The sequence below is a fragment of the Pantoea sp. C8B4 genome (genome assembly GCF_051336905.1).
Taxonomy (GTDB): Bacteria; Pseudomonadota; Gammaproteobacteria; order Enterobacterales; family Enterobacteriaceae; genus Pantoea; species Pantoea rwandensis_B.
This window is the reverse complement of record NZ_JBGMNK010000003.1, coordinates 1-57671: the sequence shown is the minus strand read 5'-3', so window position 1 is coordinate 57671 and position 57671 is coordinate 1. Positions and strand designations below refer to the sequence as shown.

The 57671-nt window shown below is 51.9% G+C and carries 54 protein-coding genes, 1 tRNA gene and 1 pseudogene (1 of these 56 running past the window's edge); 27 read left to right on the top strand and 29 right to left on the bottom strand.

Annotated elements, in window-relative coordinates:
• A protein-coding gene (gene pepA / locus ACCW76_RS04915) for a leucyl aminopeptidase (RefSeq protein ID WP_034826455.1) crosses the window boundary here: on the bottom strand, window positions 1–1247 show its 5' portion. It extends 265 nt beyond the left edge of the window; the window shows 1247 of its 1512 coding nt (coding positions 1–1247); it begins with the start codon at window positions 1245–1247; its stop codon lies beyond the left edge, outside the window.
• Between the two features lie 267 nt (window positions 1248–1514).
• On the opposite strand from pepA, the gene lptF reads away from it, so the two are divergent.
• Both lptF and lptG read left to right on the top strand, forming a co-directional pair.
• Window positions 1515–2615, top strand: coding sequence for an LPS export ABC transporter permease LptF (gene lptF, locus ACCW76_RS04910; protein WP_038649354.1), 1101 nt, complete (start codon window positions 1515–1517; stop codon window positions 2613–2615).
• Complete coding sequence (lptG, locus tag ACCW76_RS04905) at window positions 2615–3691, top strand: LPS export ABC transporter permease LptG (protein WP_160868502.1); 1077 nt, start codon at window positions 2615–2617, stop codon at window positions 3689–3691. The genes lptF and lptG overlap by 1 nt, the downstream gene beginning before the upstream one ends.
• An 80-nt stretch (window positions 3692–3771) precedes the next feature.
• Here the strand turns inward: lptG and ACCW76_RS04900 are convergent, their stop codons facing one another.
• From ACCW76_RS04900 to ACCW76_RS04865, 8 genes are all read right to left on the bottom strand, one after another.
• The gene (locus ACCW76_RS04900; protein ID WP_436337930.1) at window positions 3772–4533 is read right to left on the bottom strand and encodes a DeoR/GlpR family DNA-binding transcription regulator; all 762 of its coding nucleotides are present in this window, start codon (window positions 4531–4533) and stop codon (window positions 3772–3774) included.
• 77 nt (window positions 4534–4610) lie between these two features.
• A complete protein-coding gene (locus ACCW76_RS04895; RefSeq protein WP_436337929.1) occupies window positions 4611–5000 on the bottom strand; it encodes a VOC family protein in 390 nt (129 codons plus the stop codon).
• Window positions 5001–5002: 2 nt separating this feature from the next.
• Entirely contained in the window at window positions 5003–6334 is a 1332-nt protein-coding gene (gene fucP / locus ACCW76_RS04890; protein WP_160868505.1) for an L-fucose:H+ symporter permease, read from the bottom strand.
• On the bottom strand, window positions 6331–7848 hold the full coding sequence (locus ACCW76_RS04885) for a xylulokinase (protein WP_436337928.1): 1518 nt from the start codon (window positions 7846–7848) through the stop codon (window positions 6331–6333). Before ACCW76_RS04885 ends, fucP begins: the two co-directional genes overlap by 4 nt.
• A 40-nt stretch (window positions 7849–7888) precedes the next feature.
• Window positions 7889–8602: a deoxyribose-phosphate aldolase gene (gene deoC / locus ACCW76_RS04880; RefSeq protein WP_337023166.1), complete on the bottom strand. Its 714-nt coding sequence runs from the start codon at window positions 8600–8602 to the stop codon at window positions 7889–7891.
• Between the two features lie 338 nt (window positions 8603–8940).
• Window positions 8941–10218, bottom strand: a complete 1278-nt coding sequence (locus ACCW76_RS04875) for a DUF445 domain-containing protein (protein WP_436337927.1) — start codon at window positions 10216–10218, stop codon at window positions 8941–8943.
• A 158-nt stretch (window positions 10219–10376) separates the two neighbouring features.
• Window positions 10377–11879 (bottom strand): helicase HerA-like C-terminal domain-containing protein, encoded by a 1503-nt coding sequence (locus ACCW76_RS04870; RefSeq protein ID WP_436337926.1) that lies wholly within the window; start codon window positions 11877–11879, stop codon window positions 10377–10379.
• Between the two features lie 117 nt (window positions 11880–11996).
• Window positions 11997–13568 (bottom strand): ABC transporter substrate-binding protein, encoded by a 1572-nt coding sequence (locus tag ACCW76_RS04865; protein WP_436337925.1) that lies wholly within the window; start codon window positions 13566–13568, stop codon window positions 11997–11999.
• Between the two features lie 533 nt (window positions 13569–14101).
• Between ACCW76_RS04865 and ACCW76_RS04860 the strand changes: the two genes are divergently transcribed.
• Genes ACCW76_RS04860 through ACCW76_RS04850 form a run of 3 tightly spaced genes read left to right on the top strand, consistent with a single transcriptional unit; the run spans window position 14102 to window position 17903 of the window.
• Window positions 14102–14833, top strand: a complete 732-nt coding sequence (locus tag ACCW76_RS04860) for a gluconate 2-dehydrogenase subunit 3 family protein (protein WP_038649342.1) — start codon at window positions 14102–14104, stop codon at window positions 14831–14833.
• Between the two features lie 39 nt (window positions 14834–14872).
• On the top strand, window positions 14873–16642 hold the full coding sequence (locus tag ACCW76_RS04855) for a GMC family oxidoreductase (RefSeq protein WP_045815909.1): 1770 nt from the start codon (window positions 14873–14875) through the stop codon (window positions 16640–16642).
• A 4-nt stretch (window positions 16643–16646) separates the two neighbouring features.
• The gene (locus tag ACCW76_RS04850; RefSeq protein ID WP_038649336.1) at window positions 16647–17903 is read left to right on the top strand and encodes a c-type cytochrome; all 1257 of its coding nucleotides are present in this window, start codon (window positions 16647–16649) and stop codon (window positions 17901–17903) included.
• Between the two features lie 30 nt (window positions 17904–17933).
• On the opposite strand, the gene ACCW76_RS04845 is transcribed toward ACCW76_RS04850, so the two are convergent.
• From ACCW76_RS04845 to ACCW76_RS04825, 5 genes are all read right to left on the bottom strand, one after another.
• Window positions 17934–18611, bottom strand: a complete 678-nt coding sequence (locus tag ACCW76_RS04845; protein WP_045815910.1) for a MarC family NAAT transporter — start codon at window positions 18609–18611, stop codon at window positions 17934–17936.
• An 82-nt stretch (window positions 18612–18693) separates the two neighbouring features.
• Window positions 18694–19329, bottom strand: a complete 636-nt coding sequence (locus ACCW76_RS04840; protein WP_045832991.1) for a hypothetical protein — start codon at window positions 19327–19329, stop codon at window positions 18694–18696.
• 95 nt (window positions 19330–19424) lie between these two features.
• Window positions 19425–19904 carry a carboxymuconolactone decarboxylase family protein gene (locus ACCW76_RS04835; protein ID WP_038649331.1) on the bottom strand — a complete coding sequence of 160 codons (480 nt, stop codon included), beginning with the start codon at window positions 19902–19904 and terminating at the stop codon, window positions 19425–19427.
• A gap of 14 nt (window positions 19905–19918) precedes the next feature.
• Window positions 19919–20524, bottom strand: a complete 606-nt coding sequence (locus tag ACCW76_RS04830; protein ID WP_436337924.1) for an FMN-dependent NADH-azoreductase — start codon at window positions 20522–20524, stop codon at window positions 19919–19921.
• Window positions 20521–20961 (bottom strand): GNAT family N-acetyltransferase, encoded by a 441-nt coding sequence (locus tag ACCW76_RS04825; protein WP_436337923.1) that lies wholly within the window; start codon window positions 20959–20961, stop codon window positions 20521–20523. Before ACCW76_RS04825 ends, ACCW76_RS04830 begins: the two co-directional genes overlap by 4 nt.
• A gap of 168 nt (window positions 20962–21129) precedes the next feature.
• Here ACCW76_RS04825 and ACCW76_RS04820 point away from each other — a divergent pair, with 168 nt between their 5' ends.
• The gene (locus tag ACCW76_RS04820; protein WP_436337922.1) at window positions 21130–22506 is read left to right on the top strand and encodes a PLP-dependent aminotransferase family protein; all 1377 of its coding nucleotides are present in this window, start codon (window positions 21130–21132) and stop codon (window positions 22504–22506) included.
• 216 nt (window positions 22507–22722) lie between these two features.
• Here the strand turns inward: ACCW76_RS04820 and ACCW76_RS04815 are convergent, their stop codons facing one another.
• Window positions 22723–23238: a DUF2501 domain-containing protein gene (locus ACCW76_RS04815; RefSeq protein ID WP_038649319.1), complete on the bottom strand. Its 516-nt coding sequence runs from the start codon at window positions 23236–23238 to the stop codon at window positions 22723–22725.
• Between the two features lie 266 nt (window positions 23239–23504).
• Here ACCW76_RS04815 and ACCW76_RS04810 point away from each other — a divergent pair.
• The 3 genes from ACCW76_RS04810 to yecR all read left to right on the top strand — a co-directional run bounded on the left by ACCW76_RS04810 (window position 23505) and on the right by yecR (window position 24659).
• Window positions 23505–23589, top strand: a tRNA-Leu gene (locus tag ACCW76_RS04810).
• Window positions 23590–23680: 91 nt separating this feature from the next.
• Complete coding sequence (locus tag ACCW76_RS04805; protein WP_436337921.1) at window positions 23681–24046, top strand: hypothetical protein; 366 nt, start codon at window positions 23681–23683, stop codon at window positions 24044–24046.
• Window positions 24047–24317: 271 nt separating this feature from the next.
• Entirely contained in the window at window positions 24318–24659 is a 342-nt protein-coding gene (gene yecR, locus ACCW76_RS04800; RefSeq protein WP_436337920.1) for a YecR family lipoprotein, read from the top strand.
• A gap of 97 nt (window positions 24660–24756) precedes the next feature.
• Here the strand turns inward: yecR and ACCW76_RS04795 are convergent, their stop codons facing one another.
• Entirely contained in the window at window positions 24757–25380 is a 624-nt protein-coding gene (locus ACCW76_RS04795) for a hypothetical protein (RefSeq protein WP_436337919.1), read from the bottom strand.
• A gap of 125 nt (window positions 25381–25505) precedes the next feature.
• On the opposite strand from ACCW76_RS04795, the pseudogene ACCW76_RS04790 reads away from it, so the two are divergent.
• Window positions 25506–25841, top strand: a pseudogene (locus ACCW76_RS04790) (tyrosine-type recombinase/integrase); the annotation flags it as partial.
• 13 nt (window positions 25842–25854) lie between these two features.
• On the opposite strand, the gene ACCW76_RS04785 reads toward ACCW76_RS04790, so the two are convergent.
• From ACCW76_RS04785 to ACCW76_RS04770, 4 genes are all read right to left on the bottom strand, one after another.
• Window positions 25855–27576, bottom strand: a complete 1722-nt coding sequence (locus ACCW76_RS04785; RefSeq protein WP_436337918.1) for an ATP-binding protein — start codon at window positions 27574–27576, stop codon at window positions 25855–25857.
• Window position 27577: 1 nt separating this feature from the next.
• Entirely contained in the window at window positions 27578–28864 is a 1287-nt protein-coding gene (locus ACCW76_RS04780) for an SIR2 family protein (protein WP_436337917.1), read from the bottom strand.
• Window positions 28865–29289: 425 nt separating this feature from the next.
• On the bottom strand, window positions 29290–29814 hold the full coding sequence (locus ACCW76_RS04775) for a hypothetical protein (protein WP_038649317.1): 525 nt from the start codon (window positions 29812–29814) through the stop codon (window positions 29290–29292).
• On the bottom strand, window positions 29780–30466 hold the full coding sequence (locus tag ACCW76_RS04770; RefSeq protein ID WP_436337916.1) for a winged helix-turn-helix domain-containing protein: 687 nt from the start codon (window positions 30464–30466) through the stop codon (window positions 29780–29782). The genes ACCW76_RS04775 and ACCW76_RS04770 overlap by 35 nt, the downstream gene beginning before the upstream one ends.
• Before the next feature lie 956 nt (window positions 30467–31422).
• On the opposite strand from ACCW76_RS04770, the gene fliA reads away from it, so the two are divergent.
• The 5 genes from fliA to ACCW76_RS04745 all read left to right on the top strand — a co-directional run bounded on the left by fliA (window position 31423) and on the right by ACCW76_RS04745 (window position 35293).
• Window positions 31423–32151: an RNA polymerase sigma factor FliA gene (gene fliA / locus ACCW76_RS04765; RefSeq protein WP_436337915.1), complete on the top strand. Its 729-nt coding sequence runs from the start codon at window positions 31423–31425 to the stop codon at window positions 32149–32151.
• Between the two features lie 311 nt (window positions 32152–32462).
• On the top strand, window positions 32463–32804 hold the full coding sequence (flhD, locus tag ACCW76_RS04760; protein ID WP_038649313.1) for a flagellar transcriptional regulator FlhD: 342 nt from the start codon (window positions 32463–32465) through the stop codon (window positions 32802–32804).
• A gap of 10 nt (window positions 32805–32814) precedes the next feature.
• Window positions 32815–33393: a flagellar transcriptional regulator FlhC gene (gene flhC / locus ACCW76_RS04755; RefSeq protein ID WP_436337914.1), complete on the top strand. Its 579-nt coding sequence runs from the start codon at window positions 32815–32817 to the stop codon at window positions 33391–33393.
• Between the two features lie 280 nt (window positions 33394–33673).
• Entirely contained in the window at window positions 33674–34003 is a 330-nt protein-coding gene (locus tag ACCW76_RS04750) for a DUF1493 family protein (protein ID WP_081946746.1), read from the top strand.
• A gap of 240 nt (window positions 34004–34243) precedes the next feature.
• Complete coding sequence (locus tag ACCW76_RS04745) at window positions 34244–35293, top strand: DUF1176 domain-containing protein (protein ID WP_436337913.1); 1050 nt, start codon at window positions 34244–34246, stop codon at window positions 35291–35293.
• Between the two features lie 141 nt (window positions 35294–35434).
• Here the strand turns inward: ACCW76_RS04745 and ACCW76_RS04740 are convergent, their stop codons facing one another.
• The gene (locus ACCW76_RS04740; protein WP_045815920.1) at window positions 35435–36112 is read right to left on the bottom strand and encodes a YecA family protein; all 678 of its coding nucleotides are present in this window, start codon (window positions 36110–36112) and stop codon (window positions 35435–35437) included.
• A gap of 208 nt (window positions 36113–36320) precedes the next feature.
• Between ACCW76_RS04740 and ACCW76_RS04735 the strand changes: the two genes are divergently transcribed.
• From ACCW76_RS04735 to ACCW76_RS04715, 5 genes are all read left to right on the top strand, one after another.
• The gene (locus ACCW76_RS04735; protein ID WP_436337912.1) at window positions 36321–37340 is read left to right on the top strand and encodes an isopenicillin N synthase family dioxygenase; all 1020 of its coding nucleotides are present in this window, start codon (window positions 36321–36323) and stop codon (window positions 37338–37340) included.
• Between the two features lie 15 nt (window positions 37341–37355).
• Window positions 37356–38138 carry a MetQ/NlpA family ABC transporter substrate-binding protein gene (locus ACCW76_RS04730; protein WP_436337911.1) on the top strand — a complete coding sequence of 261 codons (783 nt, stop codon included), beginning with the start codon at window positions 37356–37358 and terminating at the stop codon, window positions 38136–38138.
• A gap of 144 nt (window positions 38139–38282) precedes the next feature.
• A complete protein-coding gene (locus tag ACCW76_RS04725) occupies window positions 38283–39464 on the top strand; it encodes a serine hydrolase domain-containing protein (protein ID WP_436337910.1) in 1182 nt (393 codons plus the stop codon).
• 160 nt (window positions 39465–39624) lie between these two features.
• Complete coding sequence (locus tag ACCW76_RS04720) at window positions 39625–40119, top strand: RcnB family protein (protein WP_034826295.1); 495 nt, start codon at window positions 39625–39627, stop codon at window positions 40117–40119.
• A 144-nt stretch (window positions 40120–40263) separates the two neighbouring features.
• Window positions 40264–40968, top strand: a complete 705-nt coding sequence (locus tag ACCW76_RS04715) for a GNAT family N-acetyltransferase (protein ID WP_038649290.1) — start codon at window positions 40264–40266, stop codon at window positions 40966–40968.
• Between the two features lie 30 nt (window positions 40969–40998).
• Here the strand turns inward: ACCW76_RS04715 and ACCW76_RS04710 are convergent, their stop codons facing one another.
• From ACCW76_RS04710 to ACCW76_RS04700, 3 genes are all read right to left on the bottom strand, one after another.
• The gene (locus ACCW76_RS04710; RefSeq protein WP_436337909.1) at window positions 40999–41691 is read right to left on the bottom strand and encodes a hypothetical protein; all 693 of its coding nucleotides are present in this window, start codon (window positions 41689–41691) and stop codon (window positions 40999–41001) included.
• A 201-nt stretch (window positions 41692–41892) separates the two neighbouring features.
• Window positions 41893–44184 carry a phosphatidylglycerol--membrane-oligosaccharide glycerophosphotransferase gene (opgB, locus tag ACCW76_RS04705; RefSeq protein ID WP_436337908.1) on the bottom strand — a complete coding sequence of 764 codons (2292 nt, stop codon included), beginning with the start codon at window positions 44182–44184 and terminating at the stop codon, window positions 41893–41895.
• Window positions 44185–44396: 212 nt separating this feature from the next.
• Window positions 44397–44786 (bottom strand): tautomerase family protein, encoded by a 390-nt coding sequence (locus ACCW76_RS04700; RefSeq protein WP_034826287.1) that lies wholly within the window; start codon window positions 44784–44786, stop codon window positions 44397–44399.
• Between the two features lie 120 nt (window positions 44787–44906).
• On the opposite strand from ACCW76_RS04700, the gene ACCW76_RS04695 reads away from it, so the two are divergent.
• Window positions 44907–45830, top strand: a complete 924-nt coding sequence (locus tag ACCW76_RS04695) for a LysR family transcriptional regulator (protein WP_436337907.1) — start codon at window positions 44907–44909, stop codon at window positions 45828–45830.
• Here the strand turns inward: ACCW76_RS04695 and ACCW76_RS04690 are convergent.
• A complete protein-coding gene (locus tag ACCW76_RS04690) occupies window positions 45804–46817 on the bottom strand; it encodes a glycosyltransferase family 32 protein (RefSeq protein ID WP_436337906.1) in 1014 nt (337 codons plus the stop codon). The genes ACCW76_RS04695 and ACCW76_RS04690 overlap by 27 nt on opposite strands.
• 416 nt (window positions 46818–47233) lie before the next feature.
• On the opposite strand from ACCW76_RS04690, the gene ACCW76_RS04685 reads away from it, so the two are divergent.
• Entirely contained in the window at window positions 47234–48184 is a 951-nt protein-coding gene (locus ACCW76_RS04685; protein WP_038649273.1) for a YncE family protein, read from the top strand.
• A 70-nt stretch (window positions 48185–48254) separates the two neighbouring features.
• Here ACCW76_RS04685 and ACCW76_RS04680 read toward each other — a convergent pair whose 3' ends face one another.
• A complete protein-coding gene (locus tag ACCW76_RS04680; protein ID WP_038649268.1) occupies window positions 48255–48809 on the bottom strand; it encodes a histidine phosphatase family protein in 555 nt (184 codons plus the stop codon).
• 580 nt (window positions 48810–49389) lie between these two features.
• On the opposite strand from ACCW76_RS04680, the gene ACCW76_RS04675 reads away from it, so the two are divergent.
• The 4 genes from ACCW76_RS04675 (at window position 49390) to ACCW76_RS04660 (ending at window position 54386) form a co-directional block, all read left to right on the top strand.
• Window positions 49390–50784 (top strand): MFS transporter, encoded by a 1395-nt coding sequence (locus ACCW76_RS04675; RefSeq protein ID WP_436337905.1) that lies wholly within the window; start codon window positions 49390–49392, stop codon window positions 50782–50784.
• Window positions 50785–50861: 77 nt separating this feature from the next.
• The gene (locus ACCW76_RS04670; RefSeq protein WP_045832968.1) at window positions 50862–51884 is read left to right on the top strand and encodes a LacI family DNA-binding transcriptional regulator; all 1023 of its coding nucleotides are present in this window, start codon (window positions 50862–50864) and stop codon (window positions 51882–51884) included.
• Between the two features lie 12 nt (window positions 51885–51896).
• Window positions 51897–52880, top strand: coding sequence for a nucleoside hydrolase (locus tag ACCW76_RS04665; protein ID WP_038649259.1), 984 nt, complete (start codon window positions 51897–51899; stop codon window positions 52878–52880).
• 252 nt (window positions 52881–53132) lie between these two features.
• Window positions 53133–54386, top strand: a complete 1254-nt coding sequence (locus ACCW76_RS04660; RefSeq protein WP_436337904.1) for an MFS transporter — start codon at window positions 53133–53135, stop codon at window positions 54384–54386.
• Here ACCW76_RS04660 and ACCW76_RS04655 read toward each other — a convergent pair.
• The 3 genes from ACCW76_RS04655 to ACCW76_RS04645 form a co-directional block, all read right to left on the bottom strand.
• A complete protein-coding gene (locus tag ACCW76_RS04655; protein ID WP_038649256.1) occupies window positions 54383–54847 on the bottom strand; it encodes a YbaK/EbsC family protein in 465 nt (154 codons plus the stop codon). The two genes, ACCW76_RS04660 and ACCW76_RS04655, sit on opposite strands and share 4 nt — an antisense overlap.
• Window positions 54848–54942: 95 nt before the next feature.
• Window positions 54943–55737 carry a siderophore-iron reductase FhuF gene (fhuF, locus tag ACCW76_RS04650; protein ID WP_038649253.1) on the bottom strand — a complete coding sequence of 265 codons (795 nt, stop codon included), beginning with the start codon at window positions 55735–55737 and terminating at the stop codon, window positions 54943–54945.
• A 149-nt stretch (window positions 55738–55886) separates the two neighbouring features.
• Window positions 55887–56981: a GGDEF domain-containing protein gene (locus ACCW76_RS04645; protein ID WP_038649250.1), complete on the bottom strand. Its 1095-nt coding sequence runs from the start codon at window positions 56979–56981 to the stop codon at window positions 55887–55889.
• A 229-nt stretch (window positions 56982–57210) separates the two neighbouring features.
• Here ACCW76_RS04645 and ACCW76_RS04640 point away from each other — a divergent pair, with 229 nt between their 5' ends.
• Complete coding sequence (locus ACCW76_RS04640) at window positions 57211–57495, top strand: DUF1435 domain-containing protein (RefSeq protein ID WP_034826266.1); 285 nt, start codon at window positions 57211–57213, stop codon at window positions 57493–57495.
• Window positions 57496–57671 lie beyond the last annotated feature (176 nt).

The following is a 57671-nucleotide window of genomic DNA, read 5'->3' as shown; positions in this document are numbered from 1 at the left end:
CGGTCACCTGCTTGTTCTGAGGCGCTGATCAGCTCGTGCGCCAGCGGATTATGGTTCGACATCAAACCGCTGACGTGATGGCCCAGCGCAATTACGCAGGCACCGGTCAGGGTCGCGACGTCAATCACCACTTCTGGCTCGAAGCGCTCCACGTAAGTCAGCGCATCGCACAGCACCAGACGGCCTTCCGCATCGGTATTCAGCACTTCGACGGTCTGGCCCGACATGGTGGTCAGCACATCGCCAGGACGCATTGAACGACCATCCGGCATGTTCTCACAACCCACCAGTACGCCGACGACGTTCAGCGGCAGATTGAGTTCTGCCACCATGCGCATCACGCCGTACACGGACGCCGCGCCGCACATGTCGTACTTCATCTCATCCATCGAATCGGCAGGTTTGATCGAGATACCACCGGAATCGAAGGTCAGGCCTTTACCGACCAGCACAATCGGACGCGCTTCCGGATCGGTACTGCCTTTGTATTCAATCACCGACATCAATGATTCGTTGTGTGAGCCAGCACCGACCGCCAGATACGCGTTCATGCCCAGTTCTTTCATCTGCTGTTCGCCGATGACACGCGTGGTGACATTTTTGCTGTACGCATCAGCCAACTGGCGCGCCTGCGACGCCAGATACGCGGCGTTACAAATATTTGGCGGCATATTGCTGAGGTCTTTAGCGGCTCTGACGCCCGCTGCCACCGCTAAACCATGCTGAATCGCACGTTCACCGCTGGTAAGTTCACGACGGGTTGGCACGTTGAACACCAGCTTGCGCAGTGGACGACGCGGTTCGACTTTATTGCTTTTCAGCTGGTCGAAGTTGTAGAGCGCTTCTTTTGAGGTTTCAACCGCCTGGCGGACTTTCCAGTAAGTGTTGCGCCCTTTAACATGAAGTTCGGTCAGGAAGCACACCGCTTCCATCGAACCCGTGTCGTTCAGCGTATTGATGGTCTTCTGAATCACCTGCTTGTACTGGCGCTCATCCAGCTCGCGCTCTTTACCGCAGCCGATCAACAGGATACGTTCAGACAGGATGTTAGGCACATGGTGCAGCAGCAATGTCTGACCGACTTTGCCTTCCAGTTCACCGCGGCGCAGCAGGGCGCTGATGTAGCCGTCGCTGATTTTATCCAGCTGTTCAGCAATGGGTGACAAACGGCGCGGTTCGAAAACGCCTACAACAATGCAGGCGCTACGCTGTTTTTCCGGGCTACCGCTTTTTACACTGAACTCCATGCACTCTCCTGAATCTTAAAGACAACGGCCTTAGCTGTCGTTAGAATGTAGCGCGTTCGTAACCCATTATTTTTAGCGGCGCCATGACAATTTAACGCCGACGGTCATAATGAGATGTGGTGGCAATGTGTTGTTTTTTCACCACCCTAACGCGTTCGTCATACTATTTTAGCTACGATGACGGCCATTGATGAAGAAAAATGGCTGATAAGCGTTGAAACTAGCGATTTTCCTGCAAAAAGACAAGTTATCACAGGCGTACTAAGCGTGATCATCATTAGATATCTGGTTCGGGAAACGCTCAAAAGCCAGCTGGCTATCCTGTTCATCCTGCTACTGATCTTCTTTTGCCAGAAGTTAGTCAGGATTTTGGGTGCAGCGGTGGATGGCGAGATCCCAACAAATCTGGTTCTGACATTGTTAGGACTTGGCGTGCCTGAAATGGCACAACTTATCCTGCCCCTAAGCTTGTTTCTGGCGATTTTAATGACCCTTGGGCGGCTGTACACCGAAAGTGAGATCACGGTGATGCATGCCTGCGGCCTGGGGAAAAGCGTGCTGGTCAAGGCCGCGATGATCCTGATGCTGCTGACTTCAGCGGTCGCAGCGGTCAACGTCCTTTGGTTAGGACCATGGTCATCGCGTTACCAGGATGAAGTCACACAAAATGCCAAAGCCAACCCTGGCGCAGCGGCGCTGGCGGCGGGCCAGTTCCAGACCTCCAGCGACGGTAATACTGTGCTGTTTGTGGAAAATGTGAAGGGTAATCACTTTGGTAGCGTATTCCTGGCCCAGTTGCGTCCGAAAGGCAATGCACGCCCATCGGTGGTGCTGGCTGACAGCGGTCATATGGAACAACGCAAAGACGGTTCTCAAGTGGTGACGCTGGATAAAGGCACGCGCTTCGAGGGCACGGCGATGCTGCGCGATTTCCGCATCACCGACTTCACCAACTACCAGGCGCTGGTGGGCTATAAAGAAGCCACGCTCGATCCGAATGATGCCGATCAGGCGAGCATTAGCACGCTGTACCAAAACAAAACGCCGCAGTTCCAGGCCGAATTCCATTGGCGTTTAACGCTGGTGTTTGCGGTGCTGGTGATGGCGTTGATGGTGGTGCCGCTCAGCGTGGTCAACCCTCGTCAGGGGCGTGTGCTGTCAATGCTGCCTGCGATGCTGCTGTATCTGATCTTCTTCCTGCTGCAGAGTTCGTTACGTTCTAACGCAGCGAAAGGCAAGTTCGATCCCGCGATTTGGATGTGGGTAGTGAACCTGGCTTATCTGGCGCTGGCCGTGATGTTGAACCTGTGGGATACGGTACCGATGCGACGCATTCGTGGTCGCTTTAGTCGTGGAGGATCGCAGTGATGTTTAAGGTCCTTGACCGCTATATCGGCAAAACCATTTTCAACACCATCATGCTGACATTATTCATGCTGGTGTCGCTATCGGGCATCATCAAGTTTGTCGATCAGCTACGTAAAACCGGGCAGGGCGCTTACACCGCGCTCGACGCCGGTTACTACACGCTGCTCAGCGTTCCGAAAGATATTGAGATCTTCTTCCCGATGGCCGCGCTGCTGGGTGCACTGTTGGGCTTGGGAACGCTAGCGCAGCGCAGCGAGCTGGTGGTGATGCAGGCATCGGGCTTTACCCGTATGCAGGTGGCGCTGGCGGTGATGAAAACCGCGATTCCGCTGGTGCTGTTGACCATGGCTATCGGCGAATTTGTGGCACCGCAGGGCGAGCAGATGGCGCGTAACTACCGTGCGCAGCAGTTGTACGGCGGCTCGCTGATGTCGACGCAGAATGGGCTGTGGGCGAAAGATGGCCATGACTTTATCTACATCGAACGCATTAAAGGCGACAGCGAGATTGATGGTGTCAGCATTTACACCTTCACCGATCAGCGCCGTCTTCTCAGCGTGCGTTATGCCGCCAGTGCGACCTGGAACAAAGACAAGAAGTTGTGGCAGCTGTCGCAGGTGGATGAGTCCAACCTGAGTGATGCGAAACAGATTACCGGTTCGCAAAGTCTGGGCGGGGAGTGGAAAACCAACCTGACGCCTGACAAACTCGGCGTGGTCGCGCTGGATCCGGATGCACTGTCCATTAGCGGTCTGTACAACTACAGCAAATACCTTAAGCAGAGTGGCCAGGTGTCAGGGCGTTATCTGCTGAACATGTGGGGTAAAATCTTCCAGCCGCTGTCCGTGGCGGTGATGATGCTAATGGCGCTGTCGTTTATCTTTGGTCCGCTGCGTAGTGTGTCGATGGGCGTGCGCGTGGTGACGGGTATCAGCTTCGGCTTCCTGTTCTACGTGCTGGATCAGATCTTCGGACCGCTGAGTCTGGTGTATGGCATCCCGCCGATTCTGGGGGCGCTATTGCCGAGCGCCGCGTTCTTTGCCATCAGCTTGTATCTGTTGATGAAGCGCAGTTGATACTTCGTTAGAAGCACGTCGCGACAGCACTGGATTTACGCTTGTTGCGGCGTGTTGCTTCTCTCTATGCGTTCCTGAACTCAACTCTCAATGGTAACCAGCGCTATTCCAGCTTGCTGCCAGATTTCGGCGTCTTCTGGTAACGTATCCATCACCAACATATCGACCTGATCGCAACGGGCAAATTGCGCCAGCGAGGTGTTTCCCAGCTTGCTACTGTCACATACCACGATAACCTGACTGGCGTGTTCAATGATGGTGCGTTTACTTTCAGCCAGCATAATGTCCGCGACACATGCCCCTTGCTTGAGCGAAATGCCATTCACCGCCATAAAGGCTTTATCCACGTTGAGATGATCCATCATCTGGCCGCCCGCAGCAGGGATGACACAGTGATAGCCTTTTTTCACCATGCCACCAAGCAGCACCAGCTGCACGGCGCTGGCTTCTTCCAGCACGCGAGCGATGGCAAAATCATTGGTGATGACGGTGAGATTTTTACGATCGCGTAAATGATGTGCGATATGCAGTGTGGTGGTGCCCGTATCAAGTACGATGATATCGCCATCTTCTACGAGCTGAGCGGCGCGCGCACCGATGCGTGCTTTGGCATCAATATGCAGACTTTCACGCAGATCTGATCCCATTTCGAAGCTGGCTCGGGTACGCAGAATCGCACCACCGTGAGTGCGGGTGAGCTGACCAGACTCTTCCATCAAGCGTAAGTCGGTACGAATGGTGGCACCGGAAACATTGAAGTGCTCACTCATTTCGCCAACCGAGATTTTGCGTTTCTCTTTCAGGATGGCGAGGATTTTTTCTTGTCTTTCCTCTAAATACATATTGGCCTCAGACGTGGGAAAACCGCATCACTCTATCGCAGCTTCCGGGCGGCGTGAACTCCGCCCGGATAATTCACTCAATGGTTAAGCGGTTGCAGAAACTCCACGCGTTCACCATCTGGTCCGGCAATCATAAAATAACGGCTGCCCGCAGGATGATCGCAAGGTCCTTCGATTAACGGGTAACCGAGCGATTTCACCCACTCTTCCGTAGCGAGAAGGTCCTCAACCTGCCACGCGAGATGATCAACGCCACTATCTTGCGCGGCACGTGCATCAGTTTGCCACGGCAACTGATAGAGCTCTAATACAATGCCTTGCTGTTGTAAAAACGCGACGGCAATCGTGCCACGCGGTTCCTGGATATCCAGCTGGCGTTGGCACGTAAATCCCAGCGACTGATAAAAATGACGTGCTGCTACGATGTTCTGCGTACGTAATCCGATGTGCGCTAATGATTTGATCACATTTAAACTCCCTTGCGCTGGCACCAGAAGCCGAAGAAGGCCACATACGCAAAACACACCAGTGGAATGATAAAGGCGAACTGCATATCGCCACCGTTCATGTCTGACATGATTCCCATCACCAGCGGAATCACCGCGCCACCAATAATGGACATCACCACAATCGATCCTGCCAGTTGAGTTTCTGCACCCATGCCTTTAATGGTTAAGCCGAAGTTTGTCGGCCAGCACAGCGCCATACAGAAATTCACCCCCATAATGGCGACGACGGCCGCCATGCTTTTCTGGCTGACGGCAAACAGTAACAGCATGACGCATAACGAACAGAACACGCCGAGTAACAGCGCCGGACTATAGCGCTTCATTAACGCGGTGGTGACCACTTTGCCTGCTGAGTAGCAAAGCAACGTGGCGATTAACCACCAGGTGGCCGAGTGCTCGGTGGTACCGTGCTCAATCAGCTGCACGAAACGGATGGTGAAGCTCCACAGACCCACCTGCGCACCGACATAAAGGAACTGTGAGAGCACGCCCATACGGAATCGCGGAACCGCCCACAGCTTTTTCAGCGACTGCATCAGCGGCTCTTTTACCGCATCTGCTTTTGCGATGGGTTTGCATGCCGGGAACTTTACCGCGACAAAAACCAGCGCCAGCACCACCAGTATCGACCCGATGATCAGGTACGGTGTGACGACTTGAGACACCATTTGCTGACGAATCGCATCTGCTGCTTCAGCCGGCAGCGCCGCCAGTTGATCGTGGGTCAAATCGTCCTTGTTAAAGATCAGCTGTTGACCAATAACCACGCCCATAATCACGCCGACCGAGTTAAAGATCTGCGAGAAGTTAATACGTTGAGTCGAGGTTTCTGCGGTCCCGAGCAGGCTTGAATAGGTGTTGGCAGATGTTTCGAGGAACGACAATCCGCTGGCAATCACGCCCAGGCAACCAAGAAACGCGGCGTATGTCATGGCATGGGCTGCCGGAATGAACAGGAAACAACCCGCAGCGTACAAACAAAGCCCGATAATGATCGCCACTTTGTAGGAGTAGCGCTTAATGACCGCTGCGGCGGGCAACGCGACGAGGAAGTAGCCAAGGAAGAAGATTGACTGCACCAGCGCGGTTTGCGTATCGCTCAGGTCAAAGCCCTTTTTAAACTGAGCAATCAGGATGTCATTGAGATTGCCCGCCATGCCCCACAAAGCAAACAGGCAGCAGACCATCAAGAGTTGCAGCCACGGCGTGGCTGGCAGATAGGCGCTACGATCCAGGGTTTCACCGTGCGCGCTGGCAACCTGATCCTGCTTCTTAATCACTATTTCGCTCATGATCCCTGCTCCTCAAAACAGGCGGACACGGCATCGAGACGATCCCAAAGCGGTTGTGCCTGTACATAAAGTTGGTCGAAGATATCGAACTGGCGTTGGTAGGCTGCATGCAAGCGGGCATCCGGTTGGATTTCACCGGCAATCCGCACCATGCGTTGTACCCCGTGGCCGAGGTCATTGAAGTGGCCAATACCCGTGGCAGCGAGAATGGCGCAGCCCAGCGTACCGTTTTCCTGGTTGGCAGTTTGCAAAATAGGGCGGTTATAAACCGAGGCTTTGATGCTCAGCCACAGTTCGCTACGCGATCCGCCGCCAGAGGCAATAATGCTATCCGGCATGTTGCAACATTCACTGAGCTGACGCAGATTGCGCCATGAGGCAAACGCTACGCCCTCCAGCACGGCACGATACAGATGGCCTGCCTCATGCCGGCGCTGTAAGCCAAATAGCTGCCCGCGCGAGTTGCATTTCTCTGCCAGACGTTCGCCGGTGAGATACGGCAGGAACAGCAATCCTTCTGCGCCCGGTTTCTTTTCTGCAGCCAGGCGCAGCATCTCAGGATGCGAATGATGACCGCCGCCGAACGCTTCACGCGCCCAGCGCATGGCATCGCCACCAGCATCCAGCAAAGTGAAACCACCCCACGCCTTATTGCTCAGGTGCAGATTGTTCACCTGTGTGTGCAGCAGCGGCGCATCGCTCACCACAGTAATCAGCGTTGAAGTACCGGTGCTGTCAGATGCCTGGCCTGGCTGGTAAACACCTGAACCGAGCAGACTGGCAGCCATATCGGCCGTGCCGGCCACGACGGGAATACCCGGCCGCAAGCCCGTTTCTTGTGCAGCTTCCTGACTGATTGCGCCAATCACGTCACTGGCGGCGTGGATCTTCGGTAGCAGACTGGCCGGGAGTTGAAAACGGTCGAGCGCGGCACTCGACCACTGGCGTGTGGCGCTGTCCATCAGGTAGTAACACGAGGCTTCGCTGTAATCGGTGGCACGTACGCCGGTTAACTGAAAGTTGATAAAATCTTTCGGCATCAACACACTGGCGACACGCGACCACACATCAGGATGATGTTCACGAATCCACAGTAACTTGAATGCTGGCCACGCGGGTGTAGGGGGATTATTGAGATGCTCAAGCCAAAACAGCGCATCTTCCTGCTCCCGGAAGGCGGCAACCTGCGACCAGGCGCGCTTGTCATTCCACAGTAGCGCACGGTCCTCAACCAGGTGGCCAGCACTATCCAACAGCACCGTGCCATGCATTTGCCCACAGACCGCAATCGCAGCCAGCTGCGTCATTTCAGCGCCAAAGCGCGCATTCAGTTCCCGGATGCCGTCGCAAACAGATAACCACCACAGCGAAGGGGCTTGTTCCACCCAGCCTGGCTGCGGGCTTGTCTGTGCATATTCACGTTGGGCAAAACCAACAATATCGCCATCGGTAGTCACAAGGGCAGCGCGTGCGCTGCCTGTTCCAATATCGAGGGTAAGAAGTAATTTTTTCATTATTCACTCCATATTACGCCGGAGAGTTGCAGCGTTTTGTTCAGTCCTGAGCCAGTTCCGGGAACAGTGATGGATCCTGTTCCAGTTGTGCGAGTACCTTTTCAGTGGCGCTGGCACTCATGCCAAAGCGACGAACGCCGAGGCGGTAAAGCGTGCGGATAGTATCGAGGTCGCGGATGCCGCCCGATCCTTTAATGCGCAGACGTCCTTGCAGTTGATCGGCAATGATGGCCACTTTCTCTTCCGTCGCGCCGCTAGCTGCCCAACCGGTCGAGGTCTTAATCCACTTCATGCCCGCTTCCACCGCGATATCACATACGCGACGAATCTGCTGTTCATCGAGATAATGGGTTTCAAGGATCACTTTGGCTTCAATAGGTGCCGCCGCTTCCACTACGCGTTGCAGATCCTGTTTTACTTCATCAAACCGGCCAGACAACACTTTGCCGATGTTCACCACCATATCGACCTCACGGGCGCCATCGCAGATCAGCTGGCGAACTTCCTGCACTTTGGTCTCGGTCGCGTGGCCGCCGCTTGGGAAACCAACCGGGCCGCCAATCATGATGTCTCCACGGCCTTGTTCTGGCAGTAAGGTGCTGAGGAAACGCGTCCAGCAAGGCAATACGTGAATGGCAATAATGTTGTAGCGGATCGCCAATTCGGCGCATTGACGGATGTCGGCTTCGGTGTTGGTGGCCTGCACGGCGCTGAGATCGATCATGCGCGCCATTTGTTGAGTGATACGGTTCATTTTCTTTTCCTTTCAAGTTAAATCACAATGTGACAATAAATGAAAGTTAAAATGAAGGTAAATGCAAATTAAGAGATCTGTGATCCAGCAAGTAAAAATAAGTGAAAGTAAATTCAAAGGAGAGGAATAGAGCGATGCGGTAATGCGCAAAACACTGCGCTGTTAGCGAGTATGCAGGATATGAAATCTGCGTCTGCATCCCGCAAACTTCGTTGCGATACTTCTACATGTTGGACATTTGTAAGCTGAGGCCTTCAGGCCGCCCAGAACGGGCGCGCCAGGTTTCGCCTTTACAACATAACCGTAGAGGCGAGATCTATTGTCCGACTTTGCAAGAGTTAAAGCAGCGGCTGAACCCACGAAGGTAACTGCGACAACAAGTACAACACCAACCCGATCGTGCCTCCCACCAACGTCCCGTTAATACGAATAAACTGCAGATCGCGGCCAATGTTCAACTCAATCTGTTGTGACATCTCTCGCGCATCCCAGCTCTTTACGGTATCGCTGATGTGGCGCGTCAGGAATTCGGCGAACTCGGGTGCAATGCTGCGGGCGGCATCTTCCAGGTGTTGATTCATCGAGGTACGTAGCGCTTCATCTGCTGCCAGCGTTTCGCCGAACCATAGCGCGGCAAGACGCACGCGCTCCTGCACGCGAGAATCTTCACTGTTAAGATCGGCCTTCAGCCAGCTACGCAAGTCCTGCCATAGCTCGCCAATGTAGCGATTCAGCGACTCATCCTCTTTCAGCCAGCTTTTGATCACTTCAGCACGTTCAGCCATTTCGGGATCAGTTTTCAACTTCTCAATCAGTCGCTGCACGGCGCGATTAAAACCGAGGCGGAATTCATGGCCCTGATCCAGCGCCACTTCATCCAGAATCGAGTCCACGGCATTGGCCACCAGGTCAGCACTGTGCTCGCCCAGCCATTCGGTGGGTAGCATTTTGGCTTTGATCGGATGTTCACGCTTCAGCCAGCGCACAATCTGAGCCGCGATAAATTCACGCGTGCCAGGCTTATGCAGCAGACGCAGCAGCTGTTGTACTGCGGCATCGAGCAGTTCCTGATGACGATTATTTTTGGTCAGGCTGTCGAGCAGCAGTGCGCTGGATTGTGTCAGATCGACCTTATCCAGTGCGCGATGCACGGCACGCCGCAGGAAGCGCTGGATGCGTTCATCATCCGTGAGATCAAGGAAGCCGCGCATCACCTGCAACAGATGGCGACCAATGCGATCGGCGTTGCCCGGTGTGTTGAGCCAGTGCGCCAGCATCTGCGAGGGATCGTGGCGGCGTATCAGCGCCAGCAACGAATCGGTATCAAGAAATTTCTCCTGCACAAAGCGGCCAAGATTCTCCCCGATGCGATCCTTATTGCGCGGAATAATCGCCGTATGACGCGAGATGAAGGGCACCGGCACGCGGCGAAACAGCGCGACCACCGCAAACCAGTCTGCCAGCGCACCGACCATCGCCGCTTCAGCAATGGCCTTGAGACCAAGCACCCAGAAATTGGGCGGCAGAAACAGCGTCACGACAAAAGTCACTGCGGCAACCAGCAGCAATGCGAGTGCCAGACGCTTGCTCCGTTTGAGTTGTTGATATTTATCCATATAACGATCTTAGCAGACCACACCTTATGGTGGCGGTGCGAATCATTGTACCTATTCAATCAGCGTCATTGATGTCGCGGCGCACAGGTGTCACTGCGGCGTTGCTGATACCCGCGCCATACGTAGCGCCGCGGAGGAAGATAAATATTTTCAGTGTGTTATCGACGACGGCCGCCCATCAAACTCCCCAGTACGCCACGAATGATCTGGTTGGTTACCTGGCGCGCCGCGCTTTTTGCCACGCTCTGCACCACGCCATCGCGCTTGCCGCCGCGCGGTCCAGTGGTGCCAAACAGAATGTCTTTCAACCCGCCGAGAATGCCATCATCAACTTCGACATTATTGCCTTTGGCTTCCGGCGCATCGGCCTGCTGTGGCGCGGCTTGCACCCCTTTTTGCAGCATCTCAAACGCGGATTCGCGATCCACTTCAGTGTCGTATTTGCCGTACAGCGGTGAGTTATTGATCAGGCCGTTGCGCTCATCCTGCGTTATCGGCCCCATGCGCGAGCCGGGCGCAATCACCATGGCGCGCTGCACCATCGATGGGCTGCCTTTTTCATCGAGGAACGAAATCAGCGCCTCGCCAGTGCCCAGCGCCTGAATGGCTTCCACGGTATTGAATGCCGGATTGGCGCGCATGGTTTCGGCGGCGCTTTTCACCGCTTTTTGATCTTTCGGCGTGAAGGCGCGCAGGGCGTGTTGCACACGATTGCCTAGCTGGCCGAGCACATTGTCAGGGATATCCGACGGATTCTGCGTGACGAAATAGACGCCGACGCCTTTGGATCGAATCAGACGGATCACTTGCTCCACTTTCTCCAGCAGCACCGGCGGCGCATCGGTAAACAACAGATGTGCCTCATCAAAGAAGAACACCATTTTCGGTTTATCGAGATCGCCCGCTTCGGGCAACTGCTCGTACAGTTCCGCCAGCAGCCACAGCAGGCTGGTGGCATAGAGTTTCGGCATTTGATACAGCTTCTCGGCGGAAAGGATATTGATGAAACCTTTGCCTTCGCTGTCACAACGCATCCAGTCACGGATATCCAGCATCGGCTCGCCGAAGAAGTGTTCAGCACCTTGTTGTTCCAGCGCCAGTAAGCCACGTTGAATCGCCCCCACAGAGGCGCTGTTGATGTTGCCGTACTGCGTCTGGAAGGATTTAGCGTTATCGCCGATGTATTGCGTCATGGCGCGCAGATCTTTGAAATCCAGCAGCAACAGGCCCTGATCGTCGGCGATGCGGAAGATGATTTGCAGCACGCCCGATTGCACATCATTGAGGTTGAGCAAGCGCGCCAGCAACAGCGGTCCAAGGTCGGAAACGGTGGCGCGCACTGGGTGGCCTTTCTCGGCAAAAATGTCCCACACCATCACCGGATTTTTCTGTGCCTGCCAGTCGGTCACGCCAATCTTTTCCAGCCGCGCCAGCAACTTTTCCGAGCCTTCACCGGCGGTGGCTACGCCAGTCAGATCGCCTTTCACATCGGCCATAAACACCGGCACGCCGATATTGGAGAAGGACTCGGCGATTTTTTGCAGCGTCACGGTTTTACCGGTGCCAGTGGCGCCAGTGATTAAGCCGTGGCGGTTCGCCATATTGGAAAGCAGGGATAACTGGATGTCGGGCGTTTGAGCAATCAGCAACGGGGTGGTCATATTTTTTCACTCGCAGGCAACAGGTTATGCCAGAAAGAATAGCAAGCGATGCGAGGAGAAGGATGAAGATTGTACTGAAAGTGTTGATGGGGGAAGCCATTCCCCCATCAACAGAATTTACTGCTTCTGTACCACATCAAAGAACAGCAAGCTCACCCCAATCCCTTGCTGCACATGATTGACGTTGTTACGCACCGCTACCTGCTGCGCACCCTGCAGCATCACCACAAACGGTGAGTTCTGCCGCACGGTATTTTGCAGGTCGGTGTAAAGCGCACGGCGTTTAGTGGCGTCACTTTCACCCGCTGCGGCACGTGTCTTCGCGCTGAGTGCAGGAATCTCCCAGCCGACTCGCCACGCCAGCGTTTTTGAGCCGCCCGGCACGTTGTAAGCAAAAGCGCTGGCATTGGTATTGGGGTCAACGTAATCCGCGCCCCAGTAGATAAAGATCGACTGGAAATCGCGGCCGCGCATTTTGCTCCACAACTCGGATTCTGCCACCGGCTGCAGCTCAATCTGCACATCCGCTTTGGCGAAGCTGGCCTGTAGCGCCTGGGCAACATCAATGTACGGCGGCTGGTTAATCACCGTCAGCGCAAACTTGCTGCCGGGTTTAATGCCCCCTTTGGCCAAAATCGCTTTGGCTTTCGCCACATCGTAGTGGAAAGGTTGATCCTTTAGTGCACCATCAAAGCCCTGCGGCAGGAAACTCTGATGAATGCGGTACTGACCTTTCAGCAAATCTTTTGAGATGGATTGATAATCCACCAACCAACGCGCCGCTTCCCACAGGGCCGGATTCCCCAGTGCCGGTTGCGCTTTGTTTTGGGTATTGAAGCCCAGGTAATACACCAGGCTCGAAGGGAACGCTTCGATGCGCAGGTTTTTATCGCTCTTCAGCGCATCGATTTGATCCGGGCCGAGCTGATAAGCGACATCCACATCGCCTTGCTGGATCAACAGGCGACGCGCACCGGCATCGGCCACGCCTTTTAGCAAAATACGCTTCAGGTGTGGCTGCGGATTAGCTTGCGGATTGGCGCTCAGCACCAGCGCCTGCTGCGGCACATACTGTTGAATCGTGAACGCGCCGCTGCCAGCGGTGTGGGTGTGCAGCCAGCCATTACCCAGATCGTTATTTACCGCATGCTGCTGCACGGTTTTACTGTCCACCACCGAGGCGACCGGCGCAGTCAGCAGGCGCAGCGCCAAGTCCTGACCGATCTGTGCAGGCCACTGTATCTCCAACTTATGGTCACTCAGCACCTTAAACTGGCTGGCGATGTTTTCGCGGGTCCAGCCAAATTCGGCGAGAATGAAAGAAGGTGCCTTGTTCAACTGCACGGCGCGCGTCAGTGAGAAAATCACATCCTGCGGTGTCACCGCATTACCGCTGGAGAAGCGAGTGCCGGGTTTGAGGTTAAACACCAGGCTGTGTGGCGAACTGCCACTTTGCCAGGATGTTGCCAGCAGCGGTGCCAGCTTCTGTGGTGTATCGCGGTCCGCTTGTACCAGCGTCTGGTAGATGTTGCGCTGTACGCTGTTGCTGACGGTTTCAAAGCTTTCTGCAGGGTCGAAGCTGATAATGCCATCCAGCGGTACGGCGACCACCAGCGTGTCTTTCGGTGTGGCAGCCTGTAAGGCAAATGCACTACTCCATAAAGTGACCAACAAAATCAATGCACGCATTTATTGTTTTCCTGAGTGATAGATTAATCGACTCTATCGCTGCCGCCGCTCAGGCAAAATGCCGGTTTGTTCTGAGCTGTGCCGGAAATTAACAAATGATAACATTCGGCGATTATTTCACTTAAATTGTGCGCCGTCTGTCATTTTCAGGAAATAGATCGTTCATGTACTGGTCAATTAAGTAAATAAGATGTTATTAATGAGAATAATTCTCTTGTATGGAAGTATGATTTATTTTTATCGATTGAATTGAGCGATTATTTCTTTACGCGATCAATTTTGGTCATTTGCCCATCCAGACTTGCTAAAAACACAGCAATTGTACGGTTAAAAGTCCAATTCACCCTCCGAAAGCCCTTTACCTGCCCTTAACCTAAATTCAACATCATGATGGTTTCTCATCAAAACACATCCGAACATTGATTTTTACATTCAGAAATATCTATATCCCTAAGATTGCCAGGTTATTTACCGATTTATAAAGCCATTAACAAAAATAATTATCTTTCTTAGCAAGTGAGAGTCGTCGCGCCATGCTTCTAAATAAACCGACCACCAGACGTAAGTTTTTGCTTGGGTCGTTATTGGCTTTGCCATTAAGCGACCTGGTATTTAAGGGATTAACTGCGGCGCAAGCTGCGGAAATGGCAGCACCGGAACTCGCCGATTACAAACCGATCTTTTTCAGCGCTCAGGAGTGGCAGTTTATTCTGGCCGCGACCGATCGTCTGATTCCGGCCGGTGGTAAGGGCAAGGCGCCAGGTGCACTGGAAACTAACGTGCCGATCTTTATCGATCAGCAACTCCATAGCCCTGAGTTCGGCGGCGAAATTTACATGCAGGGTCCGTTCGACGTGCACGCGCCAGCCACCATGGGTTATCAGATCCCTTACACCCCGCAGGAACTGTATCGCACAGGCATCAAGCTGGTGGAACAGTGGACGCAGAGCACCTACAAAAAATCCTTCCATGAACTGACGCTGGAAGAGAAAGACGCGGTGCTGACCAAGGTCAATAAAAATGACGGTATCGATTTCCCGGCAATGGGTGAACCGAACCTGAAAGCCTCGCAGTTCTTTGGCCAGCTTCTGGCTGATACCAAACACGGTTACCTCGCCGATCCCATGTACGGCGGCAATAAGGGCATGAAAGCCTGGATTGCGATTGGTTTCCCAGGCGCACGCGCCAGCTTCACCGAGTGGGTGAAGCAGCACAACGTGCCGTACCCGCTGGGACCGGTCAGCCTCTTGGGTGAGCGCGCTTAAGCCTCCCCCCCCGTATTTGGTATGTGAGACAGGATTAACATGGCACAGATTACAAAGAAAGAAGTCGACGTCGTCGTTTGCGGCCTCGGCTGGGCCGGCTCGTTGATGAGTATCGAACTGGCGATGGCCGGACTGGAAGTTCGCGCGTTAGAGCGCGGCGGCGAGCGTGACTACCCGGATTTCGCTTACCCGAAACCCGCTGATGAATACGCCTATAACGTGCGTAACAAAGTGTTCGCCACCCCAAAAGAAGTGGCGGTCACCGTGCGTTACAACATGAGCCAGACGGCACTCCCGACGCGTAAATGGGGCGCATTCGCTCCGGGTACCGGTGTGGGCGGCGCAGGTATGCACTGGACGGCGGTACTGATTCGTCCAACCCCAACCGATATCAAACTGAAGACCTACGTCGATCAGGCTTACAAACCCGGCGTATTGCAGGATGATATGCGCGTGATGGATTTCCCGTTCACCTGGGAAGAGATCGAGCCGTATTACTATAAATTTGAGTTGATCTGCGGCCAGTCGGGCAACACCGGCAACCTGCGTGGTCAGATTCTGGAAGGCGGTGACCCGTTCGAAGGCCCACGCTCTGAACCATATCCGCTGCCTGCGCTGGAAGACACGCTGAACAACGTGATGTTTAAAGAAGCGGCGACCAAGCTGGGTTACCACCCGTTCCCGAACCCGTCTGCTTGCGTGTCTCGCGCGTGGAAAAACCCGTACGGCAACCAGATCGCGCCGTGTAACTATTGCGGTTACTGCTCGAAATACCCGTGCCTGAACTACTCCAAAGCCTCACCGCAAACCGCTGTGATGGATGCGCTGAAGCGTATGCCTAACTTCTCTTACGAAGTGCATGCGGAAGTGTACAAAGTGGTGCTGCACGACGATGGTAAAACGGCGAAGGGTGTTCTCTACTTCGATGCAGACGGCAACGAAGTGTTCCAGCCCGCCAAAATCGTGGTGCTCTCCAGCTTCCAGCTGTACAACGTGCGTCTGATGTTGCTGTCAGGTATCGGCAAGCCGTACAACCCAATCACCGAAGAAGGTGTGGTGGGCCGTAACTACGCGTTCCTGTCGAACGGCGGCGCAACCCTGTTCTTTAAAGACAAGAACTTCAACTCCTACGCTACCGCAGGCGCCACTGGCCAGATGTTCAACGACATCTCACCAGGCAACTTCGACGGTCCAGGCCTCGGCTTCCTCGGCGGCGCGAAGATCCACAGCTCGCAAGCCACCGGTACGCCAATGGCGGCAGCGTTGCCAAAGGGCACGCCAGCCTGGGGTATGGGTTACAAAGAAGGTCTGGAAGAGTGGTACAACCATTCCATGAAGATCAGCATCACTACCACTTGTCAGTCGTATCGCGATATCTATCTGGATCTGGATCCGCATTACACCGACCATCGTGGCCAGCCGCTGCTGCGCATGACCTTTAACTGGAAAGAGAACGAACTCAAGCTGCAACAGCATCTGAAAGGTATCGTCGGCGATATCGCCAAAGAGCTGAACCCAGACAGCATGAGCATGAGTTTCCTGCCAATGGGCGCGGACTTTGACCTGACCAAATACGTTTCTACCCATAACGTGGGTGGTGCGGTGATGGGCGATAACCCGAAAACCTCGGCGCTGAACAAGTATCTGCAGAGCTGGGATGTGCATAACGTGTTTGTACCGGGCGGTAACGCCTTCCCGCAAAACTTCCAGGCGAACCCGACCGATACCATCGGCGCGATTACCCTGATGGCTGCGCAGGCGATCAAAGAACACTATCTGAAAAACCCAGGTCCATTGGTACAGGCATAAGCACATGAAATTAAAATCATTGTTAATCGCTAACGCCGTACTGCTGGGAAGCTTTGCGGTCCAGGCTCACGCGGAAGATGAAGCCGCGCTGATCAAGCAAGGTGAATATCTGTCACGTCTCGGCGACTGCATGGCATGCCATACCGTCGCGGGCAAGGCCGATTACGCCGGTGGTCTGGCGATTGAGTCGAATCTCGGCACCATCTACTCCACCAACATTACGCCGGACAAAGAGCACGGCATCGGCAATTACAGCGAGCAGCAGTTCTCTGATGCCGTGCGTAAAGGCGTGCTGCCGGACGGTTCACGTCTTTACCCGGCAATGCCGTACCCGGATTACGCCAAAATCAGCGATGAAGACATGCACGCGCTGTATGTTTACTTCATGAAGGGCGTGAAGCCGAGCAGCGAGCAGCCGGAAGAGACCAAACTGAGCTTCCCGTTCAGTCAGCGCTGGGGTATGCGTTTCTGGAACTGGGCATTCACTTCTGATAAGCCGTTCCAGCCGATTGGCGGCGCGTCGGAAGAAGTGAATCGTGGTGCATACATCGTAGAAAGCCTGGGGCACTGTGGCTCGTGCCATACGCCACGCGGTCTCGGCATGAACGAGAAAGCGCTGGACAGCGGTGACGACAAATTCCTCGCTGGTGGTAGCCTGAACAATTGGGATGTGCCATCGCTGCGTGGCTTACCGCGCTGGAGTGAGCAGGAGATCGTCGATTACCTGCAAACCGGTCGTAACGACAAAGCCGCAGTGGGCGGAGAGATGAAGTCAGTGATTGAGCACTCCAGCTCGCACATGACGGATGCCGATCTGAAAGCCATAGCGTCTTATCTGAAGTTCATCGGTGGCAATCCACCGCTGCAGGCGTACAACGTGCAGAAGCAGCAGGCCACGGAAGCCAAACTGACCGCAGCGAAAAACCTGACGGAAGGTGAGCGTCTGTACATCGATAACTGCGGTGCCTGTCACTTCGTGACCGGTAAAGGCGCGCCAGGTATCTTCCCGGAGCTGGATCAGGCCACCATTGTGAATGCCAACGATCCTACCGGCTTGATCCACACCATTCTCGCCGGTGCGCAGCAGCCATCGACCGAGAAGGCGCCGTCAACCCTCGCGATGCCGGGCTTTGGCAAGCGTTTGACGGATGATGAAGTGGCGCAACTGGCGACCTTTATCCGTCAGGGCTGGAGTAACAATGCCCCAGCCGTGACCAAAGATCAGGTCGCGGATGTGCGCAAGACGTTGAAAGCAGAGTAAATCGGGTGCGGCCTTCGGGCCGCACTCTCTTCAATGAAAAGTCCGCACCACTTCTAACACGCCATTAATCACAAACTGTACGCCCATACACACCAGCAAAAAGCCCATCAATCGCGAAATGGCTTCAATTCCGCCTTTACCCACCAGCTTCATGATGGCACCCGAACTGCGCAGCGAAATCCACAAAATCACGGCGACCGATAAGAACGTCAGCACCGGCGCGACGTTCACTACCCAGTCAGGAAAATCGACGCCCGATTTCACCGTGGAGGCCGAACTGATGATCATCGCGATGGTGCCCGGACCCGCCGTGCTGGGCATCGCCAGCGGCACAAACGCAATATTCACCGATTCACGATTTGCATCCGTGGCGTCGATTTCATCCTGTTTATGCCGGGCTTCGACGGAATGGCCGACCGGTTTCGCCGGAAACAACATGCGAAAACCGATAAAGGCGACGATCAATCCACCCGCCATACGCAGTCCAGGAATCGAGATGCCAAAGGTGTGCAACACCGCATTCCCGGCGTACCACGCCACCATCATAATCAGGAACACGTAGATCGAGGCCTGCATCGCCTGACGATTGCGTTCCTGGAAATTCATGTCTCCCGCCAGTCCGAGAAACAGCGCCACCGTGGTCAGCGGATTGGCCAGCGGCAACAGCACCACCAATCCCAGCCCGATGGCTTTAAACAGTTCCAGCATGATTTTCCCCGAGTTCCAATGGCAGCGCGACACACCGTCAAGGTGCGTCGCGGCACGATTTAGCGCGCGTGTGCAAAATGCATCAATGTTTTGGCGTTTCTAACGCTTCCAGCAACTCCGGGAAGAAATCTTCCAGCAGTTCGGGCGTCATCAGCTCAGGATAGCTTATCAGGTGCTCGCGAATACGTTCATTGACGTCGGGCAGCAAACGCTCAGCGGCTTGGTTGGCGGTGATTTTCTTCTGCTTCATTAAGCGCAGTACGTCATCCGGCAGGTTGTCCTCATCCTCGACTTCGTCCACGCCTTCCAGATCGTCCAGCTCATCCAGCATATCCATTAAGGCTTCGATCTGCGGAGTGCGAGACTGGTATTCAGACGGGTTTTCGTTTTCCAGATAGCGCAGCAGGGCGCGCACTGGCGAACCATCGGGTTCTGCGGGAGGCTCGCTGGCAAACCAGTTCAGGAGATCGTGCTGCGTCACCTGATGGACGTGATAGCCGTTATCCACCAGCTCATCGGCGAGGATGTCGGCAGTATCGTGCTCAATCAGGCAAATGTGGGTGCGATTAGGCGTGAACTGCTCCAGCCACTGGTAGATCTCTTCAATCACACTGTCATCGTAGCTGAAGTTTTGGCTGAGATAGCTGTCATCCTGCTGGTGAACGTTGATGTGAATCAGGTCGGGATCGAAGTAAATCGCAATATTGATGCCTTTCATGCGCGCTGTCCTGTGTGGTGCAAAATCTCACTATAGCGTCAGGCAGCGCAGATGAACATGACAACGCCAGCAGCACAGGCTACTGGCGGTAAAAATTAACGCAAATCAGCACGATCCAGCCCGTAAGCGCTATCGAGTGCACCCGGTGCCATCTGTGACAAAATCATCAGGCGGTTCCAGGTGTTGATGGCAGCGATCTTAAAGGTCAGCTCACTGATTTCGCTTTCAGAGAAATGTTCACGCACTTCACCGTACAGCGCTTCATCCACGCCGTGTTCACCAATGCGTGTCAGGGCTTCGGTCAGGGCAAAAGCCACTTTCTCGCGAGCGCTGAACAGTGGAGATTCACGCCAGATAGAAACGTGATGCAGACGCAGTTCGCGCTCGCCGTCGATTTTCGCCTGCTTCACATGCATGTCGAGGCAGAAGGCACAGTGATTCAACTGCGAAGCACGGATATCGATCAAGTGTTTCAGTGATTTCTCCAGCGCGGTATTCGCCACGGTGTTAGAAAAATCAGACATGGATTTGGCCAGTGCTGGCGCGGTTTTAAAATGGTTAACGCGTGAAGTCATGATGTTTTCCTCATTCAAAATAAGCGGTCAATAGCTTGCAGAGCCTGGGGTAATGCGGTGTCGCGGCTAACGGGATCGTGCGTACCGTCCACGCGGATAAATTCCACATCGGTGATGCCGATGTATTCCAGTGCCACGCGGATGTAAGGGGTGAACTGGTCATCCTGCACAAACGGGCCGTGGGCAAACACACTGCCGCTGGCGACCACGCTGTACACCTTTTTGCCGTTCACCAGACCGACTTTGGTCCCTTCCGGTGTAAACGCGAAGGTGCGTCCGGCGCGAGTGATATGATCGAACCAGGCTTTCAGCACCGACGGCAAACCGAGGTTCCACATCGGCGACGAGATAACCAGGGTGTCGCAGGCGAACAGCTGATCCACCATGTTTTCCGAAGTCTGAATGGCGGTACGCTGTGCATCGTTACGATCCTCCGGGCGGGTAAAGAACGCGCCAATGGTGAAGGCATCCAGGTGCGGCAACGGATGTTGCGCCAGATCCAGTACCGTCTCTTCGAGATCGCTATGCTGGGCGCGAAGCTTCTCCACCAAACGCGCCGAGGCGTGACGTGAGGCCGATCCGGCCAGATCCGGGCTGACCTGAATATGCAGCAGTTTCATGAATTTTCTCCCTCAGCGAGATCGCGATAAAAATGCAGTCCCAACGCGTGGTAACCGACGCGTTGATAAAATTGTTGTGCCCGTTGATTGCTCAGCGCGGTGTCGAGCACGATGCGGCCACAGCCTTGTTCCAGTGCATGCTGCGCTAGACCGTGCAGTAGTGCGGCCCCCAAACCCTGGCTGCGCGTGTTGGTGCAGGTCACCAAATCATCGATGTAGCAAAAACGGCCATGAATAAAGTTTTCCAGCAGGCGATAGCCCGCCAGCGCCACCGGTTGACCATCCTGTTCGATACCCGCCAGTTGGTAGCCCTGTAATTGCTGACGCTGTGCCTGTGCCACAAACGCAGCTTCATCCTTCAGTTTGAAACGCAGTTCGCGCATCAATACATAGCAGCAGGCCAGCTCCGTGGGCGTTTGGTAATGAACAATCTTCATAGCAGCCTGCAAGCGGTTGTCGGGTTGATGGGGACATCTTAAACTTCTATGTCGAAGGGAAAAGGGTCAATATAGGAGAAAACAGGTAGGACATGGTTATGCTGCTGAGTCATACGCTCACTCTCCAGAGCGCATTCATGTGCTCCTCATCGTGATGAAGGAAGACAGATGGGTTACAAAGAAATCTACGCTCGCTATCGCCTGCAGATCCTGGAAGGGCGCTTAAAGCCAGGCGACCGGGTGCCGGCGATCCGCGTGTTAGCCAGTGAGCTGCAAGTCGCGCGCAAAACTGTGGAGGCCGCCTACGAAATCCTCATTGGAGAGGGGTACTTTGTCAGCCAGGGCGCGAAGGGCACGCGCGTGAACCCCGCACTGAATCTCGGTGAAGCCACCCTGGTCACCACGGCGCCACCTTCCACACCGCTCGAACATCCGGTGATTGAAAGCAAAGGCGAGCTGCGGCTGGGTATTCCGGCACTGGATGAGTTCCCGCACAAGAAGTGGCTGCTGACCTCCGGAAAGGCGGCGCGAACGTTGCGGCCCGATGAAATGATCATGCCCGCCATTATGGGCTACCAGCCATTGCGTGAGGCGATTGCCAGCTATCTCAATATTTCGCGCGGGCTTAACTGCCAGTTGGAGCAGATTTTTATCACCACCGGTTATCGTGCCAACCTGCGCCTCATCCTGGCCGTGCTGGCCCATCCTCACGACAAAGTCCTGTTTGAAGACCCGGGCTATTTCTTTGGGCAGAAACTGTTAAAGCGCATCGCACCGAATCTGCACTATGTGCCGGTGGATCGTGAAGGTCTCGACGTGGATTTCCTCCAGCGTTATCACTCAGACGCACGCTTTGCGGTGGTCACGCCAACCCATCAGAGCCCGCTTGCGGTGACGTTATCACTACCCCGTAAGCATCAATTGCTGGAGTGGGCGCAGCAGAACAGCAGCTGGATCATTGAGGATGATTACGACGGCGAGTTTCACTACACGCGCAAAGTGATCCCGGCGCTAAAAAGCCTTGATGTGCACGATCGGGTGATCTATACCGGCACTTTCAGCAAAACCATGATGCCCGCGATGCGCGTGGGTTATCTGGTGATGCCGCAACAGACCATTGAACGCTTCCGCGAGCTGGGTGAAATCCTCGAAACCGGTATGCCGTTGTTACCGCAGAAAATCCTCGCACAGTTCCTCAGTGAAGGGCACTTCTATCGTCATATCAAGAAGATGCGGATTCTCTACCAGCAGCGCCGCCGCATGATGCTGGATGCGCTACAGCACTGTTTTCCGCAGCTGTTTGACTTTGAACTCACTGATGGCGGCATGCATATCGTGGCCTTCCTGCAGCGAGGTATTCAGGATGTGGCGCTGGCGGAGATTTGGCAGCGTCATCAGCTGCGCGTGTTGCCGCTTTCAGGCTGGTATACGCAAACCCAGAAACGCTACGGACTGGTGATCGGCTACACCAATATTCGATCGTTTGAGCAGGCAGTGAATGTGCTGGAGAGAGTGGTAGAAGAAACTAAAGGGTTGATGAGCTGACGGATTAATGGCCCGTGGCGGCGCAATTTATTGCGCCCCCCATCAATACTAAATAAGACGCGAGGGACAGCTCGCGTCTTATTCATAGTCACTTCACCCACTATCATTCTGGATGCAGTACGGCGGCTATTGAGAGACGCCCGATGCACTTACTCAGTAAGCGATGCGGGGGAACGAAAGCCGCCAGCGCACCTGCAACCCGAAAGATGATGGGAATTACATGCCGATATATTTCTTGCCTTGTTTAAGCACCACGTCACAGGCCTTGGTCTTCAGTTTCTCACCCATCGGCGAGTTGCTCAGACTCTGCAGATTTAGCTGCTGACCGTTGCCGGTGTTCAGCAAGCCTTGCAGACCCTGCTGATAATCGGTTTTCTGCTCTTGTGCGGCAGGGCTACTCAGGCCAAGCTTGCTCAGTACCTGATCTTTCACCGATGCCACATTGTTATCCACCACGTTGTGCTGCACGCAGTAGGACATGACGCCTGCGGCGTTGGTCATGCTGTTGGAGCTGACCGCTTTGTCACCGCCATTCAGTAAACCGCTCAGCGAAGAGAGCGACAGACCGCCGTTCTGCGTGCTGCTGGTGGTGGTAGAACCGCTGTTTTGCTGAGACAGCTGCGATGCCGCGCTGCTCAGCTGATCCTGCCAACTCGCTGCCGACGCACTGCCTGCCGCCATTGCTGCCGCGATACCCAATCCCAAAATGATGCGTTGCGCTGCTTTGTTCATCTCAACCTCTTTGTTTTATACATCTGACGTTGTCAGTTTTGGTTAAGAGAGGCGTAAGCACGGAAAGTTCCGAAGTAGAGGGAGTTTGGGAATGTTCTGGAATTTGTACAGGAAAGCGCCGAAAGGGCGCTCAAGCTGCCGCGTTTGCGCCACATAAATGGCGAAGTGCTGGTTTTTTCAACGCTTAGCGCACAGCGCTGTCGATTAGTGTTGCGCACTCTGCGCGTAACGGTATAATCGCCAACGTTTTCCGCATCCTCTTCAGTGCCGAAGTGGCGAAATCGGTAGACGCAGTTGATTCAAAATCAACCGTAGAGATACATGTCGGTTCGAGTCCGACCTTCGGCACCATAACTAGCTTAAAGTTATGATTTAACTCGGGAAACTCTCACGCCCTCCTAATTATCGCGCTTACTCTCTTACAAAGAGGTAGCACGAGGCGATGTCTCAATCAACAAACCTGTATCGCAGAAGCAGCGGCATTTATGTTGTTCGCATCAGTATTCCGCTCCGTTTTCGTAGATACGCTGGTCAGTGTGAGATTCACACATCAACAGGTTCTTATCATCTCTCAGATGCAAAGCTGTTGGCTGTCTGGCATCAGGTTCTCATCGAGTATGAACAATTGGACGCTCTGACCTTAAATGCAGCCGCACCGCTCACGGCAGGAGTGGGGATGATTTCTTTGGCAGCTTTGTCACATGCCATTGAACTCTCAAGCAGCCATGTAATTCAAAACATCATTGATCGTAACATCCCTATTTTTTGGTTTGCCGCAAAAAAGAAAGGTTTTTTATCAATGATATAAAAGAAGTTGAGACTGATTCTTCTGATGGGACTTTTATCCTCAACAGTGTTTTCAGTTGGGTATTGAAGGCATGGCTAACCTCAAAAGCAATGTAGAAGCCCGCCAAAAAGCGGCAGAGAGCTTCGCACAAGGGATGTGCTCACTCACCTACCAGATTTAGTAGAAAATGATTAGGAATATTCCTGGTTCGACATGTTTGGGGTTTAATAGCTTGGTTACCAAAAAGACCTACTAACTGGTCACATCAAAATTAATCTCATGGAAGCGGAAAATGAAGAAAACTCTTTTGGTTATTGCTACAGCTATGACTCTGGCAGGGTGCGCCACTTCAACAGACAAACCGGTTGAGGTTGTTAACGCAGATCGCGCTGGTGGCGTTGTTACCGTCGGCTATGTGAACTCAGAGAACCTACCTCTGATGGATGATGGAAGTAAAGCACGTTGGGGTGAAGCCGTTGGTATTGCGACCCGTGTATGTAGTAAGTGGGGATATGAAAGTGCAGAAGAACTCACACCTCATGCTCGGACTGAAGGGCAGCGTAACGGCTTCGGACAGCTTCTGAATGGCAGCGTGACAAAGCAATATCAATGCTTGGGCGGCAACGTCAAATAATGACTGCGACAAGCCGTGCTTCAATCTGCTTAACTGGGGCATGGCTTAAAAGAAATTAACGCACAACGTTGAAGTTCTTATTTTGAACACCTGAGCATCAAGACTCTTTGTTTCTCGCAAGTTCTTCAAACCAATCTTCTAAATCAAGCTTAACGCTTATGAGGTTTTGCTTTTCAACCAATCGCATGAAATCGTCAGATCTCCCCCACCAATCATTGATATTCAAAATCTCGCTTCCCAACGTCAGATAGTAACCATCCGGAACTTTTTGTCCTATGTTCACGGCGGAAAGCACAGCTACAGCCAAAAGGCCAAAGATGATGCGGTCTGACAAACGCACTTTACCAATGCTTGCAACTATGGTTGTGTTTTGATTTCGATTAGTGGCATCCGGTATCAACTCAAATCCTTCTGGCAACTCGTCTCCATGTCCGTGAGTGCATCTGTGTATACCGTAAATCACATCAGCAATGTCAGGCCTATCAGTGAGTTTTTGATTTTCATAAATTTGTGCGGGCCAGAATGTCTCTTCCAGATTGATGTTCGGCATCCCCATTGGTCCAAAGATGGCGTAATGCTCTCTGAGTGTTCGCGTAAACCGAAGCCGATGTTTGCGCATTTCGGGGTGTAGCTTTCCAGATGTTCCATCAAAAGCGTTACATGCGTGTAAGACCGCACCATCCAGATCGCCTCTGTCGAATTCATCTAATGCTTTTGTCACTGAATATCCAACGCTTCCCATATCAAGTCACCCCAATCTACGATTTTGAACCTACCTCACTGAAAGGAAGCTGCAATGACTTCCCCTGTATCGGCATTAAATATGCAAAAATATCTTAGAGGTCAAACGCAACTAAAGTTATGAGTGAAAACACGGTAAACAGCGTGCTGAGTACGATGGGATATGACACGAAAACTGAGGTCTACGGGCATGGGTTTAGACGATGGCGCGTGGTGCGTTAGGTGAATCAGGGCTGTGGAACGATGATGCGATTGAACGTCAGTTGAGCCATACAAAGCGTAATAATGTACGTGCGGCTTATAATTCATACTTCTGAGCATTTGGATGAACGTAGGTCAATGGTGCAGTGGTAGGCTGATTATTTAATGTATAACTCCGAGAAACATATTACGTCATTCGAGTTTGCGAAACTGATTAGTTCAAAAAGAAACAGGGTCTAAAGACCCTGCTAAATTATTTTGTCCAAACTTTACGATAACCTGGAGAATCAGATTCTGGAGGGTAAGTTGGTTGTGCTATTTGAATTGTCATTGGAATGGGAAAATCAACTCCTACAAGTGCAACTTCCCCTTGTTTTAAGCTTGGTAAAAATGAAGCAGCAGATTTATCTATTTCACCACATGCTCTCTCTACAACATCTCGATCTCTGTCATTCGTTAATCTGTGTACTAGTAAAGTGCCAATTTGGCTTAAAACACCTTCAGTTATATCTCTGGGTCTTTGAGTTGTTAAGCAAATATTGAGTCCGTACTTTCTTCCTTCCTTAGCGATCATTTCAAAGGCATCAAGTTTAACAGAATGGTCTTCTGAGCCTACCCTTTTCCCTAGGAAGTTATGGGCCTCATCGACTATTACTAGTAGTGGTTTTTTCCTAAACTCTTCAAGCCTTGCCAGAGTTAGAAGTTTTCTCCCAATAACATTTGCTAATATTTCCCTTGCGAAAAATTCATAGCTAACATCACTCATACATAAACGAAGAACTCTTTTATTTGAGCTTAAAAAGCCTTGCATTATGTCGCCAAGTTTTGCTACGCCCTCATCGCCATGAAATACAGCTTTTAGTGAACTGGCATATGTCACTGCTTGTATTCGTGTTAATAAAGAGGAGCAATAGCTTAGGTCTTGAGTTGCTGCGGCACCCCACGACTCATCTCCATTATCAAAGCAACACTCTTGCACTATCTGAGGTATTAATTTTGTAACATCAAACGGTTGAGATGGATTGTCAACTAATTTTGAGTTGTCACCAGTATTCATTGATCGACGGTAATCAGTTTTAGGTTGCTTGATTTTTCTTAAAATTCCATTGGTAGCTATAGTCGAGTCAATAGATACTAATCGGAGGCTCTTAATCGCTTCTTTCAGTTTCGGCCCTTGAACTTTTCCAGAAGGGTCAAATATGGCAATAAAATCTGATTCCATAAAATCTGTTGGAGGGATTCTGAATTCAAGCGAGCCGTTAGCTTTATTAATTGGCAAACCTAAATGATAATGGGAACAATACTCGGAGTTAAATGATCTATACTCACTTGTTGCATCAAGAATAATAGTCTTTGAATTATTGTGGGTTGCACATTCCTCTAAAATTTTTGCGGTTGTCCAACTTTTCCCTCCGCCTGTAGCTCCCAGTATTGCGCAGTGTCGACCAAAAAGTTTGTCTGGCTCAACGGTGACAATACTTGTTGATCCTCCAGATATATTACCTAAAACGATTCCTATTCTGTTTTCACTACTATCATCTATACTTCGGTTTATTAACTCAGGTATTAATGAAATAAAGTCTAATGGTGCAGAATATACCCTGTCCCCTAACCGAGGATAGGCTTTAATTCCAGAATCAACACGGAAACTTGACGCATCAATCGTACCAAGAAGCTGTATTGTACCTATAGCATCAACTTTTTTATTGCCCTGTGATTCCCCTGAGACTTCACCACGTTCCCGTTCTGGCAATCTGACCTCAATCAACCGGCCTAAAACTATAGATTGTTGCCCTTCGATTAATAAGATCTCACCAACTTCCCCTTTTCCATAACGGTTCCCTTCAATATAGGTTCCACTTACTTCACCAGCATAGACAAGGTTAACTCTTACCATTTGTGCAAAAATTGAAGAAATAACGCCAACTTTTAAATAGTTTCTTAAAATGCCATTTTTTAATATTGAGTTGCACATTTTAATTATTAACTCCTACTTGTTTGATAGCTTTTGCTAACTGTTCCGCAGGTGTCAGGGCTCTAAGGTTGGGGATTAAATTTACAAAGTCTTTGAATGAGGCATTTAAAAAATGTATATCATAACCTGATAGTGATAATTCTTTAAGTAATGACCAGTATTTACTGGAGCCGTTCTTACCATTATTATTTATGTGAGTGGTACATTTGAAATCAACCACAATTAATCTCATGCTTGGATTGGATTTTATTGCTGAGTAAATAGGTTCTGAAAGGTGGTCATCATTAAATCCAAATCCTGAAATGACAAGGCAATTATTCTTTTTGCGAAGGGAGTCGAGAAGTCTTGAAAGCAACTCAAGGTGAGGTTGAATAAATGCTTGTTGATATTTCCCTTTTGCAGGGTATATCAAGCAAGCATTTGTTGCTGACGGGGTATTATTTTCATATATTTGACCATCTTTCCGTACCCAGCTAACAGAACCATGTAGTTTAAATAGGTTAAATACTCCTTCAACGAATTCATGTTCATTCTCATCTCTGTGAACAACGTCATAGTTGAAATATTTACCATCGAATCTTCTGATGCCAGTATATGAAAGTCCGTCTACAACCATCATTCCCAATTCTGAGGCGGCAGTCTCAAAAGTTAAGTCATAATTAGTTGTAAATACTTTTAATCTTGGATCCCTAACCCTTCTCCTGCCCATTTTTTGGAGTAAATTTACATAAGAAGAAATGTCACTGGTTCCATCTTCCAAAAATGATCGACATTTATTTAATATGACTGTTTTAACTTGATTTAAAAAATCTAGAACTTCATCGTCTTCGTGAAATGCTAGGAATGCCTCGCAATTTGAGAGGAAATGCTCAATATTAGGATATTCAATATCTGTATATTTAACTTTTTCGCATACGCTTAAACCAATTTTTTTAAGTTTCCTTTCCTCATTTTCTATTGGATCTTCCAACATGGCACATTCCCAAAGGTCCCACATACTAGGGCCACCAACATCACCAAGAGAGGTACCACTTCCTGCGAAAAATGATAGGTTTGGGAATTGTAAAGATCGAAGTAAAAAGTCATTTATATAGGCCTGATTTTCTTTTAAAACTTTTTTTTCTATGTCAGATAATGGTAGCGCTAGCAGGGGAGATGCGCCTGCGTCCTGTATAATTTTGTTCGCTTGAATGTCACGCCAATAAATATACGATTCTTCGCTTAGAGCTTTCCAATTGTTACTGCCGGGTTTTAAATATGAAATGTATCCATCCGGAGTATTAGTCATAGTCAGGATCCCTTGAGATATAGTGGTTTAGTGCTCATAAATCTACTACATAGGACGGGCTAATAAAAAGCCATCCTAGATATTTGTTTATGTAGGCATTGCGCGCAATTCTATTCCCGCCACGCCTACCCGCTTTATGCATCGCTTTTCATGCAGATGCATGACGCGGACCGGACCGCGCCTGGTATGGCCTGAACGGGTGAAAGCGGTGCATGTTTTTTCATGCAAATGCATGCGCGCTATGTATGCATCACTATTTACAAAGCGGCTGGGCAGAAAAATGGCTACAGAAAGACAAAGCGAAGACACACAAAAGCCGCTGGCCGGGCAGCGGCAGTGAGGGGATTGCCCTTTTTTACCCCTTACATCACACACTTGTTTGAGCACCTTGAGCCGTTGTCAGAATCGCTGCGCTAAATTTCTGGCTACCTGATGCAGACATTACGCGCCACGCTCTCTGTGCCGGAGGCCAGCACGCGGCCATTAAAGAGATAAAGAGCAATCACGCTGACATCGCCTGCTTGCCAATGCGGGAAGACATACTTTTGCACGTCCTCGTCGCGGCTTTTGTCACCCAGGCCACGGCTGTGTTGCGTGACGGTGATTTTCAGCAGGTTGTGGTTGAACTCGCCGTTAAACCACACCGCACGATGAATCGGGGTGGCAGGTGCGATAAGTTGCCCATCCATAAAACGAGAAAGCGTGCCGAGATAGGTTAAATGTCCCTCACTGAAGCCATCGTGATAGCTGCGGTAAATCCCCTGCGTCAGCACCCATTCACGCTCACTTTTGATGTCATAAAACGCCAGTGGAAACCGGCACTGGGACTGCTGCGCGCTGGTGGCCAGCCAGCGCCCGATCACGCCGCTAAACGCCAGCACAAAGCCGCCGACAAACAGCCAGAGCCACGGGGATTTAATTGAGGCGAAAATAGAAGGACTCGCACGCATTTTTCGCCTCCTCAAAGGGTTGTTGGCAGGCAATCACGCCCTGATGTTGCGGATTGTTGGCGGAGCTGAGCGTGACATACAGCACTTTTGCTGCGGGTTTGTCCGGGTTCGCATCCAGCACATAACGGCGATAGGTGCGCAGTGTGGTTTCAATCAATGCGTGCTGCGTATGATGTCCTTTCGGCACCCAGACGCTGCTGCCATCCGGAATCGCCGGGCCATGCCAGCTGACAAAATCGATCGGTTTTGGTGTGAGCAGAAAGAAGTGTTGTACCAACAATGCCACCAGATACCCGGCGGTGATACCGGCGGCGATGATGCCTGTTACGCGTCGCCAGGTCAGCGTGCCATGAGCAGGCGGCGTCAGGGGCATCGCCACTGGCACGGAGTGATCGACGGCTGGTGGGACATTAATGATTAAGCGGTAACCGCTGCGCGTGACGGCCAGCAGGTTAATCTGCTGCTCAAGCTCCAACGACATGAATGCACGGCGTAACTTGTTAATCATCACGCGTACGCTGTTATCGGTTGCGGCATAACCGTCACGGCGCCAGCCAATCTCCATCAACTGTTCATGCGTCAGCACTTCGCCTTGCGCCTCCGCGAGTGCATACAGGCAGCGCGCGGCGCTGGCGGGCAACGTCACGGACATATTATCCAGCGTCCGGCTTAGTATACGAGTACGTCTGTCTAATCTGGCTGCCTGTCCAAGTAGGATTGTGTTGGGCATAAAGAAGTTGTCTATCAATTAGGGTAAAGAGCGGGTCGGTTGTTAATGTTATTTTTGCGGTCACCGTTCCCATTTTTCAGCTAAAGAGTGCCAGATTTTCAGCACTTTCCTGCGATTATTTTCCTGAAAAATGTTGAAAAGCCCCTTAATCATTAATGTTTTTTATGATAGGTAAACCGCTAAAATTATGTGGTTATTTTTTATCGATAATTAACAATGCTAATAACCGCTACTCGTAAGTTGTTAACGTAATAATGATTAGTATTTTTCATCAGAAAAAAGGCGAACCAGCCAGGTAGCCCCATAGCGGGAAGTCGAAAATGGCACGCTAAATGTTAGCAAGGTGAGGTACTGATTGATGCCGCAGGCTCAGCCCACTCTGCTACACCTGATTGACTTGAGACAGCACGGAAATGCTCGCTACTGCAGGGTGTTGTCGCGGTTCATGGCGGGGACTTTTCTCGGGAAATCAGCATCCTGAATACGTAAACATGCTTCGCTGATGCTGACAGGAAGTCATCGTCCTTGTGTCTTTGAGGATCTGCATTTCGGTGCCGGATCGTGTTAGGTGAATCATGACAGGGTGGTGAAGCAGGAAATCGTGAGTGCGGTCGTGCAAGTGAGAGAGCTAATGGGAAAATTATCTCAGCATCTGACGAGCAGAGCATTGGCATCAACGGGATTTTGCTGGTGACAACGAAGGGGGTTGGCTTTATCTAATATCGGTACAAAAGACTCAGTTGAGAGAGATATTTTAACGCGCTATTCATTGACGAATGAAAGAGATTAAATAGCATTGGTAATGAAATCTTATCGCACTATTTAAACAATAGCACTCGCCCGATAATCAGTTTAAAGACTGTTACAGGGTGGTTAATATGGATGTGTTATACACAACATCCGGAATTGATGATAAAAGTGATTTGTGGTCGACATATCATTTTCTGGTGAGAAAGGAGGTGTTGCGTCTGCAAAAAAGGCTACCAAATAGCGTAGAATTCGATGATCTCATTCAAGCAGGTGCAATGGGATTTATTGCCGCCGTTGACAGCTTTGACGAGAAGAAAGGCGTTGCCCTCAGCGCCTGGGTGACACAATGTGTGCGTTGGGCGTTAATTGATGAACTGCGCGGGCGTGATTGGGTACCACGTCGTGTCAGAACGCATTCGCGTCAAATTTCTGCAATTATCAAGATTGTTGAACAGGAGAAAGGCTCGAGCGCGAGTGAACGGGATATTGCCGAGCGAATGGGGGTTCCACTGCGGGGTTTCCATCAGATGCTGGAAGATAAATATAATAGCCAGCTTCACTCGATTGATGAACTGCGAGAGCATTATGCCGATTTATGGGAACAGGCCAACGATGAACATGCTTTGTTAAACCCTTTGCATCATTCAATCCAGCAAGATTTGATTCAGCTTATTACGCAATACTTACGTTTTATGCCGAAGCGGGAAAGAATCATCTTACAGTTTTATTATCATCATGATCTCAATATGCGCGAAATCGCTCTGTTTCTCAATATTTCAGAAACACGGGTGAGCCAGCTTCACAGTCTGGCATTAAAACGTTTGCGCAGTCGTATGGATTATGATGAAGCGATCTAAAGGTTTGAAGAAACTCAGGATCCGCTAACGGATGAACTTGATAATTAATAAGAATTAATAATCTTATTATCTTTATTAATCATGATCTTAAAGAGATTTTCTCAGTCAGTCTTTTCTGCGGTATTGTTACGGGAATTTCTGATGGATATCATTTTTTCATTGCTGGATGCGACTCAATCGTTGATCAGTGTTTTTCGCGTCGCTGGCAAAAACGTTTAACTCACGATCACACGATGATTAGCATCACATGGGAATAGATATTCCTCTCTTATTGAACCCGTGCTCCGCACGATAAACACAAGGTGTTATCAATGTCTGACTTTGATGAGTATCTTCCGCATATCCACGATTTGAATTTATCTTACCTTTTACTGGCGCAACAATTAATTAGACAGGATAAGTTTGCAGCAGGATTTCGCCTTGGGTTATCGGAGGCGACCATCGATAATCTTAAGGTTCTGACGTTACCTCAATTGATGAAGTTGGCCTCGACCAATCAATTCATTTGCCGCTTACGCATTGATGATGAATTCTTGATTGAGAATCTCACGAAAGAATCACGAATTGAGGCACTACAGAACATTCACACGGGCATTATCTTGTCGACGGATTTACTGAATTCGCTCAATAAAGATCTCGTAACAACAGATTGAGGTGATCAGAATGAGTGAGAAGAATTTGTTGCAGGAAATGCTTGATGATCATATCGCTATGGAGTTGATTTCGCTCGGCGCACGTATGCAGGTTTTAGAATCTGAGACATCTCTAAGCCGCCGACGATTATTACGCTTATATAAAGCGTTACGAGGAGTACCTCCGCCAAAAGGTATGCTGCCTTTCTCAGAAGATTGGTTTATGTCATGGGAGCAAAATATTCACGCATCGATGTTTTATAACATCTATCTGTATTTAAAATTGACGGAAAAAGGGCCGCCAATTAACGTATTGATGAAATCTTACCGACTCTATCTGGAACAGTGTGCTGCTCAAAGCCATGAAAAGCCAATATTAGGACTTACACGCGCCTGGACCTTATTACGCTTTATTGATTGCGGTATTATTTCCCGCACAACGTGCAGAATCTGCCAGGGGGGATATGTGGTGATCACCGAGAACATCAAAAAACCCTTTACCTGCAGTTTGTGCAGTCCCCCCTCCCGCGCCTGTAAAAAATCTCCTGTCGATCACGTGAATAAACAACACGTCCTGGCAGCCGCCACCTTTCTTCCGGTGACCGTGTGAAGCTGGTAAATCATCCATGATGACCAGAAAGTTATTAGCCCGCACCGCGCTCAGGTGCGGGCTATCAACACTGAAGGAGTCATTGAATGAATTTTATTGTTTATCTTTATGTAATTTAATGTTTTTTCTGGCGGAAACCAATTGGCTGCGCGGTTTCAAGCCATCGAACGACTGCTTATTGGCAGCGCATGAAGCAGAGCGGCACAGTGCTATCATTTGCGCTACCTGGCAGATGAGATTGCATGGCAGAATAGCCGCTGGTTTAACAGGAGGGTAGGTGATGACCGACGAAATCGACCAGCGTATCTACGAATTAGTGCGCCGCTACGACGGTGTCTATCTGTTTAAACAAAAAACACTCACGCCGCAGATTGATATCGATACCGATCTGAACTTCGAGCGTGAAGAAGCGCAGGCGTTGATGGACGAGTTCTTCAGCGAATTCGCGGTAGATCGCGGCGGTTTTTTGATTGATACCTACTATCCGGACGAACCGTCACTGGCGCAGATACTGAATCCCTTCAACAAGCGTGAAGTCCCTGTGGTGCCTGATTTTACCCTGAGCATGCTGATCGAATCTGCCAAGGCAGGGCGTTGGCTGTATGAGTAGCGCCAACGCCGTTTAATCATTTCACATGCACAGCAAAACCACTTTCTCCTTCTGCTAATCCTGCAGCGTTAACGCAGTGATCACATAGTCACCGCTATTCTGTGGCCGAAAGGCAAGCGGTGCGGTGTCCACAAGCAGATTGTAGCGTCACTGTAGATTGGCTATCAGCGCAAAAAATTCACTTCTCCCGCGCCCTAAAAATCATCACACTAGCCACCTTTACCGTTATGGAGTGATGGCATGAAAACCCGATTGCTGCTGGCGTTCGCACTGCTCACCAGTTTGAGCGCACCATTGCTGGCAGATGAAGACGGCGTCTCCTTTAGCCATAAAGACTGGGAGCTCGCCTGTGACAATACGTTGACCTGCCGTGCTGCGGGTTACAGCGCTGAAGAGGGCGCAGGGGGCTCAGTACTGCTTACGCGTGAGGGCGGGCCCAATGCACCGACCCACGGCCGTGTGGTGCTGGCTGATACTGGCGATGATGACTCTAAGCAAGTGGATGCACTGGCGCTGTGGATTGATGATCACGCCCAGGGCGAGGTCACCAAAGCGGAGAACGATGAGTGGACGCTAACCGACGCTCAAACGCTGGCGCTGATTAATGCTATCAAAGGCAGTGGCAAAGTGGAGTTTCGCGGGGGCGAAGAGCCGTTCGAGCTTTCCAGTAATGGCGCCTTTGCCACGCTGCTGAAGATGGACGATGCGCAGGGCCGTCTGAGTACGCCTGGCGCACTGGTGCGCAAAGGCAATAAGCCTGAAAACAGTGTTCCCGCAGCAGTGGCGATGCCGGTGATCCAGCAGGTCAACGTCGAAAAAGCCGCGCCGCGTCCGTTGAGTGCGGATGAACTGGCGTTGCTCAAGCCGAAGCTGATTGCTTCACTAACCGATGACGACAGCTGCGATAATCTGGACCCTACGGATGATCAACCCGAAGAAGGCGCTGAGCCACTCACATTAACGCCAGTGGATGACGCGCATGTGCTGATTGCCGCGCTATGCTGGCGCGGCGCCTATAACGAAGGCTATGGCTACTGGCTGATGGATCGTGCATTACAGGGTAAACCGCAGCTGATCACTGATTCCGGTTCCGATTACAGCCAGGGTGTGATTTCTGAGGCACAGAAAGGACGCGGTATTGGCGACTGCTGGAGCACAGCGGCCTGGGTATGGGATGGCAAAGATTTCGTCCAGAGTAGTGATGCCACCACCGGCATGTGCCGTGCGATTCGCGCTGGCGGTGCATGGCAATTGCCGACCCTGGTCACTGAGGTGAAGCCTGCCTCTTAATACGTTGGGAGATTTTGCGAAAAGCCCGCACGAGGCAGCCTGAGGGCCGAATACGACGTGAGTTGGGTTCAGTGAAGTTGCAGCATTGAAAGCAGATTGAGGAGAGGGCGCGACCTGACGCCCTCTTACGGTGATGTGGCGTTATTTACCGCAACACTGCTTGTACTTCTTACCGCTACCACACGGGCAGGGATCGTTACGGCCGGTTTTCTCGCCCGCGAAGTGTGGCAGCTGAGGTTCTGGATCCGGCTGTGCCATGCGCTGTTCCTGCCAGTATTCATGCAGTTCCAGCGCCGCTGGGCGAATGGCGTCAATGCTGGCTTCAAACTCCTCTGGCGAGAACGCTTCGCGCGTTGCCAACTGCGCTTCGCTACCGTGCAGCTTAATGGCTTCCATCGCCGGTTGCAGGCTCTCTGGCAGCTGATCCCAGTCTTGATCTAACGCCACGCCGCGCAGATAGCCATAACACCAGTCTTCCACTACGGTGAACTCCTGACCTTCCATCTCCTGCATGCCAAACAGCGGATCAAACTGATCCGGAAACTCCGCCAGACGTTCGGCAATATCGTTGAAGTGCTGGAAAATCAGCGCCATAAAACGATCCATTTCACGCTCGTTGGACCATTTTGGAATGTGCTTCTTGTCACCCCACATCGCCACCAGCCACTCGCTCGGTTCGATATCGTTCGGGCCGGAGAGCAGAGCCGTCAGCATGCCATCCAGCTCGGAGGTATCCACCACCGACTGTTCATTGCCGTATTTCTCCAGCATATCTTCCAGCCAGTTCAGTTCTTTCTCGGTTAACGGGCCTTGGTTCATACGGCATCTCCTGTGTGGTGCGGGTAGGCAAAGTTTTGACGGCGCGATTATAGCGGGAAGCGGCACGGATTTACCGCTTTTTGCATATCGATTGCTGAAGCTTTCCTAAAAATCATTCGCCATAACATATTGCGCAACAGTATTGGCTGGAATGTGACGCCAATGGCAGCGTAAACGCAGAATTTTATTGCGTTAAGGAGCAAATTTTATGGCGGAAACATTGCCGGTGCTGGATTTGGCGCTGCTGGAACTCCCGGATGCTGAACAGTCACCTTATCTCGCTGAACTGCGCACCACGGCGCGTGATGTCGGTTTTTTCTACCTGATCAATCATGGCATCAATCCACAACTGCTGCAGAACGTGCAAAGCATCACTCAGGCATTTTTTGCCCTGCCGGATGAGGAGAAGCAACGCGTCTCAATGATCCACTCGCCACATTTCCGCGGCTACAACCGGGCTGGTGTGGAATATACCCGTGAACAGCGCGATCAGCGTGAGCAGTTCGATATTGGCGCGGAACGCATGGCATTAACGTTGCAAGACGGCGACCCCGCCTGGAAGCGTCTGCAGGGACCAAATCTATGGCCAGAGGCGCTGCCGCAGCTAAGGCCGGTGATCCACGCCTGGCAGCAGGCAATGACGGATGTCGCACTGCGCCTGTTGCGCGCGTTTGCCAAATCGCTGTCGCTGCCACCGGATGCGTTTGATGCGCTGTACGGTTCGCATCCCAATGAACATGTGAAGCTGATTCGCTATCCCGGGCAGGCGAGCAATGCCAGTCAACAGGGCGTAGGTGCGCATAAAGATTCTGGCTTCCTGACATTTCTTCTGCAGGATGAACAGCCCGGATTACAGGTGGAAGTGACGCCAGAAAACTGGGTGGATGCGTTGCCAAAACCGGGTGCATTTGTGGTGAACATCGGTGAACTGCTAGAGATTGCGACCAATGGCTATCTGCGCGCAACGATACACCGCGTGCTGTCACCACCTGCACACAAGGAGCGTGTTTCCATCGCCTTTTTCCTGGGTGCGCAGTTGGATGCCGAAGTACCGATTTATCAATTACCCGCGCCGCTCGCGGCTGAAGCGCGTGGGCCGACCAGCGATCCCAATAATCCGCTGCTGCGTGAAGTGGGCTGGAACTATCTCAAAGGGCGTTTGCGATCGCATCGCGACGTGGCAGCGCGTTACTACACCGATGCCCAGAACACGGTTCAAACATCATAAAAGTAAGGAAAACATATGACTAAAAAGGTGATAGCCACGCTGGCACTGTTCTCGATGTTCAGCACCTCTGCTTCGGCAGCGGCTTTGCGTGTGGCGGCCGATCCGGTGCCACACAGTGAAATCCTCAACCACATCAAACAAACCGATAAAAAGCTCGACCTGAAAGTGATTGAGCTCAACGGAAATCTCAACGCCAATGAACTGTTAGCGCGCGGCGATGTTGATGCTAATTATTTCCAGCATGTGCCTTATTTGCGCGATCAAGAAAAAGCCCTGGGGGAGAAATTTTCCGTGGTGGCGACGGTGCATATTGAGCCGTTAGGCATTTACTCGCATAAAGTGAAATCCCTGAAAGATCTGACTGATGGCGCGCAGGTCGCGGTGCCCAATAATGTCACTAATTTAAGCCGTTCGCTGTATCTGTTGCAGGACAGCGGTTTGATCAAACTCAAGGGCAGTCAATCCCATTCGCTGGTCACGACAGCGGATATCAGTGACAACCCACACCATCTGAAAATCATTGAAATCGAAGCGCCACAACTGCCGCGTGCACTGGATGATGCACAGCTGGCAATCATCAACGGTAACTACGCGTTGCAGGCAGGGCTAGTGCCATCGAAAGATGCGCTAGCGCTGGAGCAAGCGAAAGATAATCCGTATGCCAATGTACTGGTGACCACGCCAAAACTGGCACATGACCCGCGGATTCTTGAATTAGCCAAAGATCTGGAGTCAAAACAAACTGCCGAATTTATCAACCAGCACTATCAAGGATCGGTGATTCCGGTGAATCAATAATTCCCAGCCGCCACCTGTTTCTGGCAGGTGGCGATTACCCCCATCTGTGTTATATTTCGCCACAAACACCCATCGCACGTTTTGCTAAAAATAAAAAATATTATACAAATCAATTGTTATGAAAACTTTTACCAGGATTCCTGAATGATGCGGCGCATCATTTCGCTTTTGCTGCTGTTGTGCTGCAGTCTATTGCTGAGCGCCTGTGGCACGCTGTCACAAACCTCTGCGCCAGTCGGCGATAAAGTCTATCTCTCCCATGCGACCTTTAATGAAAACGTCGATGACATCGTGCGGCATTACATGCAGCAAAAGCAGGTGTCGGGCATCAGCATTGCGATTATCCATCAGCGCCAGCCTGCGCAGTTTTATAGTTTTGGCGTGACTGATGCGGTACACCGTTATCCGATCACACCCGATACGTTGTTTGCGCTTGGATCGCTCAGCAAAGGCATAACGGCGGAGGTGATCATTGAGCTGGTGGATCGCGGCGAGCTGCGCTGGAACGATACGCTTGCTACGTTGCTGCCGCCGGAAGTGCCGCTCAGTGAAGATGCAAAACGCATCACGCTGCTGCAACTGGTCACGCACACCTCTGGCCTGCCGCGTCAGGATATGGATTTGCCGATGTTTATGAAATTTATGGCGTATCTGCGCAGCGGAGAGAATTTTTACGGCAACCTCGATAGCGATGCAGTGCTGAGCTATCTGGCTGATTTTGACGCACCAGCAAAACCCGTGGCGCAGTATTCCAATCTGGGATATGCGCTGCTCGGCTATATTCTGAAGCATCGTCTGCATCAGGGCATCGAAAGCCTGGCGCAACGCAATCTGTTCCAGCCCCTGGGCATGACCAGCAGCAGCTTTACACCGCAAAGCTTGCGTGGCTATCCGATGCGTGCGCTGGGCCATGCGGGCGATCAGCCAAAGCTGATTCCGCGTGGTGAGTTGACGCCGGATTGGGCATTCAGCAATAACATGGTGGCCGCCGCCAGTTTGTATAGCAACGCACGTGATTTAATCCGCTATCTGGATGCGCATTTACACAATGACGCCAGCGCCCCCATCAATGCCGCTTTTGCTCAGGTTAACCAAGGCTATGAACAGCATGGCAACCAGTCTCAAAATATTGCCTGGGTCACGGACACCTACGGTCAGCAGAAAATCACCTATCAGGTGGGCTATATTGGCGGCTACTCCAGCTTTATCGGTTTTGATAAACAAAATGGCAATGCGATTGTGGTGCTGCAAAATGCCTTTAACTGGAGCAACTATCTGGGTATTGCTCTGTTGATGGATCTGGCACAGAAGAACCAGGCAGAGTAACGAACATGGTTGCTTGCAATTTTACTGCGCCAAAAGTCGCTTTTGCTGAGGTATGCTGTGCAGCGAAATTTGACGCGCAAAGCGCGCCGGGGGAACCTTCTGCGTGCTGCACTTGTCAGTAAATTGGACAGTTAATAATTAACCAGAGTGGAAATCACCAATGCGCAGGACACACGTCACCCTTCTTTCTGCAGGAATTTTTCTGGGCGCTTTGAGCCTGACTCCAGCCGCACTGGCTGAAGGCGAGCAAACGGATAACGTACCACCGCCACCTCAGGTGCAGCAGACCGCACCCGACGCACAAACTCAGGCTCCGGCAGTGGATGCCCCGGCCAGCAACGAACCAGCGGAATCCAGCGGCGATGTGGCACCGATTCGCCCATCGCAGAACGGGATGCAAGATGCCCCTGCCGGGCAAAATAATTACGATCTGAATACCATCATTATCGACTACAAAGAGTACAAAGTCGGTGATGTGGTACCCGATGAGTATCGTAAAAAGCAGTACACCATTGTGGAGTGGCAGCCACGCCACCTGCCAGCACCGCAGCCTGGTACACATTGGGCTTATATCAATGCCAACTACATCCTGATCACCGACGACAGCGGCAAGATTGTGATGGGTAAATCTGGCGACATCTTCTTCAAGGGTTAATCTCTCCCTTTGTGTGGCGGCCGTCAGGCTGCCACGCTTCCTGCAAATCCCTCCTCCTTCAGATTCATCCTCTCGGGTGCTTTTTAATGCGCCGGAAAAGTGGCACGCTGCTCATTACGCTTTCACTGACAAAGGAACTGAACCATGACGCAACACACCAATGCCTACGGACAACCAGTCGGTGCACCATTGCCAGATTGGCAACCGCGCAGCTGGCCCTCTTATGAGACTTTCAACGGCCAATACTGCCGTCTGGAACCTTTAAGTGCGGAACGCCACGGTCGCGATCTCTACGCCGCCTATGCGCTGGCCATTGATGGTGGTGACTGGACTTATATGTTTGCTGAGCCCTTTACCAGTGAGGCGGAGTATCTGGCTTATGCGCGCAAGATTGAGCAGGGTAAGGATCCGATGCATTTTGCGGTGATTGATCTGCGCAGTCAGCGTGCGGTGGGCACATTGGCATTGATGCGCATCGACACCGCGCACGGCGTGGTGGAAGTGGGGCATGTGGCGTTTTCACCGCTGCTCAAGCAAACCTCTATGGCAACAGAAGCGCACTATCTGCTGATGCGTTATGCCATTGAACAGTTGGGCTATCGTCGATACGAATGGAAATGCGACAGCTGTAATCTACCTTCACGCAAAGCGGCATTGCGGCTGGGATTCCAGTTTGAAGGCCTATTTCGCCAGGCGATTGTTTATAAAGGGCGCAGTCGTGATACCTGCTGGTTCTCGATTATTGATGGCGAATGGCCGCCGCTTAAGCAGGCATTCGAACGCTGGCTGGCAGCGGAGAATTTCAATGCAGAAGGGACGCAGCGCATGAAACTGGAAGCGCTGCGTTAAGGTTGTGAAGGGCCGGGCTGCCCGCCTGGCTCAGCTGTTTAAGAGATATTTTGTCGTCATGGCAATCAATGCGGTGGCGATAGTGAGCAGAACGCGTCTGATCCAGATGTTGTCTTGTTTTAACTCGGTAAAACCAATCTGCATCCGTTGGTCTAACGCGTTGATTTTAATGTCTTGCTGATTGAACCGTTCGTCGATTTTTTCGAATCTCTCATCGATTTTTTCAAATTTCTCATCGATTTTTGCGAATTTCTCATCGATTTTTGCGAATCTCTCATCGATTTTTTCAAATTTCTCATCGATTTTTGCGAATCTCTCATCGATTTTATCGAATCTTTTATCGATTTTGGCGAACTGCACGTCAATTTTCTCAAACCGCTCATCGATTCTGGAGAATCTCTCCTCGATCCTCGCAAACTTTTTATCAACTTCATCAAACCGCCCATCGATACTTTTTTCGAGCACTTCAAAACGCTGATTCACGCCGTGAAATTGTAATGTAACCTCGTTTTGAAATTGGTCTAAGCGGCCTTCGAGAGCATCGAGTCGGTTATTTGTCGCGCTTTGCGCCCGGATCAGGCTTTCTGTCGCCTGTGACAAGTCAAATTTGGTTAAGGCATTTTCCTGCTGCATATCAGCAAAAATCTCCACCATTACCTCAGCCTGTCTATCGGCGACGCCTGCATCCTGTAACGCTTTATAGGCTTTATGCGTGTTAATCATGGTCAGTATCATCCTTTCATTCCTCTGGTGTCCTTCCGTGAAAATGAAAGCCTATCCAGCAGGTGATAGTTTCACAATGTAATGAAATGGATTTTGCGCGGCATCTCGAAAAAAATCAATGCTTACAATAAGTAACGAAAACAACTAATAAAAAAGGCCTGCGCGTTGGCAGGCCTGCATGGGTGGGGGAATGGCTTAATTTTACGGATGTGGAATAATTTTTATTTCCACCATTCCAATGCCCAATTTGCGCGGATCCTGCCCGGTAATATTGCCGACGTTAGAGAGTTGCGGCTCAGGTGGCGCAATAATCAGGTTGTGACTGCCGTTGGGGTTGCTGAAGTGCAGTGTGGTGGTCGAGAAATCATCGCCCAGATTCAGCATCTGCTCTTCATCACCGACGCGAACTGGAATCAGTCGATGCGCATTGGGTCCAAAAGCGCGCGCGGTGATCTGCACATCAAAGCGAGACGGTAAAGGTTCGACATATTCGATGTTCACTTCAGGTGCCAGATTCGCATTTGACCAACGTCCCCAGCTTTCGGGGCGAGATATTCCAGTGAAACGCTTCACGCTGTCGGGCGCGCCTGGCACAGTCAGCAGGAAGCTGTCGGCGTTATAGCGAATCGCATTATCTTCCACGCGAATCTGCTGCTCGTTGAGTTGATAAGTCGCGGCACTCACCTCGGCTTTCGGGAATTGCGCTTTGCCCTTCCACTGCGGTTTATCGATGCGCGTTACCGTCGGTTTTGCACCCATCTGGCCCATGGCGACACAGAGATCGCTAGAGAGTGCCAAATCGGGCTGCCATAAACGGCCCATCTTGAAGCAGCGATCGACCCAGACAAATTTATCAGAAGCGGTAAAGTCTGCGAGCTGGTAGCGCAGCGGTGCCGAATATTCGCCTTCTGGCAGTGGCTCGACGCGATCTTGCCCAATGCGAAATAGAATAGGCAATTTAAAGGTAGAGCCGGAGAAGCTGAAGGTATTTTTTTGCTGGTCGACAGTAAACGCATCGAGCTTGCTGGGGAAATTCCACAGCTGGATGATATCGGCTTTCCATGCGGTCACTTTTTGCGCCATGTCTTCAAACTGCGCCGATAAAGACGTCGAAGAGAGGCCGCTGCGGCCGAGTCCAATCGCCTTATCACCACCCAGAATATCCAGCACCGTCGCACCGTTATCCAGGGTACTGCGTTTGCCATCCAGCACTTCTGCTTGTGGCTGGTCACCACGAATCACCATAAACAGATCGCGGCGCGGCTGCTTAATCAGGTACTGATGCGCGGTGTTATTCATGGCCAGATGATCCGAACTGACGACGATGATGGTGTTTTTGAACCAGGGCGACGCTTTGATGCGCGCAATCAAACGCGCGACATGCTCTTGTGAGCAGGCCACCGCACTGAAGGATTGGTTCGGTTTGCCATCGTAGCTGTAGCTTTTGCGCTGGCAGCTGCGCGAGATAAATCCGTCAGGGTGATGGGTGTCCACCGTCAGGGTGAACAAGGCAAAACGTTTTTGCTGACGTGAAAGCGCTTCGTATTTCTCAAACACTTCATCCATCACCGTATCATCGTAAAAACCCCAGTTGTTGCGGTAACTGGGATCGGCGACGCGGCTGATGAGCTCTTGCGAGCCGTACATATGCGCGGGCGAAAAGCCGTGTGACAGCAGGAAGGTATCCTTGCCAGCAAAACGTAAGTCTGCGCCCTGGATAAACCAGTTTTCATAGCCGGAATTCTTCAGGATATCGCCGAGGCAAATATTCTGCGGGTAAAAGCTGGAAAGCGAGGCCGAAGCGTTGCCATCAAAAGGGGCAAACAGTGGGATACCGCATTGAGAAGCGACCATGCCAGCAATGGTATAATCGGTGCCTGGTAACTGTTCGGTTTCACTGAAATCGATGCTCTGGTCTTTTTCGCGACTCAGTTCCGGCGCGAGTCCGGGGAAAGCATCTTGATCAAAATAGGTGCGTTCAAGGCTCTCACCGTAGATGTACACCAGGTTGAGTTTGGGATCGGGAATGGTTTTATTGGGCGTCTTATAATAGTTATCGAAATCAGAGTCGGCCAGACGTGAATGTGAGGCAATAAGATCCTTCACCTGACGAAAAGCAGGTGTGGTTTGCACCGAACCTGCAGCGCAGGCGATAGCCAGTAAACTCCAGCCTAAATGATGCGGCCGTTTACGGCGGCGTAGCAGCCAGGAAAGCAGGCAAAACAGCAAAAACAGGCCAATGATTAATCCAATAGCGGGCACCACATATTTACTGACGCCGGCACCTGTCAGGCTGTTGGTCAGGGTATACAGCACCGCATCGGTGATGCCATCGCCGGTAAAATAGTTGCTGGCAAACAGCGTGGCATTGAGCACGATAAACAGCGTGAGCAGCACTAAGATCAGGATAAACCAGAATTTATTTCGCCCGGCTTTGTAGGAGTAAACGGCGATTGCCGCTAAAAAGAGTACAACCGAAACCAACTCGGACAAGGTTTGATCCTCACATAAAATAGTGACGCCATCCCTGCGCCCTCGGCCCTCTTTGGGGGTTATGCGTCAATTTATATGGGCTGTCACAGTGCTGCAACATAACCACACAGAATTGTGCGGCGGGTTCCGATCCGTTTAAGGCAGGTTTAGATTGACTATGGTTTGACCTGGCAGCAACGCACGCGCCGCTGCCAGCGAGGGGCGAGGAGGGATCAGAGCTTGCCAGTCAGATACTGCGCTTCGCCGTCGGCAAAGCTCCAGTCGCCTTTGCTGTTAGTGATAAAACTGATCATCAGATCGTTGCCTTGCACGCCACAATTTTCCTGCAACTCGCGCGCTAACTCTGCCATGAATAGCGTTTTCTGTTCTTCACTTCTTGGGCTGGTGTACACGCGCACCATCACCAGGTTATCGGTCCGCTCGAAACCCAGCCCGGTATCCTGAAACACCATTTGATAGCGTTTATTCTCATGAACAATCTGATAGCGATCCCGCGCGGGTACTTTGAACGCGGTTAATACCGCGCGGTGCGCGGCGTCCAGCAAGGTACGAATTTCTGATTCAGAACGGCCCTGAATCACATCAAAAGTCAGTAACGGCATAAATAAACCCTCGTTTTTGCTCACAAGATAAGAGTAGGATGTGGCTTTATGCTGCCGCTTGCTGCAGGAAAGAAAAAGCGCGCTGGTTGAAATGATTATTTATTATTTTGAACAATCCATATGAAAGAAATCAAAACTGATGCACTCTGGGTGCATTTGCACTGGCTAACGGTGCTGGCTGAACTGGGCAGTTTTACTCGTGCAGCTGAACGATTAGATGTCAGCAAAGCGGCCATGAGCCAAAAGATTAAAGAGCTCGAAGAGATGGCGGGGGTGTCACTGGTGCAGCGCACCACGCGCAGCGTGCGTCTGACCTCGGCGGGCGAGAAGCTGGTGGATGAGTTGCGCGATCCTTTCGCACGCATCGCCCAAAGTTTTTTCAGCGTGCGCGATGAGGCCGGGCCAGTCCGCGGCCTGGTGCGTGTCAGCGCGCCGGTGGCGTTTGCACGTCAGCAGCTGGTGCCGATTATCGGTGATTTTTTGCGAGAGTATCCGCAGGTGCGGCTGCAGCTGGATGTTACCGATCGCTTAGTGTCGTTAGGCAGTGAAGGATTTGATCTCGCCATTCGCCATAGCCAGACATTGCCCGAAACCCATGTGGCGTTGCCGCTGTGTGAGACGCGCGCGCTGTTAGTGGCCTCGCCGGCTTATCTGGCGCAAAACGGTGTGCCTCAGGTGCCAGAATCGTTGCAGCAACATAACTGCCTCTACTATCCGCGTGGTCTGGAATCGCCACAATGGCGTTTTCGCCCGGTGAGTGGCGGCAGTGAATCCGTGCAGGTAAAAATTCAGGGTAATTTTGCTACCAATAACAGCGAATCAATCCGCGATGCCGCGCTGCAAGGACTGGGCATTGCCATGCTGCCCGATTTCAGCGCCGCGGCGTCGCTGGCAGCAGGCACGTTGCAACAGGTTCTGCCGCAGTGGCAAACCGTGGATGCTTTTGCCGATCGGCTGTGGGTGGTGCGCCCGTATGCAGCACAGGTGCCACGGGCGGTGACCACCTTTATCCACTGGCTACGCGCGCGCTTTGTTGATGGGTGAAGCCAACGCCATCGCCGCATGCGGCTGCATCATCTCACCCAGCAGGCTGCTGCGGTTGTAATTGCCTAAACGCAGGTTGAAGTCGAGGTGCATCTGTTCGTTACCGCTGAGCTTAATCACCGGTGGTGGCGTCATAGGACGCTGGTTGAACAGGATGGCATGTGCAAACGCCTCGCTTTTCCAGCCGCTCAAACGCTGATAATAGTAAGCGTTGGCTTCACACTTGCGCAGATAGAGATTCACCCGACGATATTCCCGCATCGCCGCCTGTTGCGCCAGTGAACCCAACTGCTGCTGCGGTTGGTCAATTTTCTGGGTCAGGAGTGCATAGTCATCGCGCTTGTTGAGCTCGTTGAAATAATTTTGCTCACCCAGATGTTTGATGGGGGCGTACTGCTTCTGCCATTCACGAATAAACGGGTTATTCGGTGCCGCCGCCAGGAACCAGTTTTCAATCACTGGCGCCAGATAATTGACGGTGGAATTTTCACGATAATAACCAATCACATCCATGCAGCGCTCTTGATGGGCACGATGCACCCATGAGAGATCTTCAAATAACAGCGTGCTGCAATCAATAGCAATACCGCCGTAGCGCAACAGCAGTTCCAGACGAATGACTTCGCTTTTTTGCTGTTCGCTTAATAATGTTGAGGTGAAAATAAAATCAGGTAAAACTTCTTTTACCGTTAATCGATTGAGCAAATAGATATCGTGATCAGGATTATCTTTGCGCAGCTTTTGAATATTTAACATCATAGATTTCGGTAAATATTCACTATCCCAATACATCCACACTTTTTTCGGTATTTCTGGCAGCGACTTTTCGCCAGAAAACAACACGATATTGTCCTCTTCGCTAGGATCGTACTCCGGCGCGCAGAGCGCAGTATGCTGTTTTTTCTGCAGTAATGTCTGGCTGGTAAAAGCGATTCTTTTCCAGTTCTGCCAGAGCGCGAGCGCTGGCTGGAGACGTTTTTTATTCATGGTGCACCTGATTATTGTGATTATGGTGGCAAGGATTCCCTGATGCTGGCAGCTTATGCGCTCTTATGTTTCCTCACGGCTGTGTGTAAAAAGTACTCACATCAGCTTAATAAAGCATTCTGGTCTAAGAGGCTATTACTTTTTTTTGCTTTCAGATAAACCGGAAAATGAAGGATCCGTTAAGCGTAAAATTTCCCGGAAATAATTGAATGGCCGGCTGATTTTATAATTAATCATCGTTAGGACTATTCCTAATAAAATAACTTGGCCTTGGCGCTGGCTGCGGGTTAGATAAAAAATCCCCGCATTCAAATGCTTTAAAGCGGCTACATTTTTCGCTGGCCTGGCAGGGATTTGCCCCTTGTTGATGCAGGTTAACTACGCTTAAACAAGGTGGTTAACACAAAGGAGGCACTATGCAGCCACACAACCGTGGATTACTGGCGGTCGATAAGCAGGGGAATCGGGTTCTGTTTCTCGATCCCGACACCTTTGCCGTGCAACAGGAGCTGAATGCGTTTCCGCCGCGTCCGCATGAGTTACTGATGTTACCTGAGCAAGAGAAAGCCTATGTGCCTATCTATGGTGACGGCATTCATGGCGACAATCCCCATCCTGGTCACAAAGTGGCGGTGATCGATCTACGCAAACGCCAGATCAGCGGTTTTATCGATTTATCTCCGTTGCAGTCGCCCCACAGTGGCCAATTGGGCCGCGATGGCAAAGTCTACCTCTGCTGTGAAAACAGTGCGGCTGTGGCAGTCATCGATCCCGTTACCGATAGGGTGGAGAAAATAATTAAGCTGCCATCGCACAATGCGCATCGTCTGACGCTTTCACCCAGCGGGCGTAAATTGTTCACAGAAAACGAAGAAGACGCCAGCATCACGGTGGTGGATCTGTGCGAGGCAGAAGGGCGCATCATTGACAATATTCTGCTGCCGGGGCCGATCTCCGGTATCGCGGCCTCGCCGAAGCATCCTTATCTGGTCGCTAGCGCGGCCGACGCACCGTTACTGTATGTGGTCGATCGCCAAAGCCATCGTATTCGCCAGCGCATTAAACTCACGGCCCATCAACAGCCCTGCCAGGTCGTGCGCTTTAGCGCCAACGGTGAGCGTTTGGTGGCGATTGGCGATCAGGAGCCGCTCATCACACTGTTTGATGATTTACTCAATCCGTTGGGGGATGTTCCAGTTGGCAACAAACCGATGGATGGCTGTTTCAGTGCGGATAATCGAACGCTGCTGATTGCCAATGAAGGCGATGGATCATTGAGCGTGATTGATTTGCTGCAAATGAAAGTGATAGCGACCCCGAACGCCGGAAAAGGCTGTGAGGTGCTGAGTTACTTCCAGTTGAACTGACGGCGGGGTATCTCCTTGTGACAACGATCGTCAGGCACCTGCTCGCAATATTTGATTGGGCGTATCAGGGTTAAATAAACGGGCGATGGTAAATCGCGCTGCTCCAGTGGCGGCTGCTGGCATGTTTTTCCGCCTGCCAGCCGCGTTTACGTAATTCCCGGGCGATCATTTTGTTCATGATGCCATGCCCCACCAGCAACACCGTTCCCTGTTTAGATAACGTGACCAACTTATCTGCCGCCTGACGCGCCCGTGCTCGGGCATGGGTCAACGATTCCACATGTCCGGCGTAACCGCATAACCATAACAGGCGCAAAAGGGCGAGCCAAACGGTCAGCGGCAGGTGCAGGCGTTCGAACGGCAGCAGCGGCATGGCCACTTCACTGAAGACCTCATCCACCTCATGCGGTTGCAGGCCGAGACGCGTGAGCGAGGAACGCGCGCGGGGTAGCGGGCTGGAGGCGATCACGCGGGCCATTCGCGCGATGGCCATACTGCGCGGCGGCGGTGAGTCGCAAATATCGGCCTGGTCATAGCCCTCACACCAGTCGGCCAGCGCTCGCGCAGTAAAGCGCCCGCTGACCGGATGGTCAGGTTTACCGTGTCGCATGAGGATGATGGTCATAGGCGCCCTGTGTGATTTTTACCCAGTGTAATGCAGGTGATAGCTGAACCGCACTGGCGAAAGGGTTTTAAGATTAATTCGCAATTGTCATCAAAGCTTAACTGATTTGTGCGAAAAAAAGCGCGATGAAGGATCAGCCACAACTCAGCTAATGATAAGCAACGCTCGTTAATTACATTGAGGTTAATGCGCTGCTGTTGGTTTGAATAAGCTGTAATGTTATGAATTAACGCCATTTTTGCTTTCTAATCCCGAGCTATAGTGAAGATAAATTAATTATTTTCACTTTTATCACTTGATTTATCTACGCGCGTAGATAGACTATGTCCACAGTGATAACTCACGGTGCCAGAGACAAAGTTGGCCTTGAGATGACGTGGTTACATTTGCCTTACTAATGCGATCGATGAAAAAAACATCGACGAGAACAGGCGAATGAGTGAATTCCAACACCAGGGAGTTCTTTGACTTTCATCCAGGTTTGCCTACTGAACGTCGTCACCGGGGAGTTCCGCTTGTTGCAAGGGAACCGTCCCACGGAAGGGCGTTTGCTGTTTTCACCTATTTCAGGGAAAAGGTCATGACGGTACATCAGTCCGTTTCGCAACAAACTTCACTGAGCACCTCTTCAGCTGCTGACATGCAGCTGGAAACCTCTTCTGGCCGCAAAGATTTCTGGCGCGCCACCTTCTCTTGCTGGCTCGGCACGGCAATGGAGTATGCGGATTTCGCGCTCTATGGCCTGGCAGCAGGCATCATCTTTGGCGATGTGTTTTTCCCCAATGCCACACCCACTATGGCGCTGCTCTCCAGTTTTGCCACCTGGTCCGTCGGGTTTATTGCACGCCCAATTGGTGCGCTGCTGTTTGGCTGGATCGGTGACCGGAAAGGCCGCAAAACCGTGATGATCGCTACCATCATCCTGATGGGCGCATCGACAACATTGATTGGTCTCATCCCTTCTTACGCCACGATCGGCGTCTGGGCACCCGCTTCTCTGGTGCTGTTGCGCTTTACCCAAGGGTTGGGCGCCGGTGCAGAACTGTCTGGTGGCACCGTGATGCTGGGCGAGTATGCCCCGGTTGCGCGTCGCGGTCTGGTCTCTTCCGTGATCGCCCTCGGCTCGAATAGTGGCACGCTGATCGCCTCGCTGGTGTGGCTTGCCGTGATTCAGATGGATAAACAAACCTTGCTGGATTGGGGATGGCGTATTCCGTTCCTCAGTAGCGTGCTGATTGCCGTGGTCGCGTTATGGCTGCGTCGTCATCTGCGTGAAACCCCGGTGTTTGAACGCCAGCAGGCGCAACTGCAGGCAGAGCGTAACGCCACATTGCAGCATGCCGCCGCCGAGGTTGATACCCGCAGTTTCTGGCAGCGCAGCCGTGCGTTCTGGACGATGGTCGGCTTACGTATCGGCGAAAACGGTCCTTCCTATCTGGCGCAGGGCTTTATCGTCGGTTATGTCGCGAAAGTGCTGATGCTCGATAAGTCGGTGCCAACGACGGCGGTGTTTATTGCCTCGTTGCTGGGTTTCCTGATTATTCCGTTTGCCGGTTGGATGTCTGACCGCTTTGGCCGCCGTATCACCTATCGTGGTTTCTGTCTGCTGCTGATGATTTATGCCTGGCCGGCATTCAGCCTGATGGACAGTCGTGACCCGGCGATTGTGATTCCGGTGATGGTTGTAGGCATGGCGCTGGCCTCGCTCGGTATTTTTGGGGTGCAGGCCGCGTGGGGTGTGGAAATGTTTGGTGTCAAACACCGTTACACCAAGATGGCGGTGGCGAAAGAGCTGGGGTCTATCCTTTCTGGAGGGACAGCACCTTTGGTGGCTGCGGCGCTGTTATCGTTCACCGGACACTGGTGGGCGATTGCCGTGTACTTCTCGGCGATGGCGACCATCGGTTTTCTGACCACGTTTGTGGCACCGGAAACGCGTGGGCGCGATCTGAATCTGCCGGAAGATGCGATCTGACGCGCAACACGCTGTAAGTGAAACAGTGCCATTGGCCGGTTATGCCGGCCAATGGCATTCATGCAGAGGCAAGAGCATTGGCGAAATCCCCAGGCGGAAATGTAACACGTAGCGATGTGGCGAAAGCCGCCGGCACCTCAGTGGCGGTAGTGAGCTACGTGATTAACAACGGACCGCGCCCGGTGGCGGAAGCCACGCGGTTGCGCGTGCTGGAAGCGATTAAACAGACCGGCTATCGACCGAATGCAGTGGCGCGTGCATTGGCTTCCGGCAGCACCAAAACCTTTGGCCTGGTAGTGCCGAACATCAGTAACCCCTTCGTGGCCTCAATGGCGCATATGCTGCTGCAGGAATCACTGGATCACGGCCACGTGATGCTGCTGGGGGATGCCGGAGATGATCGCAAGCGTGAGCTGGAACTGATTCAGGGCTTGCTGAATCGTCAGGTGGATGGCCTGTTTTATACCAGTGTCGACCGCCACCCATACATAGATGTGATTCAGGCCAGTGGTACACCGCTGGTGATGCTGGATCGCGTTGACCCCCGTCCCGGCGTGAGCATGTTGCGGGTGAATGAGCGCGAGGCCTCACGTCAGGTGACTGAACATCTGCTCAGCCACGGTTATCAACAGGTTGGCATGATCAGCGGTCCGCTGGAGATGCTGAATGCCCAGGATCGTATTCAGGGCTGGCGCGATGCCATGGCAGAGAAAGGCCTGCAGGTCGATGAAACCCTGATTTTCCCTGCCAGCTACTCGCGACAAGGCGGTTATGACGCCACAAAACGTATGATTGCCCGCGGACAAGTGCCGCGTGCGCTGTTTACCAGCAATGAGGGCCAGGCGATTGGTTGTATCCGCGCGCTCTCTGAACACGGTTTGCGCGTGCCGCAGGATGTCGCCCTGGTGTGCTTTAACGGCACCGATCAATCCGCGTTCCATGTCCCGACATTGACGACCGTACGTCAACCGCTGCGGGAAATGGCACGCAGCGCTATCGCCATGCTGAAAAATGGGGATGGCGAAGCCCAACTGGCAGAGTTTCCTCACTATCTTGAAATCGGTGAGTCCTGCGGCTGCCTGCTTACTCAACAAAAATAAACCTATAAAACCATGAAAAGACTGATTATTGATTGTGATCCGGGAAATGGAATTGCAGGGGCGAATACCGATGACGGCCTTGCGCTGGCACTGGCGTTGGCATCACCTTCGCTGTCGGTTGAACTGATCACCACCGTCACGGGTAACACGCCGAGTGCGTTAGGGGCGCAGGTTGCCAAAGATTTACTCCAGCGATTAGGACTCAATGTTCCCGTGGTGCAGGGCGCGTTGCAGGCACTCCGCGAAGACCCCGCCCCCTGGCGCGCACGCCTCGATGGCGTCAAGGACGCGAACCTCGCTGAACTGTGGCGGGGCGTGCGTAAGCCGCAGTTGCTCGCGGCAGATGGCAATGATGCCGCAGGCGTGATGGGCCAGCTGATTTGCGATAATCCCGGCGAATTTACTCTGGTGGCGATCGGTCCTCTGACCAACGTGGCGCAGGCGCTGCAGCGCTATCCACAGATGGCTGAATCCGTGGCAGAAATTGTGATTATGGGCGGTGTGTTCGCTTTAGATGATTACATCAAAGACACCAACTTTGGTCTGGACCCCGAAGCGGCGCATCAGGTGCTGCACAGCGGCGCAGCCATCACGCTGGTGCCGATGGACGCCACTACACAAACATTGATGACCCATCAGGATCTTAATCGTCTGACGACCAACGACCATCCGTTACCGCAATTTGTCCGTGAAACGTTGCGCCCGTGGATTGATTACTCGATTCGCACCCGCCATCTGCCAGGCTGCTGGATCCACGATGCGCTGGTGATTGCCTGGCTATTGAATCAGCGCGTGGCGGATGGGGTGGATTACTTTGTCGATATTGAGTTACGCGCCGGCGCAACGCGCGGCAAGAGCTGGCGGTATCGATCGCCACTGCGCCTGGACATTGGCGTGCCGGAGCAGACCGGGGCATTGGTGCATGTGATGCAGAACGTCAACAATCCGTTGCTGCTGGAGATGATTGAGAAGGCGTTTAATCAACTGCAGCGCTGATTGCCCATAAATGCGTGCGGCACACTGAGTCGCACCGGTCTTCCTGCCATACCGCCTGGAATTTGCCCTTTCAGATTGCACTGCTGTAGGCGGTGCAATGTTTCACTCGATGACATGCTTCCTTACACCGCGAATCACTCCCTGACAATTCCCCGCCGCAGCCCTCCTTTCCGACATGCTATATACAAATAGTTAACACAATAATAACCAGCGAAATCATTCGCCGGATAACGTTCCAATAAATTCTGGTCAATGAACCGGAAGCTAATCAGACAGGATACCCCTATGTTCAACTGGACTGCGACCCAGCGAAACGTGGCGTTTGCCAGTTTCGCCAGCTGGACGCTGGATGCGTTCGACTTCTTTATCCTGGTGTTTGTACTCAGCGATCTTGCCCAGTATTTCAACACCAGCGTCTCCGATGTTTCTGTTGCCATTATGCTCACGCTGGCGGTTCGACCGATTGGCGCGCTAATTTTTGGCCGTCTGGCTGAGAAGTATGGCCGCCGCCCGATTCTGATGCTCAATATTGTGATGTTCTCACTGTTTGAGCTGCTCTCTGCATGGTCACCGAACTTCACCGCCTTCCTCGCCTTCCGCGTGTTTTACGGCGTGGCGATGGGCGGCATCTGGGGAGTGGCATCGTCACTGGCAATGGAAACCATTCCGGATCGCTCGCGTGGGCTGATGTCCGGCATCTTCCAGGCGGGCTACCCTTGTGGCTACCTGCTGGCATCGATCATTTTCGGACTGTTTTTCGAGTCGGTAGGCTGGCGCGGCATGTTCCTGATTGGCGCATTGCCGATTCTGTTGCTGCCGTTTATCTATTTTAAAGTGCCGGAATCCCCGGTCTGGCTGGCCGCACGCGAACGCAAAGAGAGCACGGCGCTGCTGCCGATTATTCGTCAGCACTGGAAAATCTGCATCTATATGGTGCTACTGATGGCGTGCTTTAATTTCTTCAGTCATGGCACCCAGGATCTCTATCCTACCTTCCTGAAAGTGCAGCATCAGTTTGATCCGCACACGGTGAGCATCATCGCCATCAGCTATAACATTGCGGCGATGCTGGGTGGGATTACCTTTGGTGCGCTGTCAGAACGTATTGGCCGTAAGAAAGCGATTATCCTTGCTTCCTTCCTTGCGCTGCCGGTGTTGCCGCTGTGGGCGTTCTCCAGCGGATCATGGATGATTGGGATTGGCGCGTTCCTGATGCAGTTTATGGTGCAGGGCGCGTGGGGCGTGGTGCCGACCTATCTCACCGAGCTGGTACCCGCAAATGCGCGTGCGGTGCTGCCGGGCTTCGTTTATCAGTTGGGTAATCTGATTGCCTCGGTCAATGCGACCTTGCAGTCTCGCATTGCCGAGGCCCACGGCGGCAACTACGGCCTGGGGATGGCGATCGTTGCCGGTACGGTAGCGGTGCTGATTTGCGTATTTGTCGCCTTTGGGCGAGAGACGCGGGGTATTGAAATATCCGGTGCGGTCGCGCGCGAACAGCGTTAAAGCGCCTCGCAGACGTCGATCCATTTCGCCGCAGTCAGTTCAGCCATGCGCTGCGGCGAAATGCGCACAGCACTGTGAATCGAACCTGCTGCGGGCAGCACTTCATCAAAACCGCGCAGGGTCACATCACAATAAACGGTCAGGGGATTTTCCAGGCCAAAAGGGCAGACGCCACCCACCGGATGCCCGGTCCAGTTCACCACCTCATCCACACTCAACATGCGTGCCTTAGCGCCGAGTGCGGCTTTCAGCTTGCGGTTGTCGAGACGGGCATCACCGCGCGTCACAATCAGTACAACGGCATCTTTCACTTTTAACGACAGGGTTTTGGCGATTTGCCCCGGCATCACGCCATGGACGCGTGCGGCCAGTTCTACCGTGGCGGTGCTCTCCGGCATCTCGATGATGTCGATATCCGGTGCATGTTCGGCAAAGAAGTGCCGTACCGACTCCAGGCTCATTTTTTTCTCCGGTAAAAACAGAGCCTAAAAGCTGCCACAAGGGGGGAAAAGTGTAAACGGGATAAAAAGAGAATCTGTAACAGAATGCGCGCAGGTTAAACCACTTTTAACGTGCAGTTACCACAGCGTTCCACGTCCGGAATGCGATAGCGCTGGCAGCAACTGCGACGCTCCATCTCGCCATGACGCGGGATCATGGTGCGATAAAGCGGATTGTCGCTGCCATCCAGCAGCGTCTGGGTGAAGAACAATGCCTGTTCCAGCTGAGTGATGACGGGCGCGGATAACTGGCCTTTCAGTTCACCGAGGAACCAGTAAAAAGAATAACCCATGTTGTTCCAGATGAGTTTGGCGTTGATATCACCGTGCTGCGTCATGCCGTTGACAGCCGGGATCAGGCATTGCTGAATCAGGCGGTCAATGCGCTGCTGTGCACTCAGGTAACGCGCCTCTTCATCTTCCTGCACATCAATCCAGAAAGCGCAGGGATGGCCGTTTTCATGAAATTCCACATGAATCAGATGGGGCGCGCACTTCAATGCCCGCGGCTCCTGCAGCAACATCAGCATCAGCGGGGCCAACAGTAAGCCAAAATACCATTGTGCCCAAAGTGACTGCAGCGGTTTGGCTTCATGTTGCACATCAGGGTGATTGCGATAGAGATAATCGCTATAGCGTTGTGTCAGGCGGCGATAGTGAAGCGGTGTGGACCACTCGGCCAGCGTCAACGTCCCTGCGGGAGCGGCCTGGCCGAGTTTGACGTTATCCAGCATGTAGCTGCGTTGATCACGCATCAGATCTTCCAGTGCGCTCGCTAAGCTGCGGTCGCTCTGCATAAAGATCAGAGGATGGTCGCTAAAGCGATGATCCTGACGCGTGATAATGGTCATGCCGGTCCTGAGTGATAACGGGAATCGTGAGACAAATGATAATCGTTACTGTCAATGCGAACAAGATGTCATCAAGCGAAGAAAGGGGACGGAGCCACTTATCAGCAGGCGATGCCGCTTGGTGATAAATGGCTTCGCTCATCTACCGGTTAAATCAGGTCATTACTGACTTGCGTCAGCTTCGGCAAATCTTCCCAGGCGAGTATGGTGTTACGCCCCTGATTTTTCGCGACGTATAACGCGCGGTCAGCATTTGCCACCGCCTGGTCAAACTCATCGCCAAAAATAGGTGCGATTCCGGCACTGATGGTGACGTGGGTGGAGACCTTTTCATTAAAGCGATGCGGGATTTCGAGGTCCACTACGTACTGACGAATGCGCTCCGCCAGCTTCATCGCAATCGATGCGTTAACGTTGGTCATCAGCACCAGAAACTCCTCACCGCCATAACGCGTGACGACATCGCGTGAACGCACGGCATCCCGAATGGCAACCGACACCCGCGCCAGCGCCTGATCGCCCATCGCATGACCGTAGTTGTCGTTGTAGGCTTTGAAGTGGTCAATATCCAGCAGCAGTACGTAATGGCTGCCCGCGTGGTTTTCCAGAATGGTGTCGAGGCGATTTTTCAGGCCGCGGCGGTTATACAAACCGGTGAGCGGATCCAGCATACTCAAATCGCTAAAACTCTCTTTTTCCTCATACAGCTGGCTAACCAGTCGTCGGGTAAAAGTATCAAAACGGCGGCGCATTAAATGATGCAGCGAGAAACCGATCAACGGCAGCGTAATCGTAAAAATGATCATCATTAAATGCTGACCATCATCTAATAACAATACGGTTAATACGGGGGGCGTAATGTGTAAACAAAATGCGATCAAATAATCACTGAGCGCAATGGCACTGATAAAAAATACGCTTAACAAGCTGATTATTAAAAAGCTGCCATCAAAATAAAAAACCTGATGGTATCTGTGGTTAATGTGCCATGCCCAGAGCGCACCTAATATCATGGCAACAGGATTTAATAGCGGTAATTTCCGTTTTGGCATCATCAGACAAACGGTCAGTAACGTCAGGCTGAAAGCCGCGACAATGCCTACTGGCAGCGAGCTTACCGGGCTGTCTGTGCCTAAAAAAGGCATCAGGCAAAAAAGCGAAACGGCGACATTTAAAAACAAAAAGAGCATCAGCGAAAGCCGATATTTGCTGTGTTTCAACTCATCATAAGATTGTAATTTCATTATTATTACTCTTCACAGCCCTGAAATATCAAAGCGCTACCCGTGGGAAATACTCCCGCAAATCGGATAGTGAGCACGTTATTGACGTGTTATCGAAATAGTTATCGGCGGCAATTTAGCATTTTCCAGTAAATCTGTCATCCAACGCATCCCGCGATAAAAAATTCGCTGCAAGATGAGAAATATTGTCATATGATAATACGAATATTTATCATTTGAGGGTTGCGCGATGATCATGGCGATGATGGCTGCCTGCGGCTTATGGGGCGTGAGCTGGATGATGGGTAAGCGGCTGGACAGCGGTTGGGGAGTCTTGTTGCCCTGTGCTGCTTTACCGATTTTCGCGCTGTGGGAGCCGAGTTTCAGCCAGTGGCGCGTGGTGATGATTGTGGCACTGTTGCTGACGGTAGTGATGCTGTTCCATCATCGTCTGCGTCACTATCTGCTGCTGCCTTCTTGCCTGGCATTGGCCGGGGGCGCTGCGGCCGTCACGGTGAACTTCCACATTATCTGATGCCGTTTCCGAACGGCAGAAACGACAAAACACGCTTAGCGCGTGATTTTTTCGTTTAATTCAACGTTGGGAATGTACTGCCAGGAAAGTAAGACAACGTGGTGCGAAGGGAGGGACTTGAACCCTCACGTCCGTAAGAACACTAACACCTGAAGCTAGCGCGTCTACCAATTCCG

Excerpts from the sequence above, each read along its gene's own strand:
- lptG (WP_160868502.1), top strand. The coding sequence starts at position 2,615 with ATGTTTAAGGTCCTTGACCGCTATATCGGCAAAACCATTTTCAACACC.
- flhC (WP_436337914.1), top strand. The coding sequence starts at position 32,815 with ATGAGTGAGAAGAATTTGTTGCAGGAAATGCTTGATGATCATATCGCT.
- ACCW76_RS04860 (WP_038649342.1), top strand. The coding sequence starts at position 14,102 with ATGCTTCTAAATAAACCGACCACCAGACGTAAGTTTTTGCTTGGGTCG.
- ACCW76_RS04695 (WP_436337907.1), top strand. The coding sequence starts at position 44,907 with ATGAAAGAAATCAAAACTGATGCACTCTGGGTGCATTTGCACTGGCTA.
- ACCW76_RS04700 (WP_034826287.1), bottom strand. The coding sequence starts at position 44,786 with ATGCCGTTACTGACTTTTGATGTGATTCAGGGCCGTTCTGAATCAGAA.
- ACCW76_RS04665 (WP_038649259.1), top strand. The coding sequence starts at position 51,897 with ATGAAAAGACTGATTATTGATTGTGATCCGGGAAATGGAATTGCAGGG.
- ACCW76_RS04900 (WP_436337930.1), bottom strand. The coding sequence starts at position 4,533 with ATGTATTTAGAGGAAAGACAAGAAAAAATCCTCGCCATCCTGAAAGAG.
- flhD (WP_038649313.1), top strand. The coding sequence starts at position 32,463 with ATGTCTGACTTTGATGAGTATCTTCCGCATATCCACGATTTGAATTTA.
- ACCW76_RS04825 (WP_436337923.1), bottom strand. The coding sequence starts at position 20,961 with ATGAAGATTGTTCATTACCAAACGCCCACGGAGCTGGCCTGCTGCTAT.
- ACCW76_RS04805 (WP_436337921.1), top strand. The coding sequence starts at position 23,681 with ATGTCTCAATCAACAAACCTGTATCGCAGAAGCAGCGGCATTTATGTT.
- ACCW76_RS04785 (WP_436337918.1), bottom strand. The coding sequence starts at position 27,576 with ATGTGCAACTCAATATTAAAAAATGGCATTTTAAGAAACTATTTAAAA.
- deoC (WP_337023166.1), bottom strand. The coding sequence starts at position 8,602 with ATGAACCGTATCACTCAACAAATGGCGCGCATGATCGATCTCAGCGCC.
- ACCW76_RS04640 (WP_034826266.1), top strand. The coding sequence starts at position 57,211 with ATGATCATGGCGATGATGGCTGCCTGCGGCTTATGGGGCGTGAGCTGG.
- ACCW76_RS04770 (WP_436337916.1), bottom strand. The coding sequence starts at position 30,466 with ATGTCCGTGACGTTGCCCGCCAGCGCCGCGCGCTGCCTGTATGCACTC.
- ACCW76_RS04740 (WP_045815920.1), bottom strand. The coding sequence starts at position 36,112 with ATGAACCAAGGCCCGTTAACCGAGAAAGAACTGAACTGGCTGGAAGAT.
- ACCW76_RS04655 (WP_038649256.1), bottom strand. The coding sequence starts at position 54,847 with ATGAGCCTGGAGTCGGTACGGCACTTCTTTGCCGAACATGCACCGGAT.
- ACCW76_RS04875 (WP_436337927.1), bottom strand. The coding sequence starts at position 10,218 with ATGGATAAATATCAACAACTCAAACGGAGCAAGCGTCTGGCACTCGCA.
- ACCW76_RS04745 (WP_436337913.1), top strand. The coding sequence starts at position 34,244 with ATGAAAACCCGATTGCTGCTGGCGTTCGCACTGCTCACCAGTTTGAGC.
- ACCW76_RS04685 (WP_038649273.1), top strand. The coding sequence starts at position 47,234 with ATGCAGCCACACAACCGTGGATTACTGGCGGTCGATAAGCAGGGGAAT.
- ACCW76_RS04850 (WP_038649336.1), top strand. The coding sequence starts at position 16,647 with ATGAAATTAAAATCATTGTTAATCGCTAACGCCGTACTGCTGGGAAGC.
- fucP (WP_160868505.1), bottom strand. The coding sequence starts at position 6,334 with ATGAGCGAAATAGTGATTAAGAAGCAGGATCAGGTTGCCAGCGCGCAC.
- ACCW76_RS04840 (WP_045832991.1), bottom strand. The coding sequence starts at position 19,329 with ATGAAAGGCATCAATATTGCGATTTACTTCGATCCCGACCTGATTCAC.
- ACCW76_RS04845 (WP_045815910.1), bottom strand. The coding sequence starts at position 18,611 with ATGCTGGAACTGTTTAAAGCCATCGGGCTGGGATTGGTGGTGCTGTTG.
- ACCW76_RS04715 (WP_038649290.1), top strand. The coding sequence starts at position 40,264 with ATGACGCAACACACCAATGCCTACGGACAACCAGTCGGTGCACCATTG.
- ACCW76_RS04645 (WP_038649250.1), bottom strand. The coding sequence starts at position 56,981 with ATGAAATTACAATCTTATGATGAGTTGAAACACAGCAAATATCGGCTT.
- ACCW76_RS04730 (WP_436337911.1), top strand. The coding sequence starts at position 37,356 with ATGACTAAAAAGGTGATAGCCACGCTGGCACTGTTCTCGATGTTCAGC.
- ACCW76_RS04690 (WP_436337906.1), bottom strand. The coding sequence starts at position 46,817 with ATGAATAAAAAACGTCTCCAGCCAGCGCTCGCGCTCTGGCAGAACTGG.
- ACCW76_RS04855 (WP_045815909.1), top strand. The coding sequence starts at position 14,873 with ATGGCACAGATTACAAAGAAAGAAGTCGACGTCGTCGTTTGCGGCCTC.
- ACCW76_RS04830 (WP_436337924.1), bottom strand. The coding sequence starts at position 20,524 with ATGAAACTGCTGCATATTCAGGTCAGCCCGGATCTGGCCGGATCGGCC.
- ACCW76_RS04870 (WP_436337926.1), bottom strand. The coding sequence starts at position 11,879 with ATGACCACCCCGTTGCTGATTGCTCAAACGCCCGACATCCAGTTATCC.
- ACCW76_RS04710 (WP_436337909.1), bottom strand. The coding sequence starts at position 41,691 with ATGATTAACACGCATAAAGCCTATAAAGCGTTACAGGATGCAGGCGTC.
- ACCW76_RS04725 (WP_436337910.1), top strand. The coding sequence starts at position 38,283 with ATGATGCGGCGCATCATTTCGCTTTTGCTGCTGTTGTGCTGCAGTCTA.
- ACCW76_RS04660 (WP_436337904.1), top strand. The coding sequence starts at position 53,133 with ATGAACCGGAAGCTAATCAGACAGGATACCCCTATGTTCAACTGGACT.
- ACCW76_RS04865 (WP_436337925.1), bottom strand. The coding sequence starts at position 13,568 with ATGCGTGCATTGATTTTGTTGGTCACTTTATGGAGTAGTGCATTTGCC.
- ACCW76_RS04680 (WP_038649268.1), bottom strand. The coding sequence starts at position 48,809 with ATGACCATCATCCTCATGCGACACGGTAAACCTGACCATCCGGTCAGC.
- ACCW76_RS04675 (WP_436337905.1), top strand. The coding sequence starts at position 49,390 with ATGACGGTACATCAGTCCGTTTCGCAACAAACTTCACTGAGCACCTCT.
- fhuF (WP_038649253.1), bottom strand. The coding sequence starts at position 55,737 with ATGACCATTATCACGCGTCAGGATCATCGCTTTAGCGACCATCCTCTG.
- ACCW76_RS04720 (WP_034826295.1), top strand. The coding sequence starts at position 39,625 with ATGCGCAGGACACACGTCACCCTTCTTTCTGCAGGAATTTTTCTGGGC.
- fliA (WP_436337915.1), top strand. The coding sequence starts at position 31,423 with ATGGATGTGTTATACACAACATCCGGAATTGATGATAAAAGTGATTTG.
- yecR (WP_436337920.1), top strand. The coding sequence starts at position 24,318 with ATGAAGAAAACTCTTTTGGTTATTGCTACAGCTATGACTCTGGCAGGG.
- ACCW76_RS04820 (WP_436337922.1), top strand. The coding sequence starts at position 21,130 with ATGGGTTACAAAGAAATCTACGCTCGCTATCGCCTGCAGATCCTGGAA.
- ACCW76_RS04815 (WP_038649319.1), bottom strand. The coding sequence starts at position 23,238 with ATGAACAAAGCAGCGCAACGCATCATTTTGGGATTGGGTATCGCGGCA.
- ACCW76_RS04835 (WP_038649331.1), bottom strand. The coding sequence starts at position 19,904 with ATGACTTCACGCGTTAACCATTTTAAAACCGCGCCAGCACTGGCCAAA.
- ACCW76_RS04885 (WP_436337928.1), bottom strand. The coding sequence starts at position 7,848 with ATGAAAAAATTACTTCTTACCCTCGATATTGGAACAGGCAGCGCACGC.
- ACCW76_RS04750 (WP_081946746.1), top strand. The coding sequence starts at position 33,674 with ATGACCGACGAAATCGACCAGCGTATCTACGAATTAGTGCGCCGCTAC.
- ACCW76_RS04780 (WP_436337917.1), bottom strand. The coding sequence starts at position 28,864 with ATGACTAATACTCCGGATGGATACATTTCATATTTAAAACCCGGCAGT.
- ACCW76_RS04775 (WP_038649317.1), bottom strand. The coding sequence starts at position 29,814 with ATGCGTGCGAGTCCTTCTATTTTCGCCTCAATTAAATCCCCGTGGCTC.
- ACCW76_RS04735 (WP_436337912.1), top strand. The coding sequence starts at position 36,321 with ATGGCGGAAACATTGCCGGTGCTGGATTTGGCGCTGCTGGAACTCCCG.